This window comes from Chitinophaga lutea (genome assembly GCF_003813775.1).
Lineage (GTDB): Bacteria > Bacteroidota > Bacteroidia > Chitinophagales > Chitinophagaceae > Chitinophaga > Chitinophaga lutea.
On sequence record NZ_RPDH01000002.1, the window covers coordinates 2,360,684 to 2,418,354 of the forward strand.

52 protein-coding genes (1 of these 52 cut by a window edge) are annotated in these 57,671 nt (G+C 52.3%); 27 read left to right on the forward strand and 25 right to left on the reverse strand.

The genetic code is table 11. From position 1 onward, the window contains the following. The first annotated feature begins 169 nt into the window (after positions 1-169). From EGT74_RS21905 to EGT74_RS21915, 3 genes are read left to right on the forward strand one after another with little or no spacing between them, the layout of a single operon-like run. Positions 170-760: a TetR/AcrR family transcriptional regulator gene (locus EGT74_RS21905; RefSeq protein ID WP_123848669.1), complete on the forward strand. Its 591-nt coding sequence runs from the start codon at positions 170-172 to the stop codon at positions 758-760. 44 nt (positions 761-804) lie between these two features. Beyond that, the gene (locus tag EGT74_RS21910; protein ID WP_123848670.1) at positions 805-1,047 is read left to right on the forward strand and encodes a hypothetical protein; all 243 of its coding nucleotides are present in this window, start codon (positions 805-807) and stop codon (positions 1,045-1,047) included. A gap of 34 nt (positions 1,048-1,081) precedes the next feature. Then, positions 1,082-2,341: an MFS transporter gene (locus tag EGT74_RS21915; protein WP_123848671.1), complete on the forward strand. Its 1,260-nt coding sequence runs from the start codon at positions 1,082-1,084 to the stop codon at positions 2,339-2,341. Between the two features lie 63 nt (positions 2,342-2,404). On the opposite strand, the gene EGT74_RS21920 is transcribed toward EGT74_RS21915, so the two are convergent. After that, entirely contained in the window at positions 2,405-2,782 is a 378-nt protein-coding gene (locus tag EGT74_RS21920; protein ID WP_123848672.1) for a VOC family protein, read from the reverse strand. A gap of 187 nt (positions 2,783-2,969) precedes the next feature. On the opposite strand from EGT74_RS21920, the gene EGT74_RS21925 reads away from it, so the two are divergent. The 3 genes from EGT74_RS21925 (at position 2,970) to EGT74_RS26965 (ending at position 5,188) form a co-directional block, all read left to right on the forward strand. Further along, the gene (locus tag EGT74_RS21925; protein WP_123848673.1) at positions 2,970-3,596 is read left to right on the forward strand and encodes a TetR family transcriptional regulator C-terminal domain-containing protein; all 627 of its coding nucleotides are present in this window, start codon (positions 2,970-2,972) and stop codon (positions 3,594-3,596) included. Positions 3,597-3,606: 10 nt separating this feature from the next. Continuing rightward, positions 3,607-4,923, forward strand: a complete 1,317-nt coding sequence (locus EGT74_RS21930) for an ABC1 kinase family protein (protein WP_123848674.1) — start codon at positions 3,607-3,609, stop codon at positions 4,921-4,923. 94 nt (positions 4,924-5,017) lie between these two features. Further along, positions 5,018-5,188 (forward strand): hypothetical protein, encoded by a 171-nt coding sequence (locus tag EGT74_RS26965; protein ID WP_158618261.1) that lies wholly within the window; start codon positions 5,018-5,020, stop codon positions 5,186-5,188. Between the two features lie 21 nt (positions 5,189-5,209). Here EGT74_RS26965 and EGT74_RS21935 read toward each other — a convergent pair whose 3' ends face one another. Beyond that, complete coding sequence (locus EGT74_RS21935; RefSeq protein WP_123848675.1) at positions 5,210-6,178, reverse strand: glycosyltransferase family 9 protein; 969 nt, start codon at positions 6,176-6,178, stop codon at positions 5,210-5,212. Then, positions 6,171-7,136 carry a glycosyltransferase family 2 protein gene (locus tag EGT74_RS21940; RefSeq protein ID WP_123848676.1) on the reverse strand — a complete coding sequence of 322 codons (966 nt, stop codon included), beginning with the start codon at positions 7,134-7,136 and terminating at the stop codon, positions 6,171-6,173. Before EGT74_RS21940 ends, EGT74_RS21935 begins: the two co-directional genes overlap by 8 nt. A 359-nt stretch (positions 7,137-7,495) precedes the next feature. Here EGT74_RS21940 and EGT74_RS21945 point away from each other — a divergent pair, with 359 nt between their 5' ends. Both EGT74_RS21945 and EGT74_RS21950 read left to right on the forward strand, forming a co-directional pair. Then, positions 7,496-8,425 (forward strand): hypothetical protein, encoded by a 930-nt coding sequence (locus EGT74_RS21945; RefSeq protein ID WP_123848677.1) that lies wholly within the window; start codon positions 7,496-7,498, stop codon positions 8,423-8,425. Between the two features lie 39 nt (positions 8,426-8,464). Continuing rightward, positions 8,465-9,586, forward strand: a complete 1,122-nt coding sequence (locus EGT74_RS21950; RefSeq protein ID WP_123848678.1) for a glycoside hydrolase family protein — start codon at positions 8,465-8,467, stop codon at positions 9,584-9,586. 373 nt (positions 9,587-9,959) lie between these two features. Here EGT74_RS21950 and EGT74_RS21955 read toward each other — a convergent pair whose 3' ends face one another. Then, positions 9,960-10,307, reverse strand: a complete 348-nt coding sequence (locus EGT74_RS21955) for a DUF488 domain-containing protein (protein WP_123848679.1) — start codon at positions 10,305-10,307, stop codon at positions 9,960-9,962. A gap of 131 nt (positions 10,308-10,438) precedes the next feature. On the opposite strand from EGT74_RS21955, the gene EGT74_RS21960 reads away from it, so the two are divergent. Genes EGT74_RS21960 through EGT74_RS21980 form a run of 5 tightly spaced genes read left to right on the forward strand, consistent with a single transcriptional unit; the run spans position 10,439 to position 14,178 of the window. Next, on the forward strand, positions 10,439-11,167 hold the full coding sequence (locus EGT74_RS21960; RefSeq protein ID WP_123848680.1) for a hypothetical protein: 729 nt from the start codon (positions 10,439-10,441) through the stop codon (positions 11,165-11,167). A 4-nt stretch (positions 11,168-11,171) separates the two neighbouring features. After that, the gene (locus tag EGT74_RS21965; RefSeq protein WP_123848681.1) at positions 11,172-12,050 is read left to right on the forward strand and encodes a formylglycine-generating enzyme family protein; all 879 of its coding nucleotides are present in this window, start codon (positions 11,172-11,174) and stop codon (positions 12,048-12,050) included. Between the two features lie 38 nt (positions 12,051-12,088). Beyond that, the gene (locus EGT74_RS21970; RefSeq protein WP_123848682.1) at positions 12,089-13,186 is read left to right on the forward strand and encodes a suppressor of fused domain protein; all 1,098 of its coding nucleotides are present in this window, start codon (positions 12,089-12,091) and stop codon (positions 13,184-13,186) included. After that, positions 13,183-13,524 (forward strand): cupin domain-containing protein, encoded by a 342-nt coding sequence (locus tag EGT74_RS21975; protein ID WP_181954767.1) that lies wholly within the window; start codon positions 13,183-13,185, stop codon positions 13,522-13,524. The genes EGT74_RS21970 and EGT74_RS21975 overlap by 4 nt, the downstream gene beginning before the upstream one ends. A 12-nt stretch (positions 13,525-13,536) precedes the next feature. Continuing rightward, a complete protein-coding gene (locus tag EGT74_RS21980; RefSeq protein ID WP_123848683.1) occupies positions 13,537-14,178 on the forward strand; it encodes a DedA family protein in 642 nt (213 codons plus the stop codon). Here the strand turns inward: EGT74_RS21980 and EGT74_RS21985 are convergent. Then, positions 14,173-14,775: a TetR/AcrR family transcriptional regulator gene (locus EGT74_RS21985; protein ID WP_123848684.1), complete on the reverse strand. Its 603-nt coding sequence runs from the start codon at positions 14,773-14,775 to the stop codon at positions 14,173-14,175. The two genes, EGT74_RS21980 and EGT74_RS21985, sit on opposite strands and share 6 nt — an antisense overlap. 69 nt (positions 14,776-14,844) lie before the next feature. On the opposite strand from EGT74_RS21985, the gene fabF reads away from it, so the two are divergent. The 4 genes from fabF to EGT74_RS22005 all read left to right on the forward strand — a co-directional run bounded on the left by fabF (position 14,845) and on the right by EGT74_RS22005 (position 21,035). Continuing rightward, on the forward strand, positions 14,845-16,089 hold the full coding sequence (gene fabF / locus EGT74_RS21990) for a beta-ketoacyl-ACP synthase II (protein WP_123848685.1): 1,245 nt from the start codon (positions 14,845-14,847) through the stop codon (positions 16,087-16,089). A 146-nt stretch (positions 16,090-16,235) separates the two neighbouring features. Next, on the forward strand, positions 16,236-19,181 hold the full coding sequence (locus EGT74_RS21995) for an endopygalactorunase (RefSeq protein WP_123848686.1): 2,946 nt from the start codon (positions 16,236-16,238) through the stop codon (positions 19,179-19,181). 72 nt (positions 19,182-19,253) lie between these two features. Then, positions 19,254-19,709, forward strand: a complete 456-nt coding sequence (locus tag EGT74_RS22000; protein WP_123848687.1) for a DUF4265 domain-containing protein — start codon at positions 19,254-19,256, stop codon at positions 19,707-19,709. A 192-nt stretch (positions 19,710-19,901) separates the two neighbouring features. Then, positions 19,902-21,035, forward strand: a complete 1,134-nt coding sequence (locus EGT74_RS22005; protein ID WP_123848688.1) for an FG-GAP repeat domain-containing protein — start codon at positions 19,902-19,904, stop codon at positions 21,033-21,035. A 37-nt stretch (positions 21,036-21,072) separates the two neighbouring features. Here EGT74_RS22005 and EGT74_RS22010 read toward each other — a convergent pair whose 3' ends face one another. From EGT74_RS22010 to EGT74_RS22030, 5 genes are all read right to left on the reverse strand, one after another. Continuing rightward, complete coding sequence (locus tag EGT74_RS22010; RefSeq protein ID WP_123848689.1) at positions 21,073-23,220, reverse strand: alpha-galactosidase; 2,148 nt, start codon at positions 23,218-23,220, stop codon at positions 21,073-21,075. 97 nt (positions 23,221-23,317) lie between these two features. After that, a complete protein-coding gene (locus tag EGT74_RS22015; RefSeq protein WP_123848690.1) occupies positions 23,318-25,033 on the reverse strand; it encodes a RagB/SusD family nutrient uptake outer membrane protein in 1,716 nt (571 codons plus the stop codon). Between the two features lie 10 nt (positions 25,034-25,043). Next, entirely contained in the window at positions 25,044-28,469 is a 3,426-nt protein-coding gene (locus EGT74_RS22020; protein WP_158618262.1) for a TonB-dependent receptor, read from the reverse strand. Positions 28,470-28,675: 206 nt separating this feature from the next. Beyond that, complete coding sequence (locus EGT74_RS22025) at positions 28,676-29,731, reverse strand: FecR family protein (protein WP_123848692.1); 1,056 nt, start codon at positions 29,729-29,731, stop codon at positions 28,676-28,678. A gap of 143 nt (positions 29,732-29,874) precedes the next feature. Continuing rightward, entirely contained in the window at positions 29,875-30,429 is a 555-nt protein-coding gene (locus EGT74_RS22030) for an RNA polymerase sigma-70 factor (protein WP_123848693.1), read from the reverse strand. Positions 30,430-30,716: 287 nt separating this feature from the next. Here EGT74_RS22030 and EGT74_RS22035 point away from each other — a divergent pair, with 287 nt between their 5' ends. Beyond that, positions 30,717-32,789, forward strand: coding sequence for a tetratricopeptide repeat-containing sensor histidine kinase (locus EGT74_RS22035; RefSeq protein WP_158618263.1), 2,073 nt, complete (start codon positions 30,717-30,719; stop codon positions 32,787-32,789). Between the two features lie 55 nt (positions 32,790-32,844). Here the strand turns inward: EGT74_RS22035 and EGT74_RS22040 are convergent, their stop codons facing one another. Together EGT74_RS22040 and EGT74_RS22045 are read right to left on the reverse strand one after the other, a co-directional pair. Then, positions 32,845-33,624, reverse strand: a complete 780-nt coding sequence (locus EGT74_RS22040; RefSeq protein WP_220392926.1) for a type 1 glutamine amidotransferase domain-containing protein — start codon at positions 33,622-33,624, stop codon at positions 32,845-32,847. 92 nt (positions 33,625-33,716) lie between these two features. Beyond that, the gene (locus tag EGT74_RS22045; RefSeq protein WP_123848695.1) at positions 33,717-34,280 is read right to left on the reverse strand and encodes a Crp/Fnr family transcriptional regulator; all 564 of its coding nucleotides are present in this window, start codon (positions 34,278-34,280) and stop codon (positions 33,717-33,719) included. Between the two features lie 120 nt (positions 34,281-34,400). On the opposite strand from EGT74_RS22045, the gene EGT74_RS22050 reads away from it, so the two are divergent. The 4 genes from EGT74_RS22050 (at position 34,401) to EGT74_RS22065 (ending at position 37,167) form a co-directional block, all read left to right on the forward strand. After that, positions 34,401-34,784, forward strand: coding sequence for a hypothetical protein (locus EGT74_RS22050; RefSeq protein ID WP_123848696.1), 384 nt, complete (start codon positions 34,401-34,403; stop codon positions 34,782-34,784). Between the two features lie 380 nt (positions 34,785-35,164). Further along, on the forward strand, positions 35,165-36,052 hold the full coding sequence (locus EGT74_RS22055; protein ID WP_158618264.1) for a right-handed parallel beta-helix repeat-containing protein: 888 nt from the start codon (positions 35,165-35,167) through the stop codon (positions 36,050-36,052). Positions 36,053-36,306: 254 nt separating this feature from the next. Next, on the forward strand, positions 36,307-36,753 hold the full coding sequence (locus EGT74_RS22060; RefSeq protein WP_123848698.1) for a YqgE/AlgH family protein: 447 nt from the start codon (positions 36,307-36,309) through the stop codon (positions 36,751-36,753). A 24-nt stretch (positions 36,754-36,777) separates the two neighbouring features. Next, a complete protein-coding gene (locus EGT74_RS22065) occupies positions 36,778-37,167 on the forward strand; it encodes a ribosomal maturation YjgA family protein (RefSeq protein WP_123848699.1) in 390 nt (129 codons plus the stop codon). Between the two features lie 102 nt (positions 37,168-37,269). On the opposite strand, the gene EGT74_RS22070 is transcribed toward EGT74_RS22065, so the two are convergent. The 7 genes from EGT74_RS22070 to EGT74_RS22100 all read right to left on the reverse strand — a co-directional run bounded on the left by EGT74_RS22070 (position 37,270) and on the right by EGT74_RS22100 (position 47,740). After that, positions 37,270-38,634: a TlpA family protein disulfide reductase gene (locus EGT74_RS22070; RefSeq protein ID WP_123848700.1), complete on the reverse strand. Its 1,365-nt coding sequence runs from the start codon at positions 38,632-38,634 to the stop codon at positions 37,270-37,272. A 20-nt stretch (positions 38,635-38,654) separates the two neighbouring features. Then, positions 38,655-40,187: a PKD-like family lipoprotein gene (locus EGT74_RS22075; protein ID WP_123848701.1), complete on the reverse strand. Its 1,533-nt coding sequence runs from the start codon at positions 40,185-40,187 to the stop codon at positions 38,655-38,657. Positions 40,188-40,205: 18 nt separating this feature from the next. Next, positions 40,206-40,973, reverse strand: a complete 768-nt coding sequence (locus tag EGT74_RS22080; protein WP_123848702.1) for a DUF4843 domain-containing protein — start codon at positions 40,971-40,973, stop codon at positions 40,206-40,208. 14 nt (positions 40,974-40,987) lie between these two features. After that, complete coding sequence (locus EGT74_RS22085) at positions 40,988-42,442, reverse strand: RagB/SusD family nutrient uptake outer membrane protein (protein ID WP_123848703.1); 1,455 nt, start codon at positions 42,440-42,442, stop codon at positions 40,988-40,990. Positions 42,443-42,461: 19 nt separating this feature from the next. Next, entirely contained in the window at positions 42,462-45,770 is a 3,309-nt protein-coding gene (locus EGT74_RS22090) for a SusC/RagA family TonB-linked outer membrane protein (RefSeq protein ID WP_158618265.1), read from the reverse strand. A gap of 182 nt (positions 45,771-45,952) precedes the next feature. Further along, positions 45,953-47,098 carry a FecR family protein gene (locus EGT74_RS22095; protein ID WP_123848705.1) on the reverse strand — a complete coding sequence of 382 codons (1,146 nt, stop codon included), beginning with the start codon at positions 47,096-47,098 and terminating at the stop codon, positions 45,953-45,955. Between the two features lie 60 nt (positions 47,099-47,158). Continuing rightward, positions 47,159-47,740: a sigma-70 family RNA polymerase sigma factor gene (locus EGT74_RS22100; RefSeq protein ID WP_123848706.1), complete on the reverse strand. Its 582-nt coding sequence runs from the start codon at positions 47,738-47,740 to the stop codon at positions 47,159-47,161. Positions 47,741-49,154: 1,414 nt separating this feature from the next. On the opposite strand from EGT74_RS22100, the gene EGT74_RS22105 reads away from it, so the two are divergent. The 3 genes from EGT74_RS22105 to EGT74_RS22115 are packed head-to-tail and all read left to right on the forward strand — an operon-like array spanning position 49,155 to position 50,570. Then, positions 49,155-49,745, forward strand: a complete 591-nt coding sequence (locus tag EGT74_RS22105; protein ID WP_123848707.1) for a DUF6915 family protein — start codon at positions 49,155-49,157, stop codon at positions 49,743-49,745. Beyond that, on the forward strand, positions 49,729-50,199 hold the full coding sequence (locus tag EGT74_RS22110; protein WP_123848708.1) for a hypothetical protein: 471 nt from the start codon (positions 49,729-49,731) through the stop codon (positions 50,197-50,199). The genes EGT74_RS22105 and EGT74_RS22110 overlap by 17 nt, the downstream gene beginning before the upstream one ends. A gap of 11 nt (positions 50,200-50,210) precedes the next feature. Next, positions 50,211-50,570 (forward strand): VOC family protein, encoded by a 360-nt coding sequence (locus EGT74_RS22115; protein WP_123848709.1) that lies wholly within the window; start codon positions 50,211-50,213, stop codon positions 50,568-50,570. 304 nt (positions 50,571-50,874) lie between these two features. Here EGT74_RS22115 and EGT74_RS22120 read toward each other — a convergent pair whose 3' ends face one another. The 6 genes from EGT74_RS22120 to EGT74_RS22145 form a co-directional block, all read right to left on the reverse strand. After that, positions 50,875-51,777, reverse strand: coding sequence for a hypothetical protein (locus EGT74_RS22120; RefSeq protein WP_123848710.1), 903 nt, complete (start codon positions 51,775-51,777; stop codon positions 50,875-50,877). Beyond that, a complete protein-coding gene (locus EGT74_RS22125; RefSeq protein WP_123848711.1) occupies positions 51,774-53,015 on the reverse strand; it encodes a hypothetical protein in 1,242 nt (413 codons plus the stop codon). The genes EGT74_RS22120 and EGT74_RS22125 overlap by 4 nt, the downstream gene beginning before the upstream one ends. Positions 53,016-53,018: 3 nt before the next feature. Continuing rightward, positions 53,019-53,423, reverse strand: a complete 405-nt coding sequence (locus EGT74_RS22130) for a tellurite resistance TerB family protein (RefSeq protein ID WP_123848712.1) — start codon at positions 53,421-53,423, stop codon at positions 53,019-53,021. Between the two features lie 70 nt (positions 53,424-53,493). Next, positions 53,494-53,829, reverse strand: a complete 336-nt coding sequence (locus tag EGT74_RS22135) for a YegP family protein (RefSeq protein WP_123848713.1) — start codon at positions 53,827-53,829, stop codon at positions 53,494-53,496. Positions 53,830-53,846: 17 nt separating this feature from the next. Next, entirely contained in the window at positions 53,847-54,929 is a 1,083-nt protein-coding gene (locus EGT74_RS22140; RefSeq protein ID WP_123848714.1) for an SUMF1/EgtB/PvdO family nonheme iron enzyme, read from the reverse strand. A gap of 16 nt (positions 54,930-54,945) precedes the next feature. Further along, complete coding sequence (locus EGT74_RS22145; protein ID WP_123848715.1) at positions 54,946-55,887, reverse strand: caspase family protein; 942 nt, start codon at positions 55,885-55,887, stop codon at positions 54,946-54,948. Positions 55,888-56,128: 241 nt separating this feature from the next. Here EGT74_RS22145 and EGT74_RS22150 point away from each other — a divergent pair, with 241 nt between their 5' ends. Together EGT74_RS22150 and EGT74_RS22155 are read left to right on the forward strand one after the other, a co-directional pair. Beyond that, positions 56,129-56,635 (forward strand): hypothetical protein, encoded by a 507-nt coding sequence (locus EGT74_RS22150; RefSeq protein WP_123848716.1) that lies wholly within the window; start codon positions 56,129-56,131, stop codon positions 56,633-56,635. A gap of 689 nt (positions 56,636-57,324) precedes the next feature. Then, a protein-coding gene (locus EGT74_RS22155) for a sensor histidine kinase (RefSeq protein ID WP_123848717.1) crosses the window boundary here: on the forward strand, positions 57,325-57,671 show its 5' end (the start). Its footprint extends 475 nt past the window's final position; only the first 347 of its 822 coding nucleotides appear in the window; the start codon lies at positions 57,325-57,327; its stop codon lies off the right edge, out of view.

Consider the following 57,671-nt stretch of genomic DNA (forward strand, 5'->3'; position numbering starts at 1 on the left):
ATCACGATCGCAAGCCGGCCCTTCCCTCATTCCCCCGGTTGTCACACATTACATCTCACTTTGGTCTATTTCATATCTTATTTATTATCAATTCATAATGCCTACCGTTTTATCAAGACTCAAAAAATACTTTATAAATAAGCGAACGCTCACTTATATTTGCAGTCACATGCGTATCAGGGACGAAAAGAAAATTTGCCAGCTGCACCAGAAAGCGATCGAAATGATCGTCAGGGAAGGGCTGGACGGGTTTGGCATCAACAAGCTGGCTAAAGCGGCGGGAGTTTCTCCGGCCACCATCTACATTTATTACAAAGACCGGGAAGACCTGATTATCCAGACGACCCGGCGGGTAGCGGATGTAATGCTGGAGGAAAGCCTCAGGGACTTCGACCCGGCAATGAGCCTTGAGGAAGGCCTGCGCAAACAATGGCACAACCGGGCCGCTCATTTCATGAAAAATCCGCTGGACGTGGAGTTCATGGAAAAAATGCGGTATTCCCACCTCTACGATAAAGTGGCAGTGCATTTGTACACTTCGTTCAAGGACGTGATGGGAAAATTTTACCATAACGCAGTGGCAAGGAAGGAACTGACACCATTGCCGATTGAAATCTTCTGGGCCGTTGCCTATGCACCGCTTTACCAGCTGATAAAATTTCATACCCAGGAAAAAGCTTTCGGCCATCAGAAATTCACGCTGACGGAAGAACTGATGGAACAAACGTTGCAGCTGGTGCTGAAAGCCCTGAAAATATGATGAAGTAAAAAAATTTCTCCACCTAACTAAATGAGCGCTCATTTATGAACACAACTTACACCGCGGAAGCAATGGGAGTATTGGTATTCCGCACCAATATCCGGTTCAAGAAAGACCTCGCCATGATAGCCCCCGTGCTCGACAAACAACCCGGCGTTCAGCGCTGGAACGTAGACCGTGAAGACACCGACAAGGTGCTCCGCATCGAATCGCGCACGCTTCGCCCGGAAGAAGTCATCCACCTGGTGACGCGGGCCGGCTTCGATTGCGAGGAACTACCGGAATAACCCACTACGCTATTTTACACACACTACAATTTATATGAAAACGAAAGAACGGATCTTCTCACGATACCAGGTATTTATCATCGCCGTGCTTGCCTTGCTGCAATTCACGGTGGTACTGGATTTCATGGTACTTAGCCCTTTGGGCGAAATTCTGCTGGGCAAGCTGCAGATCACCACGCAGCAGTTCGGGCTGGTGGTATCAGCTTATGCTTTCAGCGCGGGCATCTCTGGTATTCTGGCCGCCGGCTTTGCTGATAAATTCGACCGGAAAAAGATGATGATGGTATTTTATACGGGTTTCATCATCGGTACTTTTCTCTGCGCACTGGCGCCCACATACGGTTTCCTGCTGGCGGCCAGGGTGATCACCGGCCTGTTCGGCGGGGTGATCAGTGCCATCGGTATGGCGATCATTGCCGACCTTTTCAGGCCGGAAGTGCGCGGGCGCGTGATGGGATTTGTGCAGATGGCTTTCGCGCTCAGCCAGATCATCGGTGTTCCGCTGGGATGGGAACTGGCTATCCGGCTCCACTGGCATGCACCTTTCTGGATGATCGGCGGTTTTGGCACCCTGATGGGCATCATTATGGCCGTTTACATGAAACCGGTGAACGCCCACCTGCAGCAGCGGGTGGAAAAAAATGCGTTCGCCCACCTCAAACACACCCTGCAGAACAAACACTATTCGCTGGCATTTGCCACTACCATATTGCTCTCCACCGGCGGTTTTATGCTCATGCCTTTCGGCAGTACCTTTTCCATCCACAACATGGGCATTGAGCGGGCAGACCTGAAACTACTGTATGCCACTACCGGCGTGGCCACCTTTATCGGTGCGCCCCTCCTGGGCCGGCTGAGCGACAAACTGGGCAAAATGCAGGTATTCCAGGGCGCCACCCTGCTGACGGCAGTGATGGTGGTGATTTTCACGAACCTCGGCCTTACGCCGCTGTACCTGGCCATTACCATCAATGCGCTGATGATGATCGGGGTGTTTGGCAGGATCATTCCGGCACAGGCGATCATGACTTCCCTGCCGAGCATGCAGGACAGAGGGGCTTTTATGAGCATCAACTCCTCGGTTCAACAGATCTCCGGCGGCATCGCCTCCATTATTGCCGGCCTCATCGTGTACCAGACCAGCACCGGCAAACTCGCGCATTACGACATACTGGGATATGTGATTGTGGGTGCATTTATCATTACATCCGTGATGATGTATTACCTCAACCGCCGGGTGCAACAGCAAACGGCGCCGGCCGTCACGCCGGAGGAAGTCGCAATCGCTTCCTGACATCAAAAACGGCTGTTCCAGAAGAACAGCCGTTTTTGATGTATGCATACCGGAAACCGGCGTTTATTGCGCTTTAAACAGCGGATTGTAAATGATTCCCAACAGGTTCCCCCAGGGGTCCTTTACAATGGCGACTTCTATCGGCCCGCCAACGTTCTGCGGCTCGTGGTGCGGCGTGGCCCCCAGCGACAGCAGGCGCTCGTATTCCGCCTTCACATCTTCCACCCCCCAGTAGGTTTCCACCCCACCCGGCCCGGGATGCGCTTCTCCCGGCTCAAGAGGATGAATGCCCAGTTCATACCCGCCTATTTCAAACCCCACGTAAAAAGGCTCGTCGAAATAGGGCTGTGCGTCAAATACTTTGGCGTACCATGCTTTCCCTTCGGTCACATCGGGCACCCGGTAAATGGCCGTCCGCAGGCCTGCAAATCGTTTCTTCATATCCGCTCGTTTTAATATCCAAAAATAAGGCAATTGGGAAATATTTAACAATTCAACCAAACGCCCTACCATAGCGAATCTCCTTCGTTCACCAGGTATCATTTTCTCCCCGCCCGATGATTGTAATCCGCCGCGCCGTAAATTTGTGTAGTCCCCGCAAGTTCTTATCATTTAAAAGGTACCGAATATGGAAAAGCACACCATTCGTGAGGCGTACAAGCGCTATTGGCTCGAAAACGGTAAAAGACCCGTATCTGTTTTCGCGCTCTGCAAGATCCTGGACATCCCTGAATCCGAATTTTACGAATCTTACAGCGCTATGGAAGGGGTAGAAACAGACATCTGGCTCGACATTTTTCAACGCACCGTTGACCAGCTGAAAGACGACCCTACCTACCAGCAATATTCCGCACAGGAAAAACTGCTGGCCTTTTATTTCTTGTGGGTACAGAAACTGAAAGACGACCGCAGCTACATTCTGCAGCAGCATCAGCGCTCACAACTCCCGGGCGGGCAGCTGCGCCAGCTGTCTTCCTTCAAAAAAGCCTTCTATGATTACGCCGCCAGCCTCATCAAAGAAGGATATCTCACCACCGAGATCAAAGAGAGAAAATATATTTCCGACCAGTATGTTCACGGCTTCTGGATGCAGGCACTCTTTGTGCTCAAATACTGGATTGAAGACAAAAGCCTCAACTTCGAAATGACGGACGCGGCCATCGAAAAGGCAGTGCACCTGAGTTTCCAGCTGATTCAATCCAATACACTGGACAGCCTCCTCGATTTCGGAAAATTCATACTGACACGGAAATAAACAACAACGGATGAAAGAACAAACGAATATCCCTACCGGCAAGGTGGAAAGGGCCGGCCGGTTTGTGACCACAGGCCTCAAAGTAGGCACCAACTACATCAAACACTACACCCGCAAACTCATGGACCCCTCCATTACGAGGGAAGCCCTGCATCAGGAAAACGCGGAAGATATATACGAGACCCTCAGCAACCTCAAAGGCAGCGCCCTCAAAGTGGCGCAGATGCTGAGCATGGACCGGGGCATGCTGCCGAAGGCATACTCCGAACGTTTCGCCATGAGCCAGTACAGCGCCCCTCCCCTTTCGGGCCCACTGGTAGTCAATACATTCGTAAAAACGCTGGGCAAAACGCCGGCGGAACTGTACGACCGCTTCGAGTTGAAAGCCAGCAACGCTGCGTCTATCGGACAGGTACACAGGGCCGCCAAAAACGGGAAGGAACTGGCAGTAAAAATCCAGTACCCCGGCGTGGCCAGCAGCGTCAAATCGGATCTCCGCATCGTTAAACCCTTCGCCATCCGCATTGTGGGCATGAACGAAGTGGATATGGACAAATATTTCGATGAAATAGAATCCAAACTGCTGGAGGAAACGGACTATGCGCTCGAGCTTCGCCGCTCACAGGAGCTCAGTGCGCAATGCGCGCATATTCCCAACCTGGTATTCCCGACGTATTACCCGGGGCTGTCGTCTGACCGGATCATTACGATGGACTGGCTGGAAGGCCGCCATCTGAAAGAGTTCCTGGCCACCAACCCTTCGCAGGAAGTACGCAATAAAATCGGCCAGGCGCTGTGGGATTTTTACCAGTTCCAGGTGCACAACCTGAAAAAAGTGCATGCGGATCCGCATCCCGGCAACTTCCTGCTGCGGGCAGACGGCACCGTGGGCATCTTTGATTTCGGCTGCGTGAAGGAAGTGCCGGAAGATTTCTATGTGAACTATTTCCTGCTGACGGATAAGGAAGTGCTGAAAGACGATGTGCGGCGCAAAGAAATTTATACCGCCCTCGAAATGATCCACCCCACCGACACCGAGAAAGAAGTGGTCTTCTTTTCGGGTCTTTTCCAGGAAATGATCCGCTTGCTCACGCACCCGTTCACCGTAGACCGGTTTGATTTCGGGAATGAGGATTATTTCAACGAAATCTACGCTTACATGGATTACCTGTCCAACCTGAAGGAAGTGCGGGAATCCAAGGTAGCCCGGGGCAGCCGCCATTCACTGTACATCAACCGCACCTATTTCGGGTTATACTCCATGCTGAGCGACCTGAAGGCGGATGTGAATACGGGGCAGGCGAGAATCCGGGAATTAATGCGATAAATAACGGAAAGGCGGATAATTTATCCGCCTTTTTTATGGCTACAGCTGTTCTTCAGGCACGCATTATGTGCGACAAATGGTAAAACCATTCACCATGTTAGTATCATTGCTCGCATTGGCGGTTGTGGTGATAGCGATTATTGTATTCGTTGTCATACAGTCCGGTAAAAAAACGAGGGACAAGGGAACGGAAAAGCTCATCAACCGGAATGTTCCGCCCTACGAAACAGACACCACCAAAGCCGGCGCAGCCGATTACGAATAGCTGGGACAGTGCGCAGTTCAGTCAACAACGCAGCTGGCCCGGCACCCGTTCACTGGCCAGCAATGCAGCCGCTTCATTCAGCACTGCATTGTAGTCAGGTATCACCGTCCAGTCGATGGTGCGGTGCAACCTTTTGTTGAGCGGCGCCCGGCGGTGTGGCTCGCCGTCCATGCTGATGATCACGCTGGGCGTTTCCAGCGCAGCGGCTATCTGGGAAACACCGGTACTGTTCGAAAAAAGCGCAGCAGCCTGCTGCAATAACGCCGCTACCCCATCGAGCGAAGTCTGCCCCGCCAGGTTCATCGATCGGTATTCCATGCGGGCAGCCACTTCAGCGGCCACCTTCCTTTCTCCGGCCGTGCCGGTCAGCACAATCGTATAACCTTTTGCGGCAAAATGGTCGGCAAGCGCGGCAAAATACCTGGGGCGCCATTGCCGGGCAGCACAACGCGAGGCCGGATGTACACAGATGTAGGGCCTGGATGGCAATTTTATCATCGTGGCGTAAGGGAACTCCAGGTGGGCGCCCTGCGTGGGGATGCCGAGGTGCCGCATCAGCAGCAGATGGCGGTTGATCTCGTGTTCATCTTCGGGGTATTCCAGATAAGTATCCGGGTACGGACCATATTCTTCCTGCCGGCAAAAGCCTCCTGTCACACGCGCGCCCAGTGTTTCCATGAAGGGATTGACGATGGACCCGTTCCCATGCATCTGCAGCAACAGATCAAATTTTCTTTGCCGGATGGCATCGCAAAACGCATCGGTGGCCCGTGCGTTCACGGGCTGTTCCGGCAAGCCGGGATAGCCGGGGAACGCAATGAATTCATCGAAATAGGCGGGAAACCTGTAGATGAGGTCGTTGGCCCACGGCAGGCCGATCAACGCGATATGCGCCTGCGGGAAGGCATGCCGCAGTGCCCTGCAGGCCGGTATGACACAGAGCATGTCGCCCAACTGTAAAGCCCGGAATACGGCAATGGTACTATACATGGCTTCTTCTGAATTTCCATGTGCCATACCAATACCAGTACACAGACAGGAACGGGATGAGGGCGGATGTAACAATCATTTCCAGCACATGTGCGGAGCTGTGCGATGTGTCCCACAACCGCTTCACGATAAAGAACAGCAGTGCGGCCAACCAGGCCCCCAGGCATATCCATGCTACGGGAAAATTACCGGCCAGCATGAACAGCCAGCTGCCGGTGAAGCCTGCGATCATCAAATAATACCCGAAAGGCGGCTCGGCATGGATGCGCTCACGGTAATAGCCCGGAAATTTTTTATGCAGCAGCGCATTGAACATCGTTTTTTTCTGCTGGTAGAGGCTGACGCCCCAGGGGGCCTTCCGGACAGGATGCACTACGATGGCTTCAGGCAAAGGTTCCAGCGGGATGTGTTTTTCGAGTATGGAAAACTCCAGGTCGCTGTCTTCCCGCCAGGCCATCTGAAACCGTTCGTCGAACCCGCCCGTTTTTTCGAGCACGCTGCGCATGCAGGCGCAGTTGGCCGTTGCGAAGCCGGCGTTTTCCAGTTGCGCCGCATTCCACTCATGATCAGTGGGAACAGGCGGGATAGGCACGATAACTTTCCCGGCAAAGGCGCATGGCTCATGCTGCTGCGCCGACTCCCAGAGCGTTTCCAGCCAATGCTCATCGGGCAGGCAATCATCGTCGGTGAACGCGATCAGTTGCCCCGAGGCTACCTTCCAGCCTGCGTTGCGTGCAGCGGCAGGCCCGCGTCTGTCGGCAAGCGCAATGTACTCGATATCCAGGAGGCCGGTATGCTTCCACGATACCACCACTTTTTTCGTCAGCAGGTCGGGACCATCACTCACCACCAGCACTTCGAATTCCTCTTTGCTGAAACGCTGCCTCGCCAGGGCTTTGATGCACTCCATGAGCAGGAGTGGCCTTTTGTAGGTCGGAACGACAACAGAGATTTTCATATGATTGCTCGATTGGTAACTGTCGATTATCAGGGCGATGACCGGGAACATTCGGTATTTCCCGGTGTACTTGACACCTTCCATCATCTCCGTACCCGGCATTGCAAATGCCGCCGCCGGTTGACCGCCCGGATGTGCGTCTTTCCCGTAATGCGACAAAACCATGCCATCCCGGAACGGTACCAACAGCCATGTAGATTGGGGCATGCATGCTACACTCCTGGGCACACAATTGCGCAGTTGTTTTTCATCGTACCCCAAAAACAACCCCGGCTTTCATACAGCGGCTTTTTTCGTGGCCGGAAGCTTCAACAACAGGAGAATATTTGTATCTTAAGTGACCTAAAATTCCACCCGTTATGAAACACCTGGCTATCTGCATGATGCTGGTCGTTGCCGGAGTCGCTTTGTCCCCCGCCAGACAGGCATCCTTCAAATGGACCGGCGCCTGGCAACCCACCCGCAAAAGCGCCGCCGACGGCATTACCCAACTCGATGTCAAAATCGGTTCTTTTATCACCCTGCCCGATAAAGCATCGCTGGCGAACGTGATTTTTAATGTCAACAACCGTTTCCCCGGCTCCGCTCCGCTGGCCACCTGGGCGGTGGGCGACCTTTCCCGCATCACACCCGCTTATGAAGGCCTTCCGGCAGAAGTACACGAGCATTATCTCTCGTATATGGACCAGCTCGGCGTTACCGTATTCCTGGAAATATTCCCTTTTAAAGCCAATCCCAAAAAGGGGATCGGACAAACCAACGTGACCGCCGCCATCGATGAATGGCTGGGAAAATTCAAACACCACAAATGCGTTGCCGGCATGGGCATCGAGCTTGAATATTTCGGCAAAGCCACCGACTCGATGGCGCGGGTGTGGGACGAAAAAATCAAATCGCACGGCGCCGGCTACCGTATGTTCCTTCGTCACTATAACGGCGACTACATGCCGCCCTCGTACCGGGGCAAAGGCGATCTTATTTTCATCAACGATGCGTCGGAAGGCACGCTGGAAGAACTGAACCAGGGATTTGCCCGCTGGGCCAACCGTTTTTCTCCTACAGCCTGTGCCTTTCAACTGGGCTACCCGGCCGACGAAGACCATATGAACGGTACCAATACCTCCGGCTGGTGGACGCTTAAAGACCCGATCAAAGACTGGGGGAAGGCGTTACTTCCGCTGATTAAAAACCCGGAGCAGGAATTGGGTTTCATCTGGGTGACCGCCCGCTCCGGCAAAACCTACAACGCGGGTTGGGACCTGACGAAAGGCGCCCGGTTGCCGGAGTAAAATTATTTTATGACTATCTTGCCGCTTCATTCCGACGTTATGAAACAACATCTTTTACTGGCGATCGTATTACTGGCCGGCGCAGCCGCCAGGGCACAGAAAATAGACCACCTCGCCGAACTGAAGTCTCAATCCGCCAATCCCGTTTTCAGCAAACTGGCCGACGCGCCCCGTGGCGGCGGTTTTTCAATGAAGGGATATTGGGTCTGGTGCGGTTCGGCCGTGAAAGGCGAGGATAACAAATACCACCTGTTCGCATCGCGCTGGCCCGATTCTCTGGTGTTCCATCCCGGCTGGATGGTGGCTTCGGAAGTGGTGCACGCGGTAGCGGATAAACCCGAAGGACCGTACACTTTCTCCGACGTAGCGCTGCCCGCAAGAGGCGCCCAGTATTGGGACGGCAGGGCCACGCACAATCCCCAGATCGTGAAGCACAAAGGGCAATACATCCTGTTTTATATGGGCTCCACCCACCCCTTCGAAGATCCGAAAGCGAAGGAACTGACGCTGCAAAGCCACTGGTGCATTGCTGCAAGGAACAATAAACGTGTAGGCGTAGCCGTATCAAACAGTCCGTATGGCCCATGGAAGCGCCTCGACCAACCGGTGCTGCCCGTCAAGCCCAACACATTTTACAGTTTCCTCACCTCCAATCCCACAGCCGTGGTACACGACGACGGCTCGGTGCTGATCATGTTCAAGGGCCGCGGGCATAAAGGCAATACCCATTCCCATATGAGCCTGGGCGTCGCCAAAGCCCCTTCCATTTTCGGGCCGTATAAAGTATTGAACAACGATCAGCCGATTTTCAGTGTGGATACACAAGGCGAAGCGGAGGATCCTTTTATGTGGAAAGATGCGGGCGGCTATCATATTATTTTTAAAGACCAGGTAGCCAGGTTTACCGGGGAAAGGGGCGGCGGCGTGCTCGCGCATTCGAAAGACGGCGTGAAATGGACCATCGACAAAGACCCGAAAGCCTATTCCCGCACCGTATCCTGGAACGACGGCAAAACCGAAATGCAGGGCCAGCTGGAACGCCCCTTCATTTTATTCGAAAATAAAAAACCGGCATACCTCTTTTTCGCGACGATGGACGGACCGGGCGGCTTCAATAACGCCACGCGGTCGTGGAATATGGTGATCCCGTTCAAAAAATAATTGTTTAGGCATACATCCGTTCCCTCTGAAACACCTGTTTCCGGAGTGGACTTTTGTTTGAGGGAGATGGGAACTGACTGAAAGCAATTTGATTCAGGTTCTATGGAATATTGCTTGGAGGGAATTTCCGTTTGGATGCGACAGTTATTGCGGATGATGTACGAAGGAACAATCCCACACACTACAACTTCGCCTTCAATAACTCCCACAGCACCACCGCCTGAAGTTTTCCTCATCCTTCGCGCCATACAGGGAGATGGGAACTGATCAAAAGCAATTTGACTAAGGTTCTATAATACGCTGCCTGGGGAAGCAACTTCCGTTTGGATGCGGCAGTTCTTGCGGATGATGTACGAAGGAACTATCCCACACACTACAACTTCGCCTTCAGCAACTCCCGCAGTACCACTGCCTGATTGTTTTCCTCATCCTTCGCGCCATACAGCAAGGTGACGGCCTTGTGCTTTTTGATTTCAGGCAGCAGGGCGGCCAGGGCATCCGATGCCTTCAATTCCGCTTTATACCGCTTTACGAATTCCGGCCAGTGCTGCTCTTCGTGGTGGAACCACTTGCGCAGTTCGGTGGATGGGGCAACCTCTTTTGCCCAGAGGTCGACCTGCGCCGTTTCTTTTTTGATGCCCCGCGGCCAGAGGCGGTCTACCAGTATGCGGAAACCGTCTGCCGGCTGAGCTGGTTCGTAAACACGTTTAATGTTTATCATGTGAAAAACTTTTTAGCACGATATGCTGCCGGCCGAAGCCGGTTGCACCTGCTAAATATACGAATTCAGCGGCAGGCAGACATGCGGTAAATAAACAGTATTTTTACCCCACTTTTCTAAAATAACACTGAATGAAACACCTGCTCACCGCAGCCTTCTTATGTTGCTCCCTGCACCTCGCCGCCCAGGACGCCGACGAATGGAAACCGGCCAGCAAAGAAAGCCAGGCCTACGCCGAATACCGCAGCAAAATTACCGTGCCCCCCTACGGGCTGGCTAAAGTGAAAAAACTCATCGCCGGTATTCAGGCGCCGGACGAAGACGTTCCCGCCAAACCGGCAGATAAGGATTACATGGCCCTCAGCCTCCGCGAAAAGTTCACCTATCACATGATCCACGCGGAGATATTCAGCCAGAACTGTGATGTACAACCGCCTGTGCAGGACGAGCACAAAAAAATATTCGGCACCCTGCCCGATGCCTTCGATGAACAAAGCTGGAGCGAACGGCAGCTCAACTTCCTCACCAGCAACCGCGATTCCGTGATGGCCATCATCAAAGAATCGGTGACGCGCAGCAAAAGAATGGGAGTGAATTACAAGCATGCCGTGGTGGAAGTGAACGGGAAAGAAATGATCCCCTTCCTGATAGATATCTATAACACCGATAAAAAAGATCACGACATCCTGACCGTGCTGCTCCTGCTGATGAGAAAAAACGAGTACCAGCCGTTTATGGCCTCTTCGTCGTACCGCAAACTGTATGGCGACAATGCCGACTTCAAAGCATATATCGATTTCAATACGGCGAATGAAGCCCTGATCATCGAACGGGCTACCAATTTCTATAAAAACCGCTGACGATATGTTCTCCCCTGCGCTCTGGCTCCTGCTGCTTTTTCAATCGCCTGCACCATTCGTGCAGGTGCCTGCCGGCACGTATACGGTCGGGCAAAAAGGTAGCCTGCAGAACCCGCTGCGGCAGGTAAAGACCGCTGGGTTTGAGATGGCGGCTACCGAACTGACCAATGCGGCATTCGCGGAATTTATCGCCGCCACCGGTTACATCACCGATGCCGAAAAATTCAGGAACGCACTGGTATTCGAGCCCGGCCTCGCTGAATTCAGATGGCTGGAAGACAGTACCGCCAGCTGGCGGTATCCCAACGGGAAAAGCCGCGGCGGCAGCAAACCCGATCACCCCGTTACCACCATCAGTTATCGCGACGCGGAAGCCTATTGCCAATGGGCTAAAGTGAGGCTGCCCACGCTCGACGAATGGGAAATCGCTTCCCGGGCCGGCGCTTCCACGCTATATTACTGGGGCGAGAAAACGGATCAAATCCGGGATTACGCCAACATCTGGCATGGCCGCAACCATCTCGTTGCCGACAGCAGCGACGGTTATATGTACACCTCGCCGGTAGGCCGTTTCAGGCCCAACGCATGGGGATTGTACGACATGTATGGCAATGTATTCGAGCTGTGCGCCGGCCGGCTGCCCGGTGAAAAAAACATCGCGCATGCGCGCGGTGGCTCATGGTGGTGCAGCAAAAATGCCTGCAACTTCTTTAATTCCGTCAACATCGGCAGGGTGCATCCGCGGGCCTCGTTCAGCAACCAGGGCTTTAGAGTAGTGAAACAAACCCGCGCCAATGAAGCAGTCCCAGCTGCACCCACGCATGCCCGTTTAAAAAAAGATAACAAAAACAGTTGCTGCCTCCTTGGGGGTACAGCAAAATAATTTGTAGTTTCCCGCTGCAAAGCAAAAATATTTCTTCCATGGCTAATACACCCGTAGCACTGCTCGAGCAGGCGAACAACAGAGGCACTTTGTATGCAGTAGTTGAGCAGGATGAGCGCACCGCTTATTTTTATATTTATCCGGCTGAGCCCTTCACCCAGCGTTATAACATGCGCGCCTGCTGGCTGCGCAACCTGCAGCCCGCGCCGGATGAACGCGACTACGGCGCCATGGAAAAAGGCACCGCTCCCCTCTTGGAAACACGTTATTGTAATCACCCTGATGGGAAGGAGTCCCTGCAGGCGGATGAACTCAGCGTGATGTGGCATGAGGAAGACGACGGCGCCACTCTGTTTTATCAGAACGAACCGCTGGCAGTAATCCCGGGCTGGTCGCTGGCAGCCGAACAACCGGCCAGTTATGCGCTGGATTGTACGGAAGTGGTGGAGAACTGCGGACTGTTCCCGCTCGCGGCCCCGGCCTTGTATGAACGCATCGAAAAAACATCGGCTTTCTGGGATAAATGGGGCAACGAAACAGAGAATCCCTGGCAGCCCATCCAGCAGCAATTTTTACAGGCCTATGAAGCGCAGTTCGGAGAAACATTGCAATACTACGCCATCGATCAGCAGATGTGGCCGCCGATGGCGCTGGCGCGGTTTGAGAAAGAGGATGTCGTTTATTTCCTGAGCCTCGGCGTGAGCATACGCCCCATGCCGTGGGTGGAATTGCTGTACAACGATCAGGCGCCCGGGTTCCGGAGAATGGAACTGGGACTGGCCGTCAGCAAAAAAGATTTCACGGAAGAAGAGATCATGATGATGGCGCAGGGCGTTTCCGGCATGGCCGACAGCCCCTGGGCGAACCTTACCTGGCTCGGCGAAGGGCATACCATCAGCTCCGCCAGCGTACCGGCCGGTTTCGACAGTTTTATCCTTTCCTCCGCCCTGTACAACGGCCCTGACATAGACCTGCCCGCCATGGAAGGCGACCGCGTGAATCTTTTCTGGGCCAGCCCGATTACACTCGCGGAAAGGGAAAGCGCCCACACCAAAGCCAACGGCGGTTACGATTTGCTGGAGCGGATGATTGGCGCGGGCATCCGGCACGTGGTTAAAAAAAGAGGCAGTTTATGATACCTGTTTCCATTACTAACGCAGCACATTACACCTGGGGCGATGCCTGCGACGGCTGGCATCTGCTGCAGTCGGACGGCCTGAGCGTTATCCAGGAGAACATGCCGCCCGGCACGGCGGAAACCATGCACCTGCACGGGCATGCGCAGCAGGTTTTTTATATCCTCAGCGGCGAGGCCGGTTTTATCGTGGACGGAAAGACGGTCACGGTTCGTGCCGGAGAAAGCCTGCACATCCCGCCGCGCATACCGCATGCCGTCCGCAATGATGGCCCCGCCGACCTCCGGTTCCTGGTTATTTCGGCGCCCAAATCGCATGGCGACCGTGTGAATATATAGTACCTTTATCCGATGTTGATCAACACCCTGCTAGCTGTTTTTGACGCCGAAGCGCTCATCCGGTATGGTGGCCTGCCGCTGATATGCCTCATCGTATTTGCGGGCAACGCCGTGTTCGCCCTGTTTTTTGTGCCAACCGGCGCCTTCCTCTTTACCGGCGGCGTGTTGATGGCCACCGGCGTGTTGCCTTACAATGTGTTCGCCGTTTGCGGACTGCTGGGCCTGGTAGCCCTGGCCGGCAGCCTTACCGGCTACTGGTTCGGCAGGAAAACAGGACCGGCGCTTTACCGCCGGAAAGATTCCCGCTTTTTCCGGGCGCAATACCTCAAAGCCGCCGAAGAATTTTATGAAAAAAGAGGAAAGCTCACCCTGCTCGCCGCTCCCTTCCTGCCCATCATTCGCACGTTTGCACCGATCATTGCCGGCATGATCCGGATGGACGTGCGCAGTTTCATAGTACCCGCATTTACCGGCGCGCTGATATGGGTCAGTTGTATTGTGCTGGGAGGATACCTGATCGGCAGCTGGCCCGTGATGCGACCGGTGCTCAATTATGTAGTGACGGGAATTATTATTGTAGTGAGCGTACCCGTGGTGCTGCGCATCCTCAAAGGGCTGCGCGACTGGCAGCGCAACAACCGGAAACCTTTATAACCGCATCTCCCCGAGCATCCACTCCAGGGTTTTTAATACTTTGTTCAGATGAGCGGGCGTATCCGTCACTTTGGCGATCATGACGCCCCCCTCGATCAGCGCTATCATGGCGAGTGCCAGCTGCGCAGGGTCGAGGCCGGGCCTGAATTCCCCCGCCGCCATCCCCCCTTTGATCAGCGATTCGATACTTTTTTTCCACCCGGCAATGGCCTGGGCTGCACGCACTTTCAGCACATCGTTGGTATCGTCCGCTTCAACAGCCGTATTCAGCACAGGGCAACCGCCCTTCGGATATCCCTTCCGGATGAAATCGCCATAGGCGCCCGCATATACCATCAGTTTACCGTAGTAAGTAGTTTCCTTCTCCATGCGCCGGTTCACCAGCTTCACCACCTCGCCGTAGTTATGATCGAATACAGCCGCCGCCACCGCTTCCTTGTTCTCGAAATTACCGTAGATACTGCCTTTGGTCAGCCCCGTAACAGCCGTCAGATCAGACATGGAAGTGCCCGCAAACCCCTTTGTGTTGAACACCCCGGCTGTTTTTTCAATAATGTACCGGCGGGTGCGCGCTGCTTTTGTTGAAGCGTTATCCATACCACGAAGATAAATAAAATTATACCGTTTGGTATTTTTTTGAATTATATTTGCCGTAAAAGAAGCACTATGTTAAAAAGGGTAGTTGTAACAGGTTTAGGCGCATTGACCCCGTTGGGGAACAACACGCAGACTTTCTGGCAAAACGCGGTGGCCGGCGTTAGCGGTGCCGCCAAAGTCACACGGTTCGACGCCTCCCTGTTCAGAACGCAGTTTGCCTGCGAACTGAAAAACTTCAACGCGGCGGATTACCTCGACCGTGGCGATATCAAAAGAACAGACCCTTTTACACAATATGCGCTGATCGCGACCGACGAGGCCATCAAAGACGCCGGCATCGACATCAACACCATGGATCCTTTCGAGGTAGGGGTCATCTGGGGCACCGGCCAGGGCGGCATGGAAACGTTCGAGGAACAGGTGAAGGAATATGCGCTCGGCGACGGCACACCCCGCTTCAGCCCGTTCTTTGTACCCAAACTGATTGCCAACATGGCGCCGGGCATGATTTCCATGCGCAACGGTTACATGGGCATCAACTATACCACCGTTTCGGCCTGCGCCACTTCCAATACGGCCATCATGGATGCTTTTAATTATATCCGGCTGGGCAAGGCCAAAGTAATCATCACCGGTGGTTCTGAAGCGCCCATTACACCCGCCTCGCTGGGCGGTTTCAGCAGTATGAAAGCCATGAGCGCCCGCAATAACGATCCGCAAACGGCATCGCGCCCCTTTGATGTGGACAGGGACGGTTTTGTGATGGGCGAAGGCGCGGGAGCTTTGGTACTGGAAGAATATGAGCACGCGGTAAAACGCGGCGCACGCATATATGGAGAGGTAAGAGGCGCGGCCATGACGGCCGACGCTTATCATATGACGGCCACCCATCCGGAAGGGCTGGGCGCGGCCAAAGCAATGGAGCTGGCGCTGCAGGAAGCAGGCGTAACCATCAAGGAGGTGGACTATGTAAATGTGCATGCGACCTCCACCCCGGTGGGCGACCTATCCGAACCGAAAGCACTGTTGAAACTGACGAAAGACGAGCCCAATAAAATGCAGATCAGCGCCACCAAATCGATGACGGGCCACCTGCTGGGCGCCGCTGGCGCCATTGAAGCCATTCTCAGCCTGATGGCCATGCAGCACAACATCGTGCCGCCCACCATCAACACCACCGTGATCGACCCGGCCATCCCGGCCAGCCTCAACATCGTTACCGGCGCCGCCATCGACCATCCCATCAACATCGCGATGAGCAATACGTTCGGCTTTGGCGGGCACAACGGCATCGTCGTGTTCGGCAAGGTGTAAGGCGAATATCTTACAAGAAAGTGAGCAAAAAAACCAGTCGGGGTTTATTATCTTGAAGGCCGGCCCGAACGTACCGCCATGGCACAGAATACCACCAGAGCGGCTGATGTTGAACCGGGAAATTACATACTGATAAATCCACGATTATGAAACTACTGTCTTTGGTGTTATGCACCCTGGTTGGTTATGTATTGTCCGCAAAAGCGGGCGACCAGGGCGGCCAACCCGGTACAGGCGTCCAGGCAGGCAGCAATGCCACGCACATCCTCCGCATTTCCGGCGACACCCTTGTGGTGGCCACCGGCAGCACCTATGTTTTTACAGTCGATACGCATCCCGATTCGGGACTGGTGTCCACCCGCCCCACCGTTCCGCAACTGCTTTCCCAACTGACCGCTCAAAACGGGGCCGCACAACAATATGTGCTTTCCGGAAAAAACGGCACGCCCAAAACGGATGGCCTCGTCGAAACCGGCGACCGGCTCAGCATAACGGGTGGCCCATCTTTGTATGTTCTCGTTCGTCCGGCCGCACTCAGCGGCAAACTGCAACTCGAAAGGAATGCCATCACACAGCACACCCGCAGCAGTGTTATACTGTACTTCACCGCAGGACAGCGCAGCCCGGCCGCTACCGTAAAGATTTACATTCCGGCAGGCATATCCGTCACACCAGATAATACCACGGTGAATGTGATCGGCCGGGGCGATGTAAAGCTGAAAGACCTGGCCACACAATCCATCGGCCGCGTGGGCTCGAAATATTCGTATTCCAAGGTCGGTACATACGCCATTACACCCATACCTGCAGGTACCTTGCTCACGCTCAGCGGCCTCGATCTGCGGCCCGCTAACGGGGCGGATATAAAACTGGTCATCGCGGATGTATCACTCGGTAAAGCCGGCCGCTATGCGTTCAAAGCCACTTATACCACGGCAGTACCGGAAGTGCTCACCAGCGCGGGCACCGGTACGGAAGTGGCAACACTGGATGTAACACCCACCATTGCGGATTTTCACCGGGAGACAGACGGGAGCCTGCAATACAGGGAATCTGCCGGCACCTATACCACGGCGCGTTTTTCCTGGAGCCCCGTCAAAGGCGCTACGGGCATCCAACTGATGCAATCGGTGGATGAAGGCAAAACCTGGGCGAAAGCAGCAGCCAATGTGGATGTACAGCGCGCCTCCGCCACCGTTAAAAAACTGCTGCCCGGTAAACGGTACAGTTTCCGGCTGATAGTGAAGGACGGGCCGCATAAAGGGTTTTCCAACATTGCCCGTTGTTATTCGGGGAAAATGGATATCAAACAATTTGGCGCCACCGGCGAAGAAAAAGAAGATTGCACGGAGAAAGTCAACCAGGCCATCGCCTACCTGCACAGCATCGGCGGCGGCACCCTCTTGTTCAGCCCGGGCACATATTCGGTCCGTACCGTGCACCTGCAAAGCAACGTGTATCTGTATATCGATAAAGCCGCCACCATCAAGGCGCTCAAAGGCGCAGACGCGCCGGAAACCACCTGGTTCAGCGATAAAAAATACCGCTCCGGCCTCTCCCCCACAGATGCAGGGCCTTATGAAGATCCGGAGAATTACATGACCAAACAGGACGTAGGGCATCACTACTTCAGGAATACCATGTTCTTCGGCGAACGCCTCGACAATATCAAGATCATCGGTAACGGCCGCATCACCGGCAACGGCAACCTGGTTACGGGCGATAAAGTGATGAACAACGCGCCTGACAACCGCGCGGATAAAATGTTCACCCTGAAGCTCTGCACCAACATCGAGATCGGTGGTATTCACCGCGCGGAAGATCTGTGGTACGACGAAACAAAGGATGCGCCTTACTACATCGGCAAAAAAGGTGAAAAGATCACTGATACCGGCAACATGCTGCAGATAGACCGGGGCGGCCACTTTGTACTACTGGCCACCGGCAGCGACCACATCAACGTGCACAACACGTATTTCGGGCAGCACGGCACTTCCAACGCCCGTGACATCTATGATTTTATGGCCTGCAATGATGTAACCGTCACCAATATCTATTCGAAAGTCAGTTCGGACGACATTGTCAAACCCGGTTCCGACTGCTCGCTGGGTTTCACCCGGCCCGTCAGCCACCACCGCGTGCGCAACATCATCGGCGACACCAACTGCAACCTGTTCCAGATCGGGTCCGAAACCGCAGACGACATCATGGATATTTGCGTGGACAATATTTACATTCTTGGCGCCAACAAAGCCGGCTTCTCCATCTCCACCAACGACGGCGCGCATATCAAAGACATCCACCTCAACTGTGGCCACACCGGCGCTATCCATTCGCGCTCCAAAATGTACCGCAGCTACACACCGTTTTTTATTTCGATATCCAACCGGGCGCGCATCCTGGGCGCCGAAGTGGGCAAATACGCTTTCACCGACAACGGTGTGGCACACCATGAGCTGCTGGTTAAAAATGTGAACATCGGGCAAGTGGAAAACATCATCCTGAACGGGATCGATATATATGAAGTGTATGCCGGCAGCTCTTTCAGCGGTCAACGCTGGAAAGCATACGATGGCTCGCAGCGCCGCTCCACGCCGATTGTGGCGGGTTATGGCCTGCCTGCCGGTAAAGATGTGCAGGGCGGGCTGGACTTCAAACTGCCCAACGGCAAACACACCGGCTATATCAAAAACGTGGTGTTCAATGATGTGCATGTGCTCGTAAAAGGCACCAATCCCGCATCAGACACCGCCATGGCGCCGCCAGAGCTGGGGGTGGGCCAGTACAATGCCTCCAACCTGAAAGTATTGCCGTCGTACGGTTTGTGGGCCCGCCATGTAAACGGCCTCACTGTAACGAACAGCAGTTTTAATTTCGAAAAGCCCGACGGCCGTTACGCCATAATGATGGATGACGTGCATGGCGCCCGCATTTCCGGAGTGAAAATGGTGAAGACGCCGGGCAACAATGTGCTCATCAAACTAAAAAACTCCACAGGCGTGGACCTCGAAAAATCAGCCTTTTACAATACCGCCTGGGGCAGCGCACAGGCCGATCTGCCGGCGCGGCAGAATACCGATCGCGATTTCTGATCATTGTTGCATATAACGGATGCCCCGGCCATCACCGGGGCATTTTTTTGGTTTTTCGTATTTTGCCGTGGTATGAGCCAACCCGTAAAAATATTGTTCCGGTTCCACAGCAGCGTGCTGGGCGAAGAAACGGTGGAAACCCTCCACGCCGAAACCATCAGTGAAGCGCTCGGGCTTTACAAAATCGACAGCATTCCCTTTTATGTGCCCCAGCTGGCCTGCGGCGATATTGTGGTGGCGGAATACGACGAAGCGGAAGCCCATCTCACCTATCGTGAAACCATCGAACCCTCCGGCAATTCAACGGTGCAGGTGGTGCTGCTGAAACACCCGGAGCATGTGGGCGCCGTCCGCGAAATATTCCGGGAAATGGGTTGCGCGTCTGAAGGGTACGGCATCGGTTATTTCGTGATGCACATCCCGGCCGACCTCGATTATATGCCGGTCAAAATCAGGCTGGAACAGTTATCGGCCACCGGCGAACTGGATTATGCGGAACCGCTGTTGTCCGATAACCACCGGCTTTGAGCGGGGCCCGGAGGAATGAATGCCTTGCATCAACATCGGCAACACTGTGGCTTGCCAATTCATGCATCCGGGCACGAAGCAGGTTGAACTTTCTGAAGCCGTGCAACCAGCAGCGCCACGAAATGCTGGGATTTACGGGATTAATTGCCTATTTTAACCGGGTTCATTACACCCGAAATCCCCTTTCACGTCATGAAAAATATTTTCCTCAGCGCGGTGGCGGCCGTCAGCGTGTCCGCCGTCTGCAACGGCCAGCAACCCGTATCATTCAGGAAACACGTGATCAGCAGCATATTTGTGTCTGAAGGGTCTGCCACCGGCGATGTCAACAACGACGGCAAAACCGATATACTGGCAGGTCCTTACTGGTACGAAGCCCCTTCCTGGAAACGCCATCAGCTTCATGCAGATACGACCAACGCCATTCCCGGCTATTGCACCACATTCCTCAATTTCTGCATGGACGTGAACAGCGACGGCCGTGTTGACCTCATCCGCTTCGACCAGCCCGGCGCCGTTTGCGCCTGGTACGAAAACCCCGGTAAAACCGGCGTGCGCTGGCAGCAGCACGTCATCCTGAAAACAGCCGGCAACGAAACGCCCCTGCTCGAAGATGTGGACGGCGACGGGCGAAAAGACCTGATCTGTAACGATTCCGAAGCCCGGCAGGTGATCTGGCTCAAATCCCCCTCGGGAAAAAACAGCAAGGAATGGGAGCGGTACATCATCAGCAACGACAGCCTGCGGGGCACTCACAAATACACCCACGGCCTCGGCTGGGGCGACATCAACGGCGACGGCAGAAAAGACGTGATCATCCGGAACGGCTGGTGGGAATCACCGGCGGATGTGAAACAAACCGGATGGACCTTCCACCCCGCCGACCTCGGCAAGGAATGCGCCAACATGGTAGTGCTGGACGCCGACCGCGACGGCGATGCGGACATCATCAGCTCGTCGGCCCACAACTACGGCATCTGGTGGTACGAGCAGCAACCCAACGGATGGACGACGCACGAGATCAGCAAACAATTCTCGCAAACGCATGCGCTGATCATGGCAGATATCAACAACGACCGGCACCCCGACTTCGTCACCGGCAAACGTTATTTTGCCCACAACGGCAAAGACCCCGGTGCATTCGAACCCGCCGTATTGTACTGGTTCGAATACAAACCCGGCCAAACGCCCGCCTGGACGCCCCACCAGATCGACAATAACTCCGGCGTCGGGAATGGTTTTGTGGTCACGGATATGAACGGCGATAAAAAAACCGACATCGTGGTCTCCAATAAAAAAGGCGTGTTCTACTTCGAGCAGCGATGATCAATAAAAAAGGAGGGCGATCGCCCTCCTTTTCATTTTATTCAATCACCCACCAGCTATAGCTTCCGGGTGCCAGCGTAACCGTCATGCTGATCTCAAAATTCCGGTTCAGCGGGTATGTTTTCAATGTTTTCCCCGATTCTTTTACTTTCGCCGTTGTGGTGAGGCCTGTGTAATACAGCGGCACCGCAATGGTTCTGGTAATGCTCGTCTTAAGCGGGTTGTACAGGATGAGTAGACCTTTTTCCTTCAGCTGCGGGTTGGCGTGCAGGATGCCGTCCCAATCCCGGGCATCGGGGCGGCGGAGGTGGATCACATCCGAATTCAGGATATCGCGGTATTGTTTGTACCAGTTCACCATATCCGTCACCACTTTTTTGGTTTCTTCCGAATCGTACAGGCGCGGGCCGCGGTAGCAGGCCTGTACACCGGCGCCGTAATACTGGAACATCAGTTGTTTGTAATCGTCCAGGTGATCTTTCAAAGGCTCCAGCACGGCTTCGGGGCCGCCGCCGTGGTAGCGGGTAAGCGGCACAAATCCCCAGCCCATGGAAGGCGTTTTTTCCCAGGTGCCGTCGAATATATTCTGGCGGTTGAGGATCTTCTGCTGTTCGCGGGAGAGCGAAAAGTTCACTTCGCGGTAGCCCAATGCGATTTTGTTGGTGCCGTCGAGGAAGTACCAGTCGGGGGCATTGATGTACACCCCTTTTTCATTGAGCCAGCGGTAGAGCTCCTTCTGGATTTCCATCTGCCGCCATTGCGAATCGTCCAGTCCCTTGTGGCCGGGGTGCGTGGTAGACGCACAAACGTCGCCGGGGTAAGGCCCGTCATTTTCCCAGATGTCGAATCCGGTTTGGGTGATGAACGCTTTGATTTTATCGCGGTAAGCCAGGCCCCATTCGCTGCCGAAGCAGGGCGCATTCCCGAAAAACGCGCCGCCGGGTTTGCCGGTAACGGGGCTGATCACATCGTCTTTATCGCTGATGCGGCGGGAGCTGAACAGCGAATAGCCGCCGATCAGGATGCCTTTGCTGTGCGCATACGCCGCGTTTTTCTTCCAGCGGGCGATATTGGCGGCGGAGGTATCTTCCATGTTTACATGACTGCCGAAACTGAGGATGAGCGCTTCATACCCGGTGGCGGCACATTGGTCCACGGCCTCTTTCACCTGCTCATCGTTTTTGCTGACGAGGTGCATAAAGATGGGATTGCCCGTGGTCCAGGGCGCAATGGTGCGGTACATCTTCCGTACGGCGAGGCCGCGGCGCTCACGGTCGTAGCTGTCCATCAGCAGTTCGTTGGTACCTACGGATGTAAACGTTTCGCCCTGGGGCAGTATCACATCCGTCACTTTATCCGGGTACACTTCCAGGAGGCAGGGCGTGCCCAGGTCGTAATTCACCTGCGAGGTGTACACCGAATCGGCTTTCCAGTGCGTGGTCTGATCGCTTACCGGGTACTGCATCGCGTTATTGAAGGCATAGTTCGTTTCGACATAAATGCCCTGCGGCTTGCGCAATTGCGCCGGTGTGCCCACCACGGCGCTTTCTTCTTCCACCAGCGCCAGCATTTCGTTCACCACCCGGTTTACGGAGATATTTTTACCGGCGCCGTTTTCGATCGTGAGCCATTTGGTGATCAGGGGAATGCCGTCGTACAGCGCATAATGCACTTTAACGGTCACACCCTGCACCTCGGGTGTGCCGGCTTTATAGGTGAATGTCAGCTGTTTGCCCGTGGCCTGCTGCTTATTGCCGGCCCAGTATCTGGCTTTCCATTGAACGCGCGGTTTGATATCCGCCACTTCATGTTTTACATACTGAAAGTCGCTGCTGCCTGCGGTAAACCCGTTCAGCCATTCAGGCAACAGGTAGGCATTTTCTTTCTGCCCATAGAGCCCGCCTACGTTGTATTCCTTCCCGTTCAGCCCGATCCGTGCTTCCGGTTTGACGGCGCGCAACAGCTGCTGACCGTTGCTCAGGTTCACATAGTCAAAACAGGCCACGTTCGGCGCAATACGGAAGGCGCGTTTCACCAGGCCGTTCGTCAGCACCACATCCTGCCCTGCGGATTGTACTTCCGCTTTTGCCGTTACGGGCGTTACCAGCCAGTCTTTTTTCTGCTGGGCAAATGCCAGTTGGGTGATCAATGCCAACCCTGATAATGAAAGCCATCTTCTATTCATGCGATAAAAATATTTTAAATCTGAGAATAAAGCAGGCCCTTTAAGACTAAAAGGCCTGTTATTTATTAACCAAAATCAAACAGTAAAGAGGAGCCGTCTACTCCAGGGTCGGATTAAACGTGCCGTTGTTCCAACCCGCGTTCTGTATCAGTTTCGGATTTTTTTCAATTTCCGATTGTGCGATCGGGAAAAAATAATACGTATCAGGCACCACCATCACATTGGTACCGTTGGAGATCAGCGGCACCACCTGGTAGGTGAAGTCCTGCGGCTGCAGCAGATATGCCGAGCCGTCGGCCGGGTTTTTACCGGGTTTCAGCGTGGCAAGCAGGCCGTGTTTTTTCATACCGTTCAGCAGCCCGAATTTGCGGGCCCTCCTGAGATCGGTGAAGCGTTTGCCTTCATAAATGAATTCGATCCGCCTCTCGTGGTAAATGGCCTCGCGGAGCTGGTCGCGCGTCATGGCGGCGTTGAGGCCATACAGGTTGGAGCCGCCGGGCTCAATGCCGGCACGTTTGCGGATCTGCACCAGTACGTCGAGCGCTTCGGCGCTGCGGCCGGTTTCGTTGGCGGCTTCGGCGAAGTTCAGCAATACTTCCGCATAGCGGATCTCCACCCAGTCGAGGTCGTTTTCCGTCACCACCGGTTGCGCCAGGCTCGGGTCCATGCCTTTAAGGGGATAAAAGCCGGTTCTGTTGAACAGCTGGCCGGGGCCGAACTGATCTTCCGCCGTGGCGATGCCCTGTACGGTATATTGCCTTCTGCCTGCTTTACCGCTCAGTTCATAAACACCACCGTTGTACACTACATTGGCGTAAAACCGCGGATCCCGGTTCTCCCAATAAGCCTGCACGTTGTAGGTATACGTCGAACTGCCCGGCTGCAGGCCATCTTTCATCGGGAAGGCTTCCACCATTTCCCAGATGGGCTGATCGCCTCCGGTGGCGTTCTTGGATTCGCTCAGCGGACGGCACATGTCTTCCCGCCTGCCGTTGGAGCGGTTTGGTTTCATAAACAGCACGGACAGCACCGCTTCGCTGTTGCCTTCGTTGGCTTTATTAAACAGCGCGCCGTAGCTGTTCATCAGCGCATATCCCTGCGTGGCCAGATCTTCCTTGGCTTTTTTGTTCACCGTGTAAGCCGCCGCCCAATAAGCGTTATTGTAAGGATTGGAGGGATTGAACAGCGGACTGGCCTTGTACAGCAACACGCGGCCCAGGAACGCCAGCGCGGCCGGTTTATCCACACGGCCACGGTCGGCGCCGGTGAATTTCGGCGGCAGCAGTGCAATAGCCTGCTGCAGATCCGCTTCGATAAAGTCGAAACATTCTTTGGTAGAATTACGCGGCACCTGCAGGTCATCCTTGATGCCCTGTGGTTTGGTGAGGATAGGTACGCCGCCATGCGTCATCACCGCGTTGAAATAATTCCATGCCCGCAGGAAATACGCCTGGCCTTTCACCGGGTCTTTCACTTTCGCTTCGAGTGTACCTTTTTCGATTTCTTCAAACAACACGTTGATGTCCCGGATATTGGCATACGGCCACACTTTGAAGCTGCCGTTATTCACCTGCACCGCGCCCGCCTCAAGAACGCCCGCTGCCTCATCCGCATTACCGCCATTGTTTACCGGCCATTCGCCCGGCATGGTACGGCGGTAGAGGTCCGTGAGGTAAGCATTGGTCAGCTGCGGATCATTCCACACTTTTTTCGGGTCGAATGCGCTGATATTTTCAACATCCAGGATTTTGTTACAACCCAGCGAAAACACCGCCAGGCTGACTACGATATATAAAAGCTGTGTACGTCTCATGGTCGTTCCATTAAAAGTTTAAGTTAATGCCGCCGGTATAGGATTTCATGATGGGATAAGAATCCAGCTGTTCCTGCTCGGGATCGGTTTCCTTGAATTTACTCATCACGAAGAGGTTGTTACCGGTGAAAAATACCTGCAGGTTACGCATGCCGATACGTTTTACGATATGGCGCGGAATGCTGTACGCCACATTCAGGTTACGCAGGCGGAGATAGGAGCCGTTGCGGATCCAGAAATTGGAGGGCGCCATGCCGGCTTCTTCGTATCCCCAGTCCAGTATTTTCGGGTATTTACCGTTGGGATTGTCGACCGACCAGGCGTCTTTCCATATTTCGAAATACGGGCGGTCTACCTGGAACACGCCGCCATTACGGTTTGTATCGTCCGTATCCTTTGTATTGTTGGTCATGATGATCTTATCGTACGCGCCTACCCCCTGGAACAGGGCGTCTACACTGATCCCTTTCCACGACACGCCGAGGTTCACGCCGAAGTTGATGCGGGGGATGGCGTTGTCGGACAGGAAAGCCCGGTCGTTGTAATCCACTTTTCCGTCGGGCCCTTCGGAGAAGTTGGCGCCGCGGATGTCTTTATACAGGATGGTGCCGATGACGGGTTTTCTGCCGAACTGGGTAAAACCCTGCGCCGCCAGTTTATCTACCTTCGCCTGGTCTCTCATGATGCCTTCCGAAACGAACCCGAAAATGCGGTTATCCGGATGACCGATCACGCTCCGCCAGGTGCCGCTAATGGCGGCCGCTTCGTCGCGTATCAGCCAGCGGTCTTTGGCATAGCCGATATTGGCGCCGATAGAAAAGTCCACTTCGCCTTTGCGGCCGCGGTATTGCAGAGATGCTTCGAATCCTTTTACGTCTTTGCTCGCATAGTTTTCAAACGGCAGCAATGCGCCCAGCGTGCCGGGTACGGTGCGCACCCTTTCGGTGAGGATGTCGGTCACCTTGCGGTTGAAATAGTCAATCTCACCGGTCAGTTTGCCCTGGAAGAGGGAGAAGTCGGCCCCGATGTTATAGGTCGCCGCTTTTTCCCAGGTAACGTCCGGATTGGGAAGCACCTTGGGGCGCAGGCCTGTGTTGAGGTTGGTGCCGAATACATAATTACCGAGGCCGTTGGGCTGTATCCAGTAGTTGTTCTGCCACTGGAAGGCAATGATGTTATCGTTGCCGGTGGAACCATAGGAACCGCGCAGCTTCAGCTCATCCACAAATGGCACATGAAAGAACTGCTCGCGGGAAATACGCCATGCCGCGGATACGGACGGGAAGAAGCCGAACCGTTTGCCCGGTGCGAAAATATAAGAGCCGTCTCTCCTGAACGAAAATTCCGCGATGTACTTTTCGTCGAATTCGTAGTGCAGGCGGCCTATCCAGGAAATCCTCGCGTAGGCGCCCTCACCGCCACCGAAAGAGCGGCGCTGCGCATCGCTGGAAGCGGCAAGGATCTGGTCTACGTTGCTCGACAATAATTCAGAGGCCGTTCCACCGAAGTTTTTGGTGCGGCCCTCCGCCTGTTCATACACCAGGTTCGCATCAACACTGTGTTGGCCGAACTTGCGCGCGTAATTCAGAAACCAGTTGAACTGATAGGAATTGTCGAAGTTGGCGTATTCCTGCACATTTTCATAACTGGCGCTGAGGTTGTGGATATTCATCTTGGTAAAATCGAGCGGGGCCGGTTCGTAGTTCGCCAGGCCGGAACCTGCCGTTTTATACTGAATGAAATAAGCTTTGTTGTGTTTTACGAATGCTTTGGCATTGCGCGTATCTACGTTGTAGTTACCGGTTACCGAAGCGCTCAGGCCCGGCACGTGCGGGATTTTCAGGTCAATTTTCAGGATGCCGTTGAAGTTGTTATACACCACTTTGCGGTAGCCGCCGTTGAAGAGCAGCTCCGGTATGTGGAAACCGCCGTTCAGTACCGGAAATGCATCGGCATCTTCACGGCCGGCCGGCGTACCGTCGGCTTTCATGTAGAAAGGGCTGAGCCGGCTGGCGTTGAAAGTGGCGCGGTAAAAATCCGCCAGGGTAAGGCTTTCCTCCAGATCATACGGCCAGTAAAAACGGTCGCCGGTTCTGCGGTAACCGCTCACGTTCACCCCGATGTTGAGGTATTCGTTGATTTTAGCGTCCACCTTGGCGCGGAAGTTATACCGGTCGTACGCCGTATTGCGGAACGAACCGGTGGCTTTGTTGAAACCTGCCATCATAAAGTACCTGATCTGTTCCGTACCACCGTTCACGCTCAGGTTATGCTGCTGTGAGAGGGGGTTTTGCCAGATCATGTCCATCAGGTTGTATGATCTGTTCTTATAATAATCGAAAGCAGCCGCGCCGTACGGTACATTGCCCGGCCGGCCCAGGTTGAGGTGCTGGTTATTTTTATGCGTCAGTTCATCGGTGGCGGAATAAGACTGCAGCGGGCGGGTGGTACGGCTGGTAGTGAGGAAAGATTTGAAATTAAACGACGGCACACCAAGCTTGCCTGTTTTGGTAGTTACCAGAATGACCCCGTCCGACGACCGAGAACCGTAAATAGCCGCGGTGGCAGCATCCTTCAGGATAGATACCGTTTCCACCTCATTCGGGTCCAGCACGTCGAAGTCTGCCCGGGTAGACACAATGCCGTCGATCACGACCAGCGGAAAACCGCCGTTGGGCGAGCCTACCCCGCGAATGGTAATATTGGAATTGGCGCCCACAAATCCCGAATTGTTAATGATCTGCGCGCCCGGTAAGCGGCCGGCCAGGGCGTTGGACAGGCTGGAAGTGGGGATAGATTCTATTTCCTTACCGCTGACCGACGCCACGGCGCCGGTGATGCTGGTGCGTTTCTGGGTGCCATAACCCACCACCACTACTTCATTCAGGCCCTTTGTATCTTCTTTCAGCACGATATCCCATTTGGATACGTCACTGATCCGTGCTTCATATTTCACAAAACCGATGGCCTGGAAAAGGAGGATGGCATTTTCGGGGGCGCTCAGCTCAAAAGAGCCGTCGATGCCCGTAGTAGTGCCGCCGGAGCCACCCATCACACGAATGGTAACGCCGGGAATGGGCGCGCCCTTTTCGTCGGTGACCCTGCCCTTGATGCGCTTGTCCTGCACCACTACCGCGCCGGACGACAGGATGATGAGGTCGCCGTTCATGACTTTGTATTGCAGACCGGTATTGGAGAGCAGGATCTTCACCGCGTCGAGCACAGGCGTTTCCTTGAAAGACAGGTGCACGCTGGCGGTGCCGGGCAGCATCTCCTCCGTGTACATGAACCGTACATTCCCCTTTTTGCCCAGCATTTCCAACGCTTTTTTAAATCCTACCCCTTTCAGGTCGAGGCTCACTTTGGTATCCTGCGAATGCAGCGAAGCCGAGGCATTCAGGCAAAGCAGCACAGTAAAAACAAAAGTCCATTTCATGGCAAGCAGCATTTTGTGGACGGGCCACCTGTGCAGGCACAGGCTTCCCCCTAACCAGTTTTTTTTCATACTTTTACTTTGGTTGTTATGAATAATCGATTACTGAAGGGCATGCAACGCCCTTTTGGATAATTGATTCAAAACCCGGGGAATGTGACAGCATTCCCTGTTTTGTTTATCCTGGAAATTTGAACGAAAACAGAATTTTAGTTGATGGTAACTACGTTGCCTTCAATTGCATAACTGAATGATTTGATTAATTGCATCGCCCTGAATGCCTGTTCAACAGTCTCTTTGTCGAAAATCCCCGTAAAGCGATATTTTTTTGCGTTTTGGTTGTTGATGACGATGACGATGTTATACCAGCGTTCCAGCCTGGGCGCCAGTTCTTCTAACGTTTCATTATTAAATACCAGCTGGTTCCTGACCCAGGCTGTTTCAGTATAGATCACGCTGTCCTGCTCCTCGAAAACAGGCCGTATGTTGCCTACCAGGTATTGATGGGCGTTTTTCGCCGGCTTATTTGCCGCAGCGGCGGGCCCTTCCTCCAGCACGAATTTCTCCATCGGGGCGAGCACGATCCGCTGCTCCGGCTTGTCGTCGATGTTCACTTCGATCTTTCCCGTGATGAGGGTCGCCTCCGTTATTTTATCGGCCGGGTAGGCTTTTACGTTCAGGGAGGTACCGAGTACGCGGATGCTGATTTTCCCGGTTTTGATGATAAACGGCCTGTCGGCTTTTTTAGCCACGTCGAAAAACGCTTCCCCTTCCAGCTGCACCAGCCTTTCCCCCGCCTGGTTCATGTTGTAGTCGTACACCAGTTTGCTGCCGGCGTTGAGCCATACCCTCGACCCGTCCGGCAGCAGCAGGCTGGAGCGCGAGCCGTTTTTCACCGCCACTTCCGCCCGGGAAGCGAGGGGAGCCGCATCCTGGCCGCGGTACATCCGGATGCCGGCAAACAAAGCCAGCAGGGCCGCCATGCCGGCCAGGGCGACAACCATCTTTCTATAACGGCGGCGGGGAGCCGGCTCTTCCTCCGCGGGCGCGTCAAAATCGTCCGCAAACCGCCGGCGGTGCTGCTGATAACTATCGCCCGTTTCTGCCGGCTGTTCTCCTTTTTGCCACAATTGCTGCAGTAGCTCCGCCTGGAAGAGGAATTCCGGCCGGGTGGCCAGCAGGTGGTCCAGCTCCGCCAGTTCGGCGGCAGTGGCTTCTCCGGCTAGTTTCCGGGCCATTAATTGTGTGATTCTTTCGTCTTCCATGAAATCCCAGTTGTCGCTTCTACTGATATCAGACAAGGTAAAAAGGGAAACTCCCTATTCTCCCGGACAATTTTTTTGAAGACCTGAAAGTGGGCTTGCACGGCAGGGATCATGCCGAAGAAGACTGTGTGCATCCTCCCGGGCTAATTCCGGTACAGTATTTTGATGCTGGAGGTGATCTTTTTGAGGGCGGCGACCAGTTGCGCGTCGACGGTTTTAACGGAGATATCCAGGATGGCGGCCACTTCGCGGTAACTCAGGCCTTCTTCGCGGATGAGTTTAAACACCAGCTTGCAGCGCGGAGGCAGGGTTTGCACCGCCAGTTCCACTTTACGCCTCATTTCGTTGGAAATACAGATCTGCTCAGGGTCCCGCAGGGTCAGCGAAAGCTCCACATCCACATCGTCGAGCGAAACGAAACGGCGGCCGGACGAAGATTTCAGCCAGTTCAGCGATCGGTTGCGCACCGCCGTCATCAGGTATACGCGGAGGTTGACGATGGCCGTGGCGGAGCTCCGGTTGCGCCAAAGGTTGATCAGTACATCCGCTGCTATTTCTTCCCCCTGTTCCATCGAGCGCACCAGCGATGCGGCAAAACGCTTCAGCCCCGGAAAATATGTTTCGAATATCTCCCGGTAGGCGTCCTCATCTCCCATGTAAATGCGCGCTAACAGCGCGGTACACTGTTCACCGTTCATGCACTGACTGTATGATATTGGTTTGATGGCTGTCGTAACCAAAGTACGAAGCCTGCCAGCCGTATGCAACGCCAACCCGGCGACCAGAGAATTTTCAATCGATTGTATTTAATTAATTATTATAGAAAAGCAAAATTGTATCAATTATCCCATCCGGCGGTATTATCTTGTCTGAAAGGGAGGCATTTACACAAAGGAGTATGCGGGAAGCTCAGGCCCGTAACAACAATAGCACCGGCACTTTTGTTTATCTTTTATTGCACTTGTTTTTTAACCGAATCGCCGATATGAAAGTTGCCGCGCTTATTGATCGCCTTGCCAGATGGGCGGGGGTTTCAGGCATATACTTACTGGCAGCCTGCTCAACCACTTCTCAGGAATCACCCGATCATCCGGAATATTTTGATCCGGTCCTGGAGAAAGCAACCGGTTTCGGTGGCGACCGGGTGATGGAGGCGTTTCATTACCTTGATTCCGTTTACGCAGCCTTCCCCGACGCCGGACCACTCGACCGTACGAGAAAATACAATTTCAAGCTCGATTATTACTGGAATATCAGACGGGATCCTTACCGGGCGAGGATCTATGCAGACAGCATCCTTTGGGTGCTTTCCGGGAAAACCACCCAGCCCGCCTATGCCATCGAATACGGCAGGGCACTGCTGCAGATTGGCGATCTGCTGAAGGAAGAAGGCAAATATAGCGATGCATTTTCCCGCTATTATGAAGGAAGAGCGTTCATCCAGCGGGCCGGCGACACCTGTTTTTTTAACGAATACAACTCCCGCCTGGCCGTCACCTATTATTATCAGAACCGGTTTCAGGAAGCGATCCCTTATTTCAGGGAGGCATTTGCAGTGCTGGATGCCTGCAAGCGCAATTTGTTTTACCGCTTCCGTAACCAGCAGGCAGACCTGGACAATATCGCGTTGTGCTACCACAAGCTGGGGCAAACCGACAGCGCCATGTTCTACTACGACAGCGCGACCCGTTACATCGCTGCTCACAAGGCGCCTTTCCTGAAAAACCCGCCACAGGCAAGATTTGTTGGGGAAGCGCTGGCCGTGATCAACGGCAACAAAGGGAGCCTGCTGCTGAAGATGGGCGACACCGCGGGAGCGGAAAATCTCTACCGGCAAAGCATCGCCACCAACCTTTACGGCAGCGAAACCAGGGACGCACAGATCACCATCACCAAACTGGTCACCCTTCATCTGGCGCAGAGACGCCACAGCGAGGCCGCCACGTGGCTGGGCGTGATGCGCCGGTCGCTTGACACCATGCCCAACGGAGAAAACGAAACCCTATGGCATAAACTCCGGTCGCAGTACCATCAGGCAACCGGCAATCATGCAATGGCACTGCTTTCGCTGCAGAGTTACATACGGGTGAAGGATTCACTGGAAAAAACCAGCAGCCCCTTGCGCGCCATCGATATACAAAAGGAATTCGGTTACCTGGCCCGGGAATATGAACTTACGCTGCTCAGGCGGGAAAACGAGGTAAAAACCACCTACCTGTACATTTCCCTCATCTTCTTTGCCATGACCATCGCCATCATCCTGCTCATCTGGCAGAACTGGAAACGGTCCAAAAAACACGTGGAGGAGCTCCGGAAACTGAATCACCAGATCCTCATCCAGCACGACCAGATGAATAAAAGCCTGGATGCCCTCGAACAGAGCCAGCTCGACAATTCGAAAATGATGAAAATCGTGGCCCACGACCTGCGCAACCCGGTAGGCGCGATTATCACGCTGACCGAACTGATCTGGCTCAAAGACAATGATCAGTCCGGCGAAACCCAAAGCCTGCTGGGCATGATGAAAGAATCCGGTGAAAAGGCGCTCAACCTCATCACCGAACTGCTCCGGATGAATGTGATCTCCAAAACGCAAATGGAACTGGTGCAGATCGACCTGGTGCTGCAATATTGCGTGGACCTGCTGCGGCTCAAAGCGGAAGAAAAAGACCAGAAAATCGTGCTGCATACCATTCCGATGACCCTGCAGGCCAGCCGTGAAAAAATATGGCGCGTTTTCAGCAACCTTATCACCAATGCCGTAAAGTTCAGCCGGCGTGGTACCGTCATTGAAGTAAGTATGAAAAGGGACAACAACCTGCTCCGGATATCCGTCAAAGACAACGGCATCGGCATTCCGACGGACATGAAAGACAAAATCTTCAGCATGTCGCCCGGCGCGGGCAGGAAGGGCACACAAGGTGAAGAGTCTTATGGTTTGGGGCTGGCCATCTCCAAACAGATCGTGGAATCGCACGGCGGGCGGATATGGTTTGAAAGCCAGGAAGGGAAAGGTTCCGTCTTTCATGTGGAGCTGCGCATCAATGCGCTGAATTAAAACAAAAGGACCGTTCCGGAGAACGATCCTTCAGTGATATGTTGTAACCTCCATCCTATTTCTTCAGCTCGGCCAGCATTGCTTCCCCTACCCCTTTCGCCGAAGCGGGGTTCTGCCCGGTGATCAACCGCTGGTCGACCGTCACGTGCGGTTGCCAGAGGGCCGACTTTTCGAATTTGCCGCCCCGCTCAATGAGTTTGCTTTCCAGCATGAACGGCACCACTTTTTCCAGGCCTACCGCCACTTCTTCCTCGTTGGTAAAGGCATTGATCTTTTTGCCGGCAACCAGGTACTGCCCGTTGCCAAGTTTTATGTTTACGAGCGCGGCCGGGCCGTGACATACAGCCGCTACAATGCCGTTATGATCGTAAATCTCCGCAGCAATGGCCGCCAGTGCTTTATTGTCTGCAAAGTCCCACATCGCGCCGTGGCCGCCGGCATAAAATATGGCGGCATAATCGGCCGGGTTGATGTCTTCCGGCCGCAGCGTATGCTCGATCTTTTTGCGGTACACGGGGTCTTCCCAGAATTTTTTGTTCACCGGGTCTTCCAGCGTAAACCCGTCCACCGGCGCTTTACCGCCTTTCGGGCTTACAAAATCGATGTCGTAGCCGGCTTCGTGGAGCACTTCCCACGGATGCGACGCTTCCCCGAGATAAAAACCCGTCGGTTCGCCGGTGTTGCCTTTTTTATCGTGGCTGGTTACCACGAACAGAATTTTTTTGTTCATTTTTTTTGCCTCTTTTGTTTGTGCCGCCAGCTGGCCTGATGCAGCAAACAGCGCATATGTGATCAATAATCCTTTCACGGCAATGGCCCTGAATATCTTTTTCATTTTCGCATCGTTTGATTGACGGTACAAAGTTGGTGCAGATAAGGGAACTGCCGGATGACGTGCATCACAAAATTTGTGTGACATGGATCACATCAGATCGAAAAGCGGCTGAGGGTTTCCCGCGAAACGCCCAGGTAGCGGGCAATCAGCTGTTTGGGTATCCGCTGTTGCATATCGGGGTACTGGCTGATGAAGCTGACGTAGCGTTCCTTTGCCGATTTGTTCATCATGGCCAGCAGCCTTTGCTGGATGCCGATGTACCCGAAGTTGGCCTTGACCCTTGAAAAATGCTCCATTTTCGGGAACTTCCTGCACATCTCCGCCAGCCCTTCGTAGGAGATGCCCAGCAGCTCGGTATCTTCCAGGCAATCGATCGCCAGCGTGGCTTTTTCCCTTTTGTAAAAGGCGGCGAAATCCGATATCCACCAGTTTTCCGGTGCAAACTGAACGATATGCTCCTTACCGTCCGTATTGGTAATGCTGCTCTTGAGCAATCCTTTCGTTACCAGGTACATATGACCTACCAGTTGGCCTTCCTGGATGAGAAACTGCCGGCGGCGGAGTTTTTTAGGGGAATAATAGGCGCTGACGGCTTCGTATTCCTCGTCTGTGAGAGGAACGATCTGTTCGATGTGTCGTCTTAGAAATTCGCTCATACGTTTTTCGGCTTTTCAGAGATGGCATAAGATAAGGCATATTTGCATGCGGGCAATAAACCCCAGTGCCCTGCGTTAACCTATAAGAGTCAAGACCATATCGAATTAAACAAGTTCAACATGCGTTTCCCCCTACAGACAGTGACCGTTTTGTTGTTACCATTGATCCTGTATAGTTGTTCCCGTGCGGGAGGGATTTTCCAGCGGAGGGAACAGGTGTACCAGCCGCCCAGGCTTGGTGCGGAATACCGCTTCGAGGAAGGGCTTCGCAAACAAAAGAATCCCCAGCAGCTGTTCAGCAAAAAAGAAAGGAAAGAAATGGAAAAGATGGGAAGGCTCACACCACAGGAACGCTCCGCCCCCAATACCCGCATTACCGCGATGCAGGCAGACAGCATCCTGACCGGTAAAACAAGGGACACTACCGCCGTACTGGCAGACAGTACCCAGGCGAAACCGGTAGACAGCCTGCACCAGCAACCGGTGGACACCACCAGGCACTAGTTTGATATCCTGATTCTTTTTTCCGCTCCGATACTCCCCTGCCATTTTCCGGTTGTCTTATCATTACAGCAATCCCAGCCAGGGCCACATGCAGTCCGCATGAAGCGCGCCTATTTTTTTTCCGGGCAACAGGCATGTTGCCCGCAGGGTTTGCTATGCCATTGAAAACGCGGTTGCTGCCATCAACACCGGCTTTAAGGACCACATATTTATAACCATCAAAACCATTTGTTATGAACCAAAAACTGCATGTCGCTTCAAAAGGAGTACTTTTTTTCTTTCTGGTATCCGTGTTGATTTTTATGATGAGTTGTTATAAAAGGGAGGCTGCTCTCCCGGCAGATGAAAAATCGAACCTAGGCGGAAGCAACCAGCCGTTGATGCTGCCCGAAATTTATGTGAACGATGTGGGCGCCAACGGCACCGACGCATTGAACGATACCTGGGCCTTTCAGAAAGCCATCGACTCGATGGCCGCTTTGGGAGGCGGCATCGTGCGGGTGCGTACCGGCAATTACTACATCGATGCGGATACGACCATCAGGATGAAAAACAATGTGACATTGTACATGTATGACACTACTCGCAAGCTGATCGTAAGGCCCACCGCCTCTACCCGTTACCATGCGATTCTGGTGGAGTTCGTCGATAATGTCAGCATCTTCGGCGGCAGAATAGTGGGCGACCGCGACATACACACCGGCACTACCGGCGAATGGGGAATGGGCATCGCCATCTACGGCAGCACAAACGTGAAAGTGAACCGTACTTATATTTCCAACTGCTGGGGCGACGGTGTTGTGGTAGGCGGCCGCAAGAACGGGGGCGTAACCGTAGTAAGCCGCGATGTGATCCTTAAAAGAGTCACCAGCACCAACAACCGGCGCCAGGCCCTGACCATTGGCGGCGTAAACGGCCTGGAAGTGGACAGCTGCGTGCTGACCTACACGAACGGCACAGCGCCGCAGGACGGCATTGACATTGAGCCCGACAGCGATACCGCTCAGTATGTATACATCAAAAACTGCGAGATCGCCCATAACGTGGGGAACGGTGTGGAAATGAATGCCAAAACAACCACCACGGCCAAAGTCAGGAACATTTTCGTGACCAACAATTACATGCATAACAACGCGTACAGCAATTACATACTGCACGTGCAGCACTCCACGATCAACAACAACCGCTTTTCCGCCAACCGGGTGCGCAACCAGATCTATGCGAAGGACACCGCCAACTGTGTGTTTGTGCCGAATACGATCAATTGACATTCCCCCGAAGAGGTAGTAATAAAAAGGGCCGTTCATGACCGAACGGTCCTTTTCCGTTTACGGCAGCATGTCCCGGACTATGCTGAGGGATAAAGGAGGTGTACCCAGGATCAACGACCGAACGAGCGGCTATCCCGGAGCTTCGTTGCACCAGAAACGGCTGCAAGCATGCCTTTCAAGGTCTCAGCACTACCGTAAAAATTGCCCCACGGCATTTCGGGGATTTTCCTGAAAGGCTTACCTTCGGGGGTATGAAAGCAGGCACCTTTTTAAAAAGCACCGCATTACTGGACGATACCTTTTTTGAGCAGTCCGTTATTTTTATTACGGATCATAACGAAAAAGGCGCGATGGGATTCGTGGTGAACCGGCAGTTTCCCCGGAAGCTGAATGAACTGGTGGAGTTCATGCATGCAGGGCCGTTCCCTTTGTACGAAGGGGGCCCTGTAGACCAGGAACATTTATATTTCGTGCACCGGCGGCCCGATCTGATTGAGGGCGGTGCGCCGGTGGCTGACGGAATATACCTGGGAGGAAACTTCAGTACCGCCGTGCAGCTGATTGCACAGCAAACACTACAGGAAACCGATGTAAGGATTTTTGTCGGATACTGTGGCTGGGATAACGGCGAACTGGAGGCGGAAGTGGCCGAGGGAAGCTGGGAAGTGCTGCATGAAAGCCTTCTTTTTAACATGTAGCCATCTGCTACTTTAAATTACCTTATGAAATTTCGTTTTAACCGCTTGTATTTTACGCTTACCCTGTTGATTTTTATCGTGGAGGTGCTCATTGCCCTTTATCTGCATGATGACTTTATCCGCCCTTACGTGGGCGACTTCCTGGTGGTGATACTGATTTACTGCTTCGTTCGCAGCTTCCTGCAGGCGCCTGTAATACCCGTGGCGTTGGGCGTGCTGGCGTTTTCGTACCTGGTGGAAACGCTGCAGTATTTTAATCTGGTGAAACTGCTGGGGCTCGAACATTCAAGGCTGGCCAATATCGTTATCGGTAATTATTTCACCTGGTCCGACATCGTTGCTTATACCCTGGGCGTCGGGTTTGTGATACTGGTGGAGAAGATGATACCATCCGGAAAGCATCAGCTGTCCTAGCAGCCGGCCCCTGCGCCGGGAAAATGCAACACACCATTTTGCAATACGAAAAAAGGCCGCCGGAGGCAGCCTTTTTTTGTTAATGGTTGGAACTTGAGAAAACTATTTTTTCACTTCACTTTCCAGCAGCAGCTTCAGTTCTTTGTTGGAAGGCCGGGGAGCGTCTGTAGATACGATGTTCCCTTTTTTATCAAATACCATGAAACGGGGAATACCTTTAATGTTGTAATATTGGGCGATATCGCTCCAGCCGCTGGCAAAAAGCTGCACCCCTCCCAGCTCCTCGCTGGCGATAAAGTCTTTCCACTTCTGATGATCCTTTTGTTCATCAACGGACACGCTCAGGAACTGGACATCCTGCCCGTGCATTTCCTTCTCCAGTTTCTTGAGGTGGGGAATTTCTCCTTTGCACGGCCCGCACCAGGTAGCCCAAACGTCTACCAGTACTACCTTGCCTTTAAAATCACTCAGCGACACCTGTTTGCCGTTTACATCGGGATAAGTGAAGTTCACCGCCTGGCCGCCGGCCGAAGTGGCCTTTTTCGCCAGCTCTGTTTTGATGGCGGCGGCACGCCTGGCCTGATCGGGAGTGAGCAGGTATTTGCCGTACTGCTGATCCAGGTCGTTGTAGCCGAGGAATGTTTTGAGCGCTGTGGCCTGCTGCAAAACAACCTCTCCTTTGAGGGTATCGTTCACGATGCCCTTCATACGTGCTTCTATGCTATAATCCGTGACATCGCCACTTCCCAGGCGGGCGGGTAACGACTGCAAACTCCGCATCATTCGCATGCCATGAGGGTAACGGAACAGCCGGGTATCGGTTGTATAGTGCGCCACGTCCACGCTTTTGAAATATGGCGTATAGTCTGCCTTCGAAGGATGGGCGGAACGGGGCGTGCTCAGCAATTCGGCTGTCACAAAGAACAGGTCCATTTCGCGGAACTTCGCGAACTCCGCGTCGAACTGCCTGTTGCCGGTGGATGCGAATTTCGTTTGCTGTGCCTGCTGGTGAATTTTTTCCAGCAGCGGGAAAAAGTCCTTGTAGGTGCTCTGGGTTCGCGAGAAATAAACGCCCTTCCGCTCCAGCGGTATCAGCATGTTATGCCATTTCTCCATGGCCTGGTTTTCGGGCGAGTTTTTGCCTGACAGCACGTACGACGTATCCTGCACCTTTACGTTCAGCTGATCGTTCTGTTTAAAATAGAACGTGTATTTGTCCTGTGGTGTCATCGCGGTGCTGGTGCCGATGACATAAAATCCTTCCCGCTCGGGACGGAAGTAAAATCCGAAGGCGGAATCGGCACCGGGTTTTGCGCTGGCTATTTCTTCCAGCCTTCCGTGCTCAATCCGGTAGAGGCGAACATTGCCGTCGTGCCGGCGCATCCACTCCCCTGAAATAGTAACCTGTGCTTTCAGCAATGCGGGCAGGCAACAAAGCGCCATTACACCCAGGTGCAGTTTTTTCATATGTTTCAGATAATGTTTGGTTAATAACTGTTTGGATAAGTGGTGTTCCCTATCGGCGGCGCAATGTAGATCGCGTCTCCCGCACTGCCCTGCCCTTCCATCGTAAAATCAGGGCTGGCCGCCAGGTTACCGGATGTTTTTTTGAATGCGCGCACCTTATAGTTTCCGTTGACGGTAGTGCCTATCAGCATGTAGTTGTAATAAAACGGCTGTTCGGCAGTAGTGGTTCCGGTATACTTGCGGTGGCGTATAAACGTGATGCGCTCGCCGGCCGGTACGGTCACCTGCAGCTGTTCAGCGCCGTTGCTCAGGTTTCTTGACCATACGCTGTTGCCTATGGAAAAATACAGGATGTTCTCGTCTGCCACGATCAGCCCGAAACGTTCCGCCATCGCCAGCTTTTCGGTTGATTCCAGCGTGTCGTTCACCATCTTCAGGGCAAAACTCGTCGGTGTGATGGCCGACAGGATTTTCAATGAAGGGTCCGTCTTATCGCGGAACAGCGCCACGCCGGTGTACGGATTGCTGGATTTGATGCCCATGAACAACAGCTCCTTATTATTCCTGTTGGCAGGCATTTCAGTGCCTGCGCCATCGGTAACGGACGACAATACGGAGCCCGTGCCGGTAGCTGACACGAAAGAGGAACTACGCTCATCGAAAAAGAAGGGGTTCCAGAATGAGTGGGTCAGGAAGTACTTTGAAAGGCTGTACGGACTGTTATGATCGTCGCGCAGCTGCCTGCCGCCAAACAGGCCTATGTTGGCGGACATGGAATAGATGCTGTGCAGCTGCCCGTCGTTCACAAAATAATTGGCCTGGGAGGCCTCGCTGATGCTGCCCGGCCTTTTTACGGCCGGTGCTTCATAGAACAAACCGCTGAGGCCATGTATCTCTTTGAACGTATTGATGTTGACCACGCTGGCGTCTTTGCCGGAGAGGATGAACAGCGCCCGGGTATTGGCCATTGTGCCGGTAACGTTGGATTTGTAGTTCGTGTAGAAACCGAAGAGGCTTGCTTCTCCTTCCAGCTTGCGGTTATTTACCAGCGAAAAAACGTTTATCATTTTTGATGCCGGGGCGATACCGGAAGGCGTCAGGAAAAGGTCGACATCCGTTTTGCTGCCGTCGTCTTTCACAACGTACCAGCCGCGCGTGAACTGGGTGACCACGTTTACGCCTGCGGTGACGATCTTCGTCAGCCCGGTATGCGTATTTTTTGCTCCGAATACGAGCACCCAGCCTTTGGCCGGCTGCGTAACCAGGTAATCCAGTGTTTTGGTACGCGCAATGGTATCCACTTTAGGCGCATACCCCTGCACATTGGTTTCGTAGATGCCCCACCAGTAAGTAAATTCCGCTTTGGGATCACTTGATTTGACCACGGGATCGATGGAGAGCCTGTCTACCAGCGAAATTTTGTCGTACGTGCCGGCAATCCCGCTGACGGTGATCTCTTCGGGCAAATCGTAGGTATAATTGCCATGGTCTTTATAACAGGAGCTGATCAGCAAAATGCAGCAGGCGGCCAGGCTTTGGTATATCAATTTCATGAGAGGCTGTTTTGAAGATTAAGGAAATACAACGGCTTCACCTGATTCATCCTTCAGCGGCATGCCGGGATGGGCGTTGTTGTAATCTGTGAGCAGCGTGCGCAATTTCAGTCTCCAGAAAGAGAGCAGTGCAAAATCCGTATTTACATTCAGCAGGAACTCCTGGTCCCATTTCTCACCCGTCTGTTCGATCATAAAAGAATGTTTTACCCGGCTGTATTTGCCCCAGTAATATTGCACGGCCGAAGCGTTCCAGGCCGCGGGCTGGCTGAGCATGTCCGTAAAATCCACCCTTCGCCACAGTTTCCTGATCTCCCCGGGCAGAAAGTGCTCATTCGCTTTCACCTGTACCTTGAGTTGTACGTTTTTGCTTTTCAGCGAAGGATCGCGCAGCAGGATAATGGGTATGGAGAGGTGCACCTCACCCGCTTTGATCAGGTATACGTCTTTCAGCGAGGGGTCAGAAAATGCTTTATAATGTACGCCCGGCACGGCGTTCTCGGCGCCCGCAACAGCCACCTGTTCAAGCGTAAAAGGCCGGTCTTTGCTGCTTACGCCGCCAATGGCATAGATGTCGAAAAACACGGTATCCTGGGTGGTGGCAGCCGGTTCGTAATAAAAGGTAAACGGCTTTACCGTGTCGGCCATTTCGAAAGACGCGGCATAGATGCGGTCTGGCGGCGGGCCGAATTGCAGGCGGGCGTTATCGTTATAGAGATAGTACTGATCTTTTTTGCAGGCAGCCAGCAAAGCGGTTAGCATGGCTACAGTAATGATCTGCTTCATTCTTTGCGCTTTTGTTATTGAACAAATTCATTTAAAGGCAGCGGCACCACGTAATTGATGGTAGCGGCAGCCGGGGCCCACAGGAAATTGGCCTTGGGGGCGTTGATGCGTTTGTAGGCGAAAAACGACTGCCCTTCCGCAAAAAATTCCTTCCGGTATTCTTTCACCAGTTCCCGCTGTAACTGCACGGGGTCAGCCGGCAGCGTGGTAACGGTGATGTTCCGCGCGGTACGGAAGGCGCTCCAGTATTGCTGGCGGTCTCCCGCAGGCGCGGTTTCCGCTGCAATGAGATACATTTCACTGACGCGCAGCATGGGTATCTGAAAAGGCGCTATCTGCGTGTTATCTGCAGCACCTATATATTTCTTCAGGATGTAACATTTGGTGCCGCTGCCCAGGGTGACCAGCGTCCAAAGGTTGGTTTCGCGGATGTCCGTACCGGTATTGCCGTACAGTTCGTTGTTCACCGTGGTAACGCTGCTCCCTTTCTTCAGGTTGCCGGACAGGAAATGCGTTTCATACTGCTTTGCCAGCTGAAAATCGTATAACCCGAATATATGTTCCATGGAAAGGTTCAGGTTGCCGGCAGACATATCGGCCAGCACACCGAGCCGGAACTTGGCGTTGCCGTCAGGGTTTTTCGCGTCTATCACTTCCTTGGCGCAGGCGAAAGCCGGAGCATCGTCCCGGAACCAGAGATACGCGCGCGCCTGCAGCGCTTTTACGGCGTAGTAGTTCATCCGCAGGAAGCGGAAGGCGGAATAGGTGTTCTCGGGCTGAAAGGGTGAGGTGTTGCTGCCGGGCGTAGACAGATCGGTCTGCGAATACTTCGTAAAGGGATCCACGTCCTTCATCAGGGCGGCCGCTTCGGTGAGGTCGTTCAGCAGCGCCGTTTTATACTCCTCGTATGGTATGTGCTGGTTAGGGTTCCGGGAAAGCGTCTTCACATACGGCAGCACGGTGCCCCCGGAAATATTGCCGGGCACCGGCCCGAAAAGCCGCAACAGGTCCAGGTGGCAATAAGCGCGCAGCGCCAGGCATTCGCCTTTCACCATCTCATACGAACCGGCAGAACGGAACACGTCTTTTTTTGCGTCCACTTCGGCCAGGATGGCATTGATGGCGGCGATGATTCTGTATTCCTGCGCAAACATCACGCCCAGCGAGCCCATCACACCTTCGTCTGAATAATTGAACAGGCCCATCCGCAGCTCCGTCGTGTTGGTCACTACGTCCCAGGAAGAGGTCAGCCTTTCTATAGTCCCGTAGGTCAGGTTCTGACCGTATCCGGCGCCTGCCTTCATCTGGATATACACCCCGGTGAGCGCATCCTGGAAGCCGCTTTCGGTCGTAAAAAGCACGTCTGCCGGCATCTGTGTTCTGGGTTGAACGGTCAGCCATTTTTTGCAGGAGGTGGCGCATAATACCATCCCCAGCAATCCCGCGATAATATATTTACTCGGTTTCATTGAAATATTGGTTTGCTGGTTAGAACATTGCGTTTACGGTCAGGGAAACCTGCCGGGAAAAAGGATAGATGGTGCCCCTTTCGCGTCGTACGGTAGACAGGTAAAAGAGATCGGCCATATTTGCGGAGAAAGACAACGTCTGCATTCTCAGCTTTCGGGCGAACGAACTTCTTACGTCGTACTGGAGGTTGGCGTTCTGCATGACAAGGGTTTTCTCATCCTGCACGAAACGGGAGGTGCGGTTAGTGCGGGCCGTTACCAGCAACCCTTTGAAGGCCGCATTATCTCCGGGTTTCTGCCAGCGGCTGTCGTACACACGGGCGTCTACATTATAGTTATAGTCTGCATTCTCCACTTTGTCGATCAGCGTCTGGTTATAGAGCTGGCCGCCGAAGCGGTATCCGAAAGACAGATTCATGGAGAAGTTCTTATAGCGCAACAGGGTGCTGAAGTTGCCGAAGTACGCCGGCTCGCTGATACCGCTGGCACGCAGATCGAGCGAGTTCCAGGTATAGGTGGGTTCTCCGTTCCTGTCCAGGTACAATTCCTTGCCCGTGCTCGGATCTATGCCCAGCGAAGGCACTACCCAGATGGTATTGGTGGAATATCCTTCCTTATACAGGTAACCCGGCACGGCGCCCGCCGCGTTCTCGCTGCTTTTCTGCGCGGCCTTGAGCGCATCGGAGATCTCCACAATTCTGTTCACGTTGTGCACCAGGGCGCCGCTGATACTCCAGGCGAGCCCTTTCTTCATATTGCGCACAATAAATGCGGTAGCCTTCACCTCAATTCCGCGGTTCTCCAGTTTCCCGATATTCTCGATATAGCTGGAGAAGCCGCTGGATGCAGGAAGGTTTACAGAGGATATAAGGCCATTGGTAGTTTCCAGGTAATAATCCGCAACAAGCGTCAGGCGGCGGTTGAAGAGGTCCGCTTCGAGCCCGAGGTCGTAGTTCATTTTCTGCTGCCATTTCAGGGACTCGTTGCCAAGACCCAGCATGTAGGCGCCAGTCCAGTTGTAATAACGGTCGTCCGTATAATACCGGTAGGTAGACAGGGCCTGGTAGGCGTTGAAATTCTGCGAACCGGTGACCCCAAGGGAACCGCGCAGTTTCAGGCGGTTGACGAACGCCAGGTTTTTGAACATATTTTCTTTATGCAGGTTCCAGCCGAGGCCTGCAGACCAGAAGGGGGCGAAGCGGTTCAGCCTTCCGAACTGCGAGGCGCCGTCTGAGCGGAGGGAGAGGTCCATGAAATAACGTTCGTCGTAGGTATAGTTTACGCTGCCCGTAACGCCAACGGAGCGGGTGAGGCTCTCCGCCCCGCCCGGCTTGCCGCCCTGTGCGTATTGCAGCGCCATGGAAATGAAATCGAAATTGGGATTGGTAAACCCTTCGGCGAGGAAGCTGTACCCGGAAGTCCGGCTTTCGCGGATATTGTAGTCAAGCCCCGCAAACAGCGCGTGGTCGCCAATCTGCCGGGTGTAGCTGAGGTTCGCGCTGGCGTCGTAGCGGAACCCCTTGTTTACGCCATACTGATAGGAGCCCCGGCGGAGAATATTCTCCGTAGAGGCAAACGCGGTATGATCCGCCGGCCGGAAATAGTCCGAATCCGAATTCATCTTGGTAAGGCCCAGCCTTGCCCTGAAGAGGAGATCGGGCAGTACGCGCCATTCAACGGAAAGGTTATTGGTAATGTCTGTCGTTTTGTATTTCTGAAAGGTATTCAGCGTAGCATTATATAGCGGGTTGACGGGCAGCTGGCCCCAGCGGTTCTGGTAGATGTTGGCGCCGGGATTGCCCAGTTGCCGCTTTACACGGCCGCTTGCATCGTACGGCGACCAGTAGGGGTTCATCTTCACATAGTCGGAAAATGAGCCGTAGGGCGATTCCGCACTTTCTCCCAGCCCGATCAGCAGGCTGTTGGTAAAACGGATATTGCGGTAATAATAACTCAGGTTGATGGTACCGTTGAAAGTACGGCGGGAAGAACCTTTCATGACGCCCTGTATATCGTTTACCTGTGCAGAGATCGAATACCGGAAAGCATTGTCGCCCCCTTCCATGCGGAGGTTATGGCGCTGGCCCACGCCGGTACGCACCGGTTTGGAAAGCCAGTCTGTTTCAATGCCCCGGTTCACGTCGCTCAACAGGTAGTTGTAGTACTGTTTGAGCACCACGTCATTTTCCGCCCGGGCATTGTTGTACAGGCCCACCTTATACTCCAGGTCCAGTTTTTCGCGGGCGTTCAGCACATCATAGGCCGTAAGGTCCGGCATTTCAACATTCACGTCACCCCGGTAAGAGAGGCGCAGCTTTCCCGCCTGCGGCGCCCGTGTTTTGATCACGATCACGCCGTTGGCGCCACGGGATCCATAGATGGCGGTGGCGGATGCGTCTTTCAGCATGGTGATGGACTCCACTTCGTTCTGGTTGATGTCCAGCAGCTTTTGCAGCGTCGACTCAAAACCATCCAGCACGATCAACGGCGTGTTCATGCCTACGCGGGTTTCATCCTGCAATTCGTTCACGTTGGGCAGGCTGGAATTGCCGCGGATCTGTATTTCCGGCATCCGGTTGGGATTGGAGCCGAATGTGTTGCTCTCTACGATATTAAAGGAGGGATCGATGTTACGGAGCGACGTGATCAGGTTACGGTTGCCGAATGCGGCCAGCTGCTCGGCGGTAACGGTGGTCACGGCGCCGGTAAAGCTTTCTTTTTTACGGTTGAAGATACCTGTTGTCACCACCACTTCGTTGATCTGCTGTAGCGATCTGCTCAACATCACGTTCAGTGTGCCCGGCCCCGTTACCCTTAATTCCCGGTATACATACCCCTGGCAACTGACCTGTAACACAACGGGGAAAGTCCTCACATCCAGCCTGAACATCCCATCAGGTGATGATACCGTTCCGGCGGTGGTGCCCTTCACCCGTACCGTCGCAAGTGGAATTCCCTTCCCCGATTCATCGCGTATGGTGCCGGATATTTCCTGCAAAATGCTTTCACCGGGCGTAATGGAAGAGATCTTTTCACTGATCACCACCATTCTGTTTACAATGCGGTAAGTCAGCGGCTGCTGGCGCAGTACGATATCCATCACTTCGGGCAGGGAAACGTTCGTGACCTGTACGTCCTGCAGGGTGGATTTTCGCAACATGCGCTCGTCCCACATAAACGACAAGCCTGTTTGCGCCTCCAGTTTTCCGAATATTTCTTTCAGGGGCGCGCGTTTCAGGTTAAGCGTGATCTTTTGTTGTGCAGAAGCGGCGTTGGTTTGAAGGCATATCAGCAGGAGAAGAGTAATGGCGGCTCTCGTACACCGCAACGATCTCGATAACAATCCGGCAGTGACATAAGAATGCCGGACCAAAAACGCAATTAATTGCATACATTTGGCTGGTTTTGGTTGATAAATAAAACAGAACCTCTATTTGATTTTATTAACCCGACCTTAATAACCGCTCCGTGAGTCAGACGGGGCGGTTTTTTTAGGCAGGGCCAATTTTTTTATGGTTGCACGACCAATTTGCCGTTTTCCAGTTTACAATTCACACCGTAAATTTTCAAGGCTTCAATCATATCCGCGAGGCTGACGCTTCTCCCGACGGTACCGCCAAAGGAACGATCGGGCAGTTGTCCCCTCAGCTCCACTTCTATATCATACCATCTTGATATCTGCCGGAACAAAGCCGGCAGGTCCGTACTGCGCATGATGAACATGCCGTTCTTCCATGCAATGGCGTCTTCCGCATCAATGTCGCGTTCCACTGTCAGGTCGCCATTGTCATTGACGCTGGCCTGTTCGCCCGGCTGCAATACCTGTTGCCTGTTCACCCTGATGCTGCCGCTCAGCAATGTGGTTTTTATCAATGGCTCGTCCGGATAGGCGTTGATGTTGAAGGTTGTGCCCAGTACTTCCACGATGCCCTTTTTACCGAAGTTGACCAGGAAAGGCTTCGACGCATCGGCCGTCACTTCAAAATAAGCTTCACCGGTGATCTGCACCGCGCGGGTATCGCCGGTAAAAGCTATCGGGTATCGCAGCGATGAGGCGGCGTTCAGCCACACCTTTGTACCGTCCGGCAGTACGATACGAAACTGCCGGCCTCTGGGCGTGGCAATGGTATTGTATGCTCCGCTGGCGGCGCCGGTTTCTTCCGGGGCGTACGTTACCTGGCCGTTATCGAGCACGACATTGGTGCCGGGCTGACTGGCCACCACACCGTTGTGCGTACTGTCCAGCAGTACCGTGGAACCGTCTGCCAGTGTAAGCACCGCTTCCTGCCGGCCGTGCATCGTGACGTTTTGCTGTGCATTGGCCGGCGCATTGCCATCATGCCGTTCCGTAAGCCGATAAATGCCGCCTGCCAGTAACAGCAACCCGACAGCCGCAGCCCATCCCCAATAACGCATCCGCCGCACGGGCGCCACAGGAGGCCGGTCCACCGCCTTGGCCTTTTCCAGCAACGGCAGCAGGGCCGGGTCAAATTCCAGGTCCATATCAGGCTGTCCCGTGAGCTCCATGAGTTTTTCCGCCAGTGCTTCGCGCTGAGCGGCGTCTTCAAGAAGTGCATAGAACTCCTGCCGGCCTGAAGCATCCAGTTTATTGTCAAGAAAGTCCTGCGCCAAATGATGTAATCGGGTATTTTCCATGCTGTTCACTATATATGATCAGGGTAAGCAGCCATTTGTCACCATCGCCTCAAAAAAAATTTACCGGTGCAGCAGAAGGAACAGGATAAACAGCCCGGAAGCCGTGAGCCGCTCCCTGATAGCCGCCAGGGCCGCGCTGAGCGCATTGCGCACATAGCCGTGGGAAAGCTGTAACTGTTCCGCTATTTCCCGGGTGGTTTTGCCCTCTACCCGGTTGAGGCGGTAAATGGTTTTCCGTTGTAAGGGAAGGGATTCAATGGCTTCGTGTACCAGCCGGCGGATTTCCTTCAGTTCGAGCGTGCTGGTATGGTCGGTGGAAGTTTGTCTTAATTGAATGGTTTCCAGTCGCTTGTCGTTTGCCTGCTGCCGTTGCAACGCCAGCAGGCTCTGGTTGATGGTGATCTTCCGGAGCCAGGCGCCCAGGTTCTCCACACTCTCAAGTTTATCGCGATGCAGCCATACTTTGATAAATACTTCCTGCACTACCTCCTGGCGGGCGAATTCGTCTTTCACTATTTTCATGGCAATAGCGGCAAGGGGTGTGGCCCAGGTCAGGAATAATGAAGAAAAAGCCTGCTCATCGCCTTCGGCGATGCGAACAAGGAGAGTAGATTCATCAGTATGTGGCGATTCTGGCGGCACTTGTCAATTAGATCCTCTTTTAATATGTCTCAAATACAGCGTAGTAGGATAGAACAGGAACGGGAAAATTCGTCGATTACAGCCTCTGGTTGCCGTGGATGAAGCCGGCAGATTTGAGGCCAAAGATAGTTATTTAGGCAATATTTCAATAATGCGGAGGAAGACCATGCATCAATAATTTATCCTCCATTTTTCCGGAAATACAAGAAAGCAACCCGGCAAAAATTCTCCCCGGTTCTCATCGCGATTTTTTATTGACGCTAAAAGCCGGCAACCATTTGTGTAGAAAATGTCTGCCGGGTTATTCCAAAGGCTTTCATTTGCTGCATGCACGAACACCATGTGCCGGCACCCGTCGGGCATGGATGTGTTCAGGTTCGTTGTTCCTCTTTTCAAATGTCCACCGGTTATTCCAAAGGCTTTCATTTGCTGCATGCACGAACACCATGTGCCGGCACCCGTCGGGCATGGATGTGTTCAGGTTCGTTGTTCCTCTTTTCACCCCTGCCCGGTCGCATTTTTAGTACCGGGTGTAAAATTTGAACGGTACCGAAAATGCGACCGCAGAAAAGTGAATGTTGAAACGTCCGTCAAAAAAGTGCCGCACTCCCTACGCACTAGGCGCAGAAAATGGTACCGGACATACCCACTAACATGGACAAAACGGACACATTTTTCCTATAAAATGTGCTTTTCGGACGACCGGGCCCCGCTTTTTTCTACCGCTACCGGTCAACGGCTGGCGTTAGAGCAACGATTTACCGATCCGGAACCGGGAAGCCGCCGCGGAAAAATGGATGCTTAACATTCAAGAAGTGGGGCAATGACGATACAACGGTATGCTTCCGTACCGGAAAACCGCGCTATACAGCCCATCATGACCACTGCTGCCGAACCGTGGCCTTACAGCCCCCAACAGGGCAAAAAAGGCCCCTGAGCGGGTGCCCGGCGGGCCGTGCAATGCGTTTGTAACCCCAAAAGATAAAAAAGCACCCCTGTTTAGGATAGGAGCCAAACGAGACAACCGATAACAGGGTTTTCTAACCAAAGGTGTAAACCCATACCAGGACTAGCCCCATTCAAGGTTACTCCCACTTTACTCCGGGGATACTCCCATGTTACTTCGGGGATACTTAAGGGATACTTAGGGGATGGTGCGTAGGGAGTGCGTGTTTTCGGCTTTTTGCATTTTTAGGGAAATTTTCGGACGGTCTCATTTTCTGCTGATGGTGATGCATCCGGGCAGTCCCTTTTTCTACCGATGAAAAAAATCTCCAACGGGAACACGGCTCTGTTTACGGTAAAAAAAACGGGGAAATAATGAGCGGTCGGGTGGCCTTTATTGGCAAAATGACATTTGATTTAGTAGATTTACTTTCACACCGGGCAACTGCCCACAATCGCCCTTTATCTGATGAATTACTGGAAACATAGCTTATTGTCCAAAAAGAAGTTTGACGGCCATGCGGAAGACTACCTGCATATCCACAAATTCCTCGACATGAGCAAATTGTTCTATTTCCACAACAAACACAGAATACTGCTACATCATACCTACGGCATAGACCTGTGCGTTCAAAAGTTCGGTGAAACGCTGGTCAATGCAGACAATCGAACCATCCTCATCCGCGATGTTGCCGCAGAGCATTGCAAGGAAGATCTGATGGGAATGGTGCCCACCCTCAACCACTGGTTCAAATATGTGGATGACGCGTTGCCCGGGTCCATCAAACCGCTTAACCCAACGGACAGGGTGTTGAAGGAGTTTGTTTTACGGCCATTACTGATGTCCGGCTTAAAGTCTTCGCTCATCATCACCCACAGCAATTTCGGGATATTTCTCGCGAAGGAAATCCTGGGGCTCGACTATGCGCTGGAACTTTCCAACTACCTGCCGCAGATCAACGTAAACGAAATGCTCCAATACATAAAATTAAGTGAGCGCTGGCAATATACACCCGATTTAAAACAGCTAAAAGATATCGAAAATGGGATTGATCAATAATATACTCCGGAAATTGTTCGGCAAGTCGCAACAAACACCCTCGTCCACCAATGTTTTTTTAGGACGTTGGGAAAAAGAGCGCACCGCAAGAATAAAAACCGCCGAAGAACAGCTCAAACCATGGATCACCGCGACGGTACGCGCAAAGGGAAGCCTGCCATTTACCTGGGAGAGCGGCAACGACGAGGCTTTTGTGACATTCACGGATGCCTCCGATGCGGAACAGGACAATTTTGACGCCCTGGAAGCTTATATCATCGACAAGCTGGATATCCCGGATGCCGGTGAATTCGAAATGACCGGTGCTGGCGACATCTATATCGAGCATAACGCAGTAAAGGCGAAATATAGCTCCACTATGAAAGCACTAATAGACTATAATGAAGAAACGGAGGAAGCGGTCTACGATGAGGGGGAACACGATAGCGCGGATGTGGTTTTGTTTATCATTTAATTATATGCTTTATGAACAATCCGATCAAAACAAAGCTTGGTCAACCTGTGCCTGAATTGCCGGTTGCCGACGTTGAAAAGGCCCAGATACATTATCGTGATGTACTGGGGTTCGATATTGCGTGGACGTATCCGGATAAAACGATTGGGGCGGTGGCGAGGGGTGATATCGCCATTTTTCTTTCAACGCGGAATAACGTGTCGCCTCATACACACTGGATCTTCGCGTTTGACGTCGATGCGACGTTCGAAGAAATGAAAGCACGGGGGGCCCAAATTACCGAAAGCATAGAGGACAAGCCATGGAATATGCGGCAATTTACGATTGAAGACCTCGATGGGAACAGGTTTATATTTCATCATGATATTTGAGGGAGGCAATGGGGTTGGGAGGTTCGGTAATTGTGAGATAGGTTTCGTGTTGCGGAGGTTTTTCCGGATTATCACCAATGGGTCGAAAATACGTAAAAACCCGACAACAAATTGATCATCAACTGTTATCGGGTTTCGTAGCGGGTATGGGAGATTGTTTGAATACCTGAGCGATTTGGCGGAGGTTCTACTATTTGGAATGTTTCGTAACCCTCGATTTCGGGCCAATGCACCGTTCGACTTGGAGAAAATTCCATGGGAAGAACATTTTATATCGGTTGTACTTAGAAATCGCCCGCAGAACCTACTCCTGAAGAAAATTATCCACTTTCTGAATTGTGAATTGCGGAAGGTCGGTGTTGATGATTTTCCATCTTTTCACCTTCATCTCCGCGAACCACTTATCAATCACTTTACGGATAATGTCCTCATCGTTCTTAAATTTAGCAGAAGGGTTTATTTCAAGTAATAGGATTTCAAGATGCTCGAGATCTGCACGCTTACTAATCAATCCAAAATCCTGCCTGTCTATCTCTTCTGCCCAATCACTGTTGTTCCTAAGTTTTAATTTGGCAAATAGCTCCGGTAGCAAATAAGCATATCGATTGTTATATCTGTCTTTTGAATCATTATGATAAATATACCCATCTGTAAAAATTACAAGGACATTCCTGTAAGCGGAATCATTGTCAATAGCGACTTCCCGCACATCATTCTTGAAAAACCGCCAAATATCGGAGCCCGGCCAAACCGCCTGCTTGATCGTTGTTCGGTAAATATTGCTGATATTTTCCGATACAGTCTGCTGGAATGTTTCATAGATCAGCTTTTTGCCCTTTGTATCCATTTTCGACAGATCGACGTCCAGCTTTTTAGCTGCCTGGTTGATGTCCGGATCCGGGGGACTGGGATGGAATATCAAACGCATCTTACTTTTCGCCGTATAAGTCCCCCTTGCCCTCATTTGTTCGAGGAAATAGCTGGTAAAATGGTTGATCAGCGCGCTGTCCCGCTCAAAATGCTCGGGATTATCCGGATTAGCAACAGGGTCTATCCTGTCTGACAGGTCAAGCAAAATGGTAAGGTTAATTTGTTTCTCTGCATTTGAAGCAGGTATAACACCACCGGAAGCTTTTTCCATCGTGGGCTCTGTATTTCCAGATCCACAACTCAACAGAAAGATGGATATGATGACAATGTATTTCATGAATTACTGATTAAGGGGTAATTGTATATAGCAACTCGAACAAACTCATGAACGATTTCTCCGGCGGCTTCCAGCTCTTCGTGCTGCTTGCCGCTTCCCTTCATCCAGGCCAGCCATCCGGCCATGAAGCTGTACACTTCCTGTTCAAACTCCCGCGGAATAATTACGCTATTGATAGTTTCATTCAACGTTTTCACTTTTGTTTTCGCATAGTCAATCTGATGGCGCATTTTGTCGATATCAAGGCCATGTTCCTCTACCTGCTTATTAGCATCTTCAATCTGCCGGTCTTTTTCCTTGAGTGCCACCTTTACTTTGTCTATCTTGCCAAATGCCTCCAATACAAAATCAAACACAAATCCCCATATCAGGTAAACGATAAAACCCGCAAATATAATCAGCCAAAAATTGATGGCCGACAAGGCTGTTGCGATAGAATACTCCGGCACATCTGCAAAGCTGTTTTCCTTCTTAATGTTGTATATTTTTTCCGTGATCTCATATGCGAGGATCGCGTCAAAAATGAATGTCACGACTACCAGCGTGGCTATCTTTACGAATTTCATCAGTCCCTTCGACTCCTGAAGCTTGTGAATCAGATACCCGAGACCTAGAAATACAAATGGAATAGTAAGGATCAATACCAGTTCCATTACGCCATCTTTTATGGCTTTCGACAGCGCCTGCGCATCGAAAATGGAATTAGCCACGCCAATCTGATTAAGCGTAAACTCTTTAAAGAAAGCTGAATAGGACGCAGAGCTGTAAAAAGTAAAGAGGTAAAGGGTCAGGAACAGAAGGATGATTGTGCCGATATAAAAGCTGGCCTTTCCTGTGACATCGCCGATGATCTCCTGAGGATTTTTTCTGATATCCGACTTTTCTTCTTTCAATGTTTCGATCTTTCGTTTTATGGCCGGGATATGTTCTTCACGGAGCTCCCTGATCCTGTTCTCCCATCTTTCAATGTTCCCTTTCTGTTCTTCCAGCGAAATTTTTGCCGGCCTTTTCAGCTCCTCCTGTCTATCCGTATCTTCCTTTATTCTTTCCTTAAAATTGAAATATATTTTTTGCAGGCAAACTCTCAGGCCGGCCACGCTGCCACCCAGGAGATATGCCTGGTGGTGGCCGTCGTCCTGAAAACTGTTTTTTTTTCCCACTTCCTTTACCGGAGCAGGTGGGGCAGGTTCGGGATCCTTGACCGCAAAGAGGCCTTTGGTGATCTTTAATAAACTCATAATTCAGAGATTTTGGGATACGGTGGATAATACTTGTTGCTTGGGTGTGTTTTTAAATGCTTCCTCCAGGAGATATTCACAAATGAGTGAAACATTTTCGTCGCGAAATCCGAACCTCGAACAGAAAAGGGCCAATGTCTCCTTTTCCCCCTGTTCAACACATCCATCTGACCATGCGATCAGGCATAGATCATAAAGGCAATCAATCTTTTCCAAAACTGTTTCGGGCGGAGAGAAATTGTCCTTTCCGGGCTGCAACAGCAACGCTTCCATATCAGCGCGGCCAACTCCCCTGGATTCCCCGATGCGGTATAACATTTCAAGTTCCTTAACATCCACTTGGGAGTCAGAAAGGGCCATATGGTACAAATGAAGGAAATGGTTCTTTAATTCGGGTGTTAGTGACATAAGTGCGGGTTTTGCATTGACAAATTATCAAAATGGATCTTTAAGCGGCAAGAAGTCTCTTCCCCGCATTTCAGGTCAGGTCATCTATAGGGGCACCAGGGCCATTCTTCATTACTGACTCAATTCCCTGATCACGGGAAGCAGCCGTCGTATAGACTTCGCTGTGACCGATAAGTTCGCCATTGGCAGCTTTCAGGCTAAACGTAAAGTGGGAGCCGCTACCCTTCCGTACGTAACGCTCATCTATCGGGGCATTTTTCTTTACGGATGCTATACCGTTTTCACAAGATTGCTTGCTAACGTACCCTTCACTACGTAAAATGGGCTCTCCATTAGAAGCTTTGAGGCGGAAATAAAACTGTTTGTTAACAGAACTCTGGAAAAGTTCAAACTTTGGATTTTTCATATTGCGCTTGTTTTAGTTTACTTTTTATCCCAAACGATCCTGAAGCCGATATAAGGACTCCTGGTGCTTGGCGCTTCTTTTGCACGGTAGCCAACGGCCAGTTCATTAACAGGATTGATCTTACTATTGTAAGTGCCACCTCTGACGGATTTCCACTTTTGGGAGGAGTCGGACCAGTCCGCGCACCACTCCGCCACATTTCCGGTCATATCATACAGACCATAACCGTTCGGCGCTTTGCTGGCAACAGCCGCCGGTTTTGCCCGGTTGTACACTGCTACTTCGTTCGCTGTTCCACTACCACTATATTTTGTGAATAGCCCGCCCCTGGCGGCATCTTCCCATTCCGATTCAGTAGGAAGGCGTCCCTGCAGTGACTTGCAATAGGCCAGCGCTTCCTCCCATGTCACATTCACGATTGGACCATTCTCATGGGCAGCAGGTAGTTGTAAAGGGAAGGCTATTCCCTGGCGGTCACAAAAAGCCCTGTACTGCGCCACTGTTACTTCCGTGTTGCTGATATAAAATGAATCCCTACCATTACCGGCAATCAGGATCTTATCTGTTTTGGGGCCAGGTCTTTCACTTACTGGCCGCATCACGGTCCAATTAAAAAAATAAACCAGGAGTAAAATGATGAGCAACAAAGCCATCAGTGCTCTGGGCCAAACATGCACCCGGGCCTGCTGCCGCCGCTGCTGCCTGACTTTTCGCCAAAGTATTTCCGCTATCTCTGCGGGATTATTCCGCCATTCAAGATAGACCACGTGTTTTGAGAGGCCATCTATAGGAGTATCATCCAACCGCAATTGCAGAACGTTGAAGCGCCTGTGCCTAAGCGCGATCAGCCTTTCAATACCTGCCCAATATCCTTGCGGATAAAACCGGCTGGTGATCGCTAAAATAAAACGGCTGTTCTTGCCATAGGAGTCCGAAGTAATATCCATTATCGGCTGGCCCCAGCCTTCGACCTGGTTTTCCAGGTAAAAATAATACCGCACGTTTCGCTGCTTCAGACCGGCAACAATTAGCTCCGCCACCGCTTTATCTTCTTCCGCAACCGAAACAGCCACATCATATTTGAACATACTGATGAACATACCTGGGGATATTACATTAAAGCCTTCCGCTGGTTAATACGCCCCAGTAATATCTACCCAGGGAAGTTAATCGACAACTTTTGTTGTTAACTGCAGCCCAATACATATACTCCTCGCCAACAGGTTCCACCAGCCCGATCAACTGCATTTTTCGCAGTATTTTAAATATATTGATATGTTCCTCGTTAGGTTGACTGGTAGTGAATTCATAACTGGGATCTAGCTGAAACTCGCTCCCTGCGGTAGGGAAATAAACGGTCAGCTTTCTTAATGCTGGAAGCGGAACCAACGGGTTTACTTTACGGAGGTGGATGGATTGTACAATATTCGCTTTAAACACAGGTCGTTGTTTCCAGGCGCCCAACGCCTTATCGATATAACTATAGATATTTCCCGGGGTAACCTCCCCTGCAATATCCGCCGCACCACCATCCAGTGCGCCAATCAAAAGACTGGTAAAAACTCCCTGTCCAGCCACTTCCATGGAAACTTCCGTGCTACGGCTGGAAGCAAGAATTGTGACGCCCTTATTCAAATAGGCCGCATTGTTTCCTCCTAAGGCGGGGCTCCCCATGGTCCCGGAATAGCAACAATCCAGGATCACCACTTTGTGCCTGGCGGGAGAAAGGCTTACCATCTTCAATATTTCATCCATATAAATGCCTTCGTCGTAACGGCTAAAATCAGGCGTCATAATATACCCGCCAGTATCGGTAACACAACCATGCCCGGAGAAATAGAATAAACTTACCTCATCCTCTCCCTTAAAAACGTTGAGAATCAATGACCGCAGCGAGGCCCGCGTCTTGACCCCGGTACTGAGCATTACATCAAAATTGGGAGACCCGTCTGCATTCGTATTCAACAACGCGGCCACCTGATTAGCGTCGTTTATACAACCTCTCAACCGGGCTCCTCCTGGATAATCATTAATTCCAACTATTAGTGCTTTTCTCATTATTGGGTGTTTTGTAGGTATAGCAATATCACCCCGCAAAGATTATTCAGAGCACTGAAGGAAAAAACCTGTAAGGCAGGGGAAAAATCCCCTTTTTCACCCCTGCCGGATAAGTCCCCTTTTACAGAGAGGATTTTTCCGGTATTTGTTATTGACTGATTTTTTTAGGAATATTGGAGCATAGTTTCGTGGAGTAAACGGCTCGAAAAGCCAAATTCTTTACTCACCAAAAACTACCTTTATGGAACGTTATGTTACAGTTAAACCCTTACCATTTTTTTATGTAGGACAACAAACCACTACGGACAGGATCAACCGGTTCACGAACGAAAAACACAATTTATTAAGCCAGGCCATGGGAAAACCGGACACAAAGTCCATCTGGTATTCAAAAGAGCATTTTACCAAGCTACTGGAAGAGATTGAATATGCAAGCGGAGACGGTATCCGTGTCTATTTTGGTGTGTATGAAGCAGGCCACGAATTTGAAGGACAAACTTGCTTGCTATTCAAAACCACCCGTGAAAACCTAATTGGCGATTTGGTTACCCATGTCAATGTCATACTAGAGAATGAACCGGATTTTCCTGAAAGGTCTTCTATCCCAAGGGAGATCATTCAGTTTCCTGGCCACGAAAGAATGGGGGATATTAAAGATTTCAATCTGGGCTCACCCTGCCCGCCACGGTGCGATGATGGAGACCCGGGAGATCCTGGAGACGGCGGCGACGGCAGCAGCATTGGTTGACGCCTCATTCAAAAACGACTTTGCTTAAAAGAATAAATGATACGTCTCTTAAAATACGAGTATCTATATCTCATACCTCTGTTGCTTAGCGCCATTTTTGGCCTGAAAACACTCAGGCAAAAATGGCCTAAGCAATATAGACTGTTAGCCTTATTAGTAATTATCAGCTTCTTAACGGAAATATTTGCAATTGCATGGAAATGGCATCTATACGATATGTTCCCAAAGAAATATGCAAGGAACAACTTCTGGATTTACAACATATTCATCACAGTCCGGTTCGGCATACTGTTAACGATACTATATCGAATCACGCACTCACTTCATACAAAAAAAACAATACTATATGCTGGTCCGGTCCTGCTACTGTTCGGGCTTCTGAACTACTTCTTTATTCAGGGACCATATCAATACAACACTTACAGTGTCATCTTCGCTCATATTCCTATTATCGTACTGTGCCTTTTATATCTCAAACAGCTGCTGGAGGAAACCGGACAAGTTATTCTGCACAAGGAACCGATGGTGTGGGCATTGCTGGGCACCTTTGTATATCATGCAGCCTCACTTCCGTTTCTGGTGATATTGAATTTCTTGAATTCGCAACAACAGAGTTTGTCCATAATATACTTACCTATTAATGACACACTCAATTTACTATTGTGCACTTTTTATCTAATAAGCTTTTTATGCAAACCTCTATCGACGCGACTTTATTAACCATCATCATATCTACTGTTCTTGTTCTGGGCCTTTGCATAGCAATAATCTATGCCTTGTTTTTCTATCAGCGAAAAAAGTTCCGACACCAACAGGAATTAATAGAAATGAGGGAAGCATTCGGCCAAACCTTGCTACAATCCAAACTCGCCATTCAAGAGCAAACGCTCGATCATATTTCCAAGGAATTGCATGCAAATTTCAGTCATCTGGTTTCACTCATCAATATCAACCTTTCCGAAATATTGCCGCAAAGCCCGGAAGATCAGCGAGAGAGTATACTTGAAACCAAGTCCCTTGCCAAACAATTGATGAG

Coding starts and splice junctions, on each gene's coding strand:
- EGT74_RS22035 (WP_158618263.1), top strand. CDS start 30,717: ATGAAAGTTGCCGCGCTTATTGATCGCCTTGCCAGATGGGCGGGGGTT.
- EGT74_RS21950 (WP_123848678.1), top strand. CDS start 8,465: ATGAAACAACATCTTTTACTGGCGATCGTATTACTGGCCGGCGCAGCC.
- EGT74_RS22135 (WP_123848713.1), bottom strand. CDS start 53,829: ATGAAAAATCCAAAGTTTGAACTTTTCCAGAGTTCTGTTAACAAACAG.
- EGT74_RS22030 (WP_123848693.1), bottom strand. CDS start 30,429: ATGAACGGTGAACAGTGTACCGCGCTGTTAGCGCGCATTTACATGGGA.
- EGT74_RS22050 (WP_123848696.1), top strand. CDS start 34,401: ATGCGTTTCCCCCTACAGACAGTGACCGTTTTGTTGTTACCATTGATC.
- EGT74_RS21935 (WP_123848675.1), bottom strand. CDS start 6,178: ATGTATAGTACCATTGCCGTATTCCGGGCTTTACAGTTGGGCGACATG.
- EGT74_RS22115 (WP_123848709.1), top strand. CDS start 50,211: ATGAACAATCCGATCAAAACAAAGCTTGGTCAACCTGTGCCTGAATTG.
- EGT74_RS22040 (WP_220392926.1), bottom strand. CDS start 33,624: ATGAAAAAGATATTCAGGGCCATTGCCGTGAAAGGATTATTGATCACA.
- EGT74_RS21905 (WP_123848669.1), top strand. CDS start 170: ATGCGTATCAGGGACGAAAAGAAAATTTGCCAGCTGCACCAGAAAGCG.
- EGT74_RS22150 (WP_123848716.1), top strand. CDS start 56,129: ATGGAACGTTATGTTACAGTTAAACCCTTACCATTTTTTTATGTAGGA.
- EGT74_RS22060 (WP_123848698.1), top strand. CDS start 36,307: ATGAAAGCAGGCACCTTTTTAAAAAGCACCGCATTACTGGACGATACC.
- EGT74_RS21945 (WP_123848677.1), top strand. CDS start 7,496: ATGAAACACCTGGCTATCTGCATGATGCTGGTCGTTGCCGGAGTCGCT.
- EGT74_RS22055 (WP_158618264.1), top strand. CDS start 35,165: ATGCTGCCCGAAATTTATGTGAACGATGTGGGCGCCAACGGCACCGAC.
- EGT74_RS22065 (WP_123848699.1), top strand. CDS start 36,778: ATGAAATTTCGTTTTAACCGCTTGTATTTTACGCTTACCCTGTTGATT.
- EGT74_RS22070 (WP_123848700.1), bottom strand. CDS start 38,634: ATGAAAAAACTGCACCTGGGTGTAATGGCGCTTTGTTGCCTGCCCGCA.
- EGT74_RS21940 (WP_123848676.1), bottom strand. CDS start 7,136: ATGAAAATCTCTGTTGTCGTTCCGACCTACAAAAGGCCACTCCTGCTC.
- EGT74_RS22130 (WP_123848712.1), bottom strand. CDS start 53,423: ATGTCACTAACACCCGAATTAAAGAACCATTTCCTTCATTTGTACCAT.
- EGT74_RS21960 (WP_123848680.1), top strand. CDS start 10,439: ATGAAACACCTGCTCACCGCAGCCTTCTTATGTTGCTCCCTGCACCTC.
- fabF (WP_123848685.1), top strand. CDS start 14,845: ATGTTAAAAAGGGTAGTTGTAACAGGTTTAGGCGCATTGACCCCGTTG.
- EGT74_RS22005 (WP_123848688.1), top strand. CDS start 19,902: ATGAAAAATATTTTCCTCAGCGCGGTGGCGGCCGTCAGCGTGTCCGCC.
- EGT74_RS22085 (WP_123848703.1), bottom strand. CDS start 42,442: ATGAAACCGAGTAAATATATTATCGCGGGATTGCTGGGGATGGTATTA.
- EGT74_RS22125 (WP_123848711.1), bottom strand. CDS start 53,015: ATGAGTTTATTAAAGATCACCAAAGGCCTCTTTGCGGTCAAGGATCCC.
- EGT74_RS21985 (WP_123848684.1), bottom strand. CDS start 14,775: ATGGATAACGCTTCAACAAAAGCAGCGCGCACCCGCCGGTACATTATT.
- EGT74_RS22120 (WP_123848710.1), bottom strand. CDS start 51,777: ATGAAATACATTGTCATCATATCCATCTTTCTGTTGAGTTGTGGATCT.
- EGT74_RS22000 (WP_123848687.1), top strand. CDS start 19,254: ATGAGCCAACCCGTAAAAATATTGTTCCGGTTCCACAGCAGCGTGCTG.
- EGT74_RS21915 (WP_123848671.1), top strand. CDS start 1,082: ATGAAAACGAAAGAACGGATCTTCTCACGATACCAGGTATTTATCATC.
- EGT74_RS21910 (WP_123848670.1), top strand. CDS start 805: ATGAACACAACTTACACCGCGGAAGCAATGGGAGTATTGGTATTCCGC.
- EGT74_RS22025 (WP_123848692.1), bottom strand. CDS start 29,731: ATGGAAGACGAAAGAATCACACAATTAATGGCCCGGAAACTAGCCGGA.
- EGT74_RS22145 (WP_123848715.1), bottom strand. CDS start 55,887: ATGAGAAAAGCACTAATAGTTGGAATTAATGATTATCCAGGAGGAGCC.
- EGT74_RS21970 (WP_123848682.1), top strand. CDS start 12,089: ATGGCTAATACACCCGTAGCACTGCTCGAGCAGGCGAACAACAGAGGC.
- EGT74_RS22080 (WP_123848702.1), bottom strand. CDS start 40,973: ATGAAGCAGATCATTACTGTAGCCATGCTAACCGCTTTGCTGGCTGCC.
- EGT74_RS22075 (WP_123848701.1), bottom strand. CDS start 40,187: ATGAAATTGATATACCAAAGCCTGGCCGCCTGCTGCATTTTGCTGATC.
- EGT74_RS22105 (WP_123848707.1), top strand. CDS start 49,155: ATGAATTACTGGAAACATAGCTTATTGTCCAAAAAGAAGTTTGACGGC.
- EGT74_RS22020 (WP_158618262.1), bottom strand. CDS start 28,469: ATGAAATGGACTTTTGTTTTTACTGTGCTGCTTTGCCTGAATGCCTCG.
- EGT74_RS22015 (WP_123848690.1), bottom strand. CDS start 25,033: ATGAGACGTACACAGCTTTTATATATCGTAGTCAGCCTGGCGGTGTTT.
- EGT74_RS26965 (WP_158618261.1), top strand. CDS start 5,018: ATGTTAGTATCATTGCTCGCATTGGCGGTTGTGGTGATAGCGATTATT.
- EGT74_RS21975 (WP_181954767.1), top strand. CDS start 13,183: ATGATACCTGTTTCCATTACTAACGCAGCACATTACACCTGGGGCGAT.
- EGT74_RS22010 (WP_123848689.1), bottom strand. CDS start 23,220: ATGAATAGAAGATGGCTTTCATTATCAGGGTTGGCATTGATCACCCAA.
- EGT74_RS22095 (WP_123848705.1), bottom strand. CDS start 47,098: ATGGAAAATACCCGATTACATCATTTGGCGCAGGACTTTCTTGACAAT.
- EGT74_RS21995 (WP_123848686.1), top strand. CDS start 16,236: ATGAAACTACTGTCTTTGGTGTTATGCACCCTGGTTGGTTATGTATTG.
- EGT74_RS21965 (WP_123848681.1), top strand. CDS start 11,172: ATGTTCTCCCCTGCGCTCTGGCTCCTGCTGCTTTTTCAATCGCCTGCA.
- EGT74_RS21980 (WP_123848683.1), top strand. CDS start 13,537: ATGTTGATCAACACCCTGCTAGCTGTTTTTGACGCCGAAGCGCTCATC.
- EGT74_RS21925 (WP_123848673.1), top strand. CDS start 2,970: ATGGAAAAGCACACCATTCGTGAGGCGTACAAGCGCTATTGGCTCGAA.
- EGT74_RS21955 (WP_123848679.1), bottom strand. CDS start 10,307: ATGATAAACATTAAACGTGTTTACGAACCAGCTCAGCCGGCAGACGGT.
- EGT74_RS22045 (WP_123848695.1), bottom strand. CDS start 34,280: ATGAGCGAATTTCTAAGACGACACATCGAACAGATCGTTCCTCTCACA.
- EGT74_RS21930 (WP_123848674.1), top strand. CDS start 3,607: ATGAAAGAACAAACGAATATCCCTACCGGCAAGGTGGAAAGGGCCGGC.
- EGT74_RS22140 (WP_123848714.1), bottom strand. CDS start 54,929: ATGTTCATCAGTATGTTCAAATATGATGTGGCTGTTTCGGTTGCGGAA.
- EGT74_RS22110 (WP_123848708.1), top strand. CDS start 49,729: ATGGGATTGATCAATAATATACTCCGGAAATTGTTCGGCAAGTCGCAA.
- EGT74_RS21920 (WP_123848672.1), bottom strand. CDS start 2,782: ATGAAGAAACGATTTGCAGGCCTGCGGACGGCCATTTACCGGGTGCCC.